Source organism: Bacillus sp. FSL W8-0519 (assembly GCF_038005585.1).
In the GTDB taxonomy this organism is placed as follows: domain Bacteria; phylum Bacillota; class Bacilli; order Bacillales; family Bacillaceae_G; genus Bacillus_A; species Bacillus_A paranthracis.
In genome coordinates this window covers 115,343-171,554 of the sequence record NZ_JBBOTL010000002.1, presented here as the reverse complement: position 1 = coordinate 171,554, position 56,212 = coordinate 115,343, and the positions used below count along the sequence as shown (strand labels likewise).

The 56,212-nt window shown below is 33.3% G+C and carries 66 protein-coding genes and 4 pseudogenes (2 of these 70 cut by a window edge); 49 read left to right on the top strand and 21 right to left on the bottom strand.

Annotation, left to right across the window (positions count from 1 at the left end):
• Positions 1-734: pseudogene (locus tag NST14_RS28870) on the bottom strand (IS4 family transposase) (its annotated part extends 140 nt beyond the left edge of the window); the annotation flags it as partial.
• 389 nt (positions 735-1,123) lie between these two features.
• Between NST14_RS28870 and NST14_RS28865 the strand changes: the two are divergent.
• From NST14_RS28865 to NST14_RS28820, 10 genes are all read left to right on the top strand, one after another.
• Complete coding sequence (locus tag NST14_RS28865; protein WP_000571606.1) at positions 1,124-2,008, top strand: isocitrate lyase/phosphoenolpyruvate mutase family protein; 885 nt, start codon at positions 1,124-1,126, stop codon at positions 2,006-2,008.
• Complete coding sequence (locus tag NST14_RS28860) at positions 2,001-3,266, top strand: ATP-grasp domain-containing protein (protein WP_001060995.1); 1,266 nt, start codon at positions 2,001-2,003, stop codon at positions 3,264-3,266. The genes NST14_RS28865 and NST14_RS28860 overlap by 8 nt, the downstream gene beginning before the upstream one ends.
• Positions 3,263-4,495, top strand: coding sequence for an MFS transporter (locus tag NST14_RS28855; RefSeq protein WP_001092096.1), 1,233 nt, complete (start codon positions 3,263-3,265; stop codon positions 4,493-4,495). The genes NST14_RS28860 and NST14_RS28855 overlap by 4 nt, the downstream gene beginning before the upstream one ends.
• Positions 4,489-5,286 carry a TauD/TfdA family dioxygenase gene (locus NST14_RS28850; RefSeq protein WP_000922288.1) on the top strand — a complete coding sequence of 266 codons (798 nt, stop codon included), beginning with the start codon at positions 4,489-4,491 and terminating at the stop codon, positions 5,284-5,286. The genes NST14_RS28855 and NST14_RS28850 overlap by 7 nt, the downstream gene beginning before the upstream one ends.
• Complete coding sequence (locus NST14_RS28845; protein WP_001233203.1) at positions 5,279-5,788, top strand: hypothetical protein; 510 nt, start codon at positions 5,279-5,281, stop codon at positions 5,786-5,788. The genes NST14_RS28850 and NST14_RS28845 overlap by 8 nt, the downstream gene beginning before the upstream one ends.
• Positions 5,789-6,358: a thiamine pyrophosphate-dependent enzyme gene (locus NST14_RS28840; RefSeq protein WP_000625643.1), complete on the top strand. Its 570-nt coding sequence runs from the start codon at positions 5,789-5,791 to the stop codon at positions 6,356-6,358.
• Positions 6,355-7,251 carry an aspartate carbamoyltransferase gene (pyrB, locus tag NST14_RS28835; RefSeq protein WP_000083389.1) on the top strand — a complete coding sequence of 299 codons (897 nt, stop codon included), beginning with the start codon at positions 6,355-6,357 and terminating at the stop codon, positions 7,249-7,251. The genes NST14_RS28840 and pyrB overlap by 4 nt, the downstream gene beginning before the upstream one ends.
• Positions 7,251-8,279, top strand: a complete 1,029-nt coding sequence (locus NST14_RS28830) for a DUF1611 domain-containing protein (protein ID WP_000364397.1) — start codon at positions 7,251-7,253, stop codon at positions 8,277-8,279. Before pyrB ends, NST14_RS28830 begins: the two co-directional genes overlap by 1 nt.
• Entirely contained in the window at positions 8,263-9,447 is a 1,185-nt protein-coding gene (locus tag NST14_RS28825; protein WP_000621198.1) for an ATP-grasp domain-containing protein, read from the top strand. The genes NST14_RS28830 and NST14_RS28825 overlap by 17 nt, the downstream gene beginning before the upstream one ends.
• Positions 9,448-9,917: 470 nt before the next feature.
• On the top strand, positions 9,918-10,400 hold the full coding sequence (locus NST14_RS28820) for a hypothetical protein (RefSeq protein ID WP_139242471.1): 483 nt from the start codon (positions 9,918-9,920) through the stop codon (positions 10,398-10,400).
• Between the two features lie 650 nt (positions 10,401-11,050).
• On the opposite strand, the gene NST14_RS28815 is transcribed toward NST14_RS28820, so the two are convergent.
• A complete protein-coding gene (locus NST14_RS28815; RefSeq protein ID WP_002170379.1) occupies positions 11,051-11,221 on the bottom strand; it encodes a hypothetical protein in 171 nt (56 codons plus the stop codon).
• Positions 11,222-11,351: 130 nt separating this feature from the next.
• On the bottom strand, positions 11,352-12,074 hold the full coding sequence (locus NST14_RS28810) for a hypothetical protein (protein ID WP_000753388.1): 723 nt from the start codon (positions 12,072-12,074) through the stop codon (positions 11,352-11,354).
• A 379-nt stretch (positions 12,075-12,453) separates the two neighbouring features.
• Here NST14_RS28810 and NST14_RS28805 point away from each other — a divergent pair, with 379 nt between their 5' ends.
• Complete coding sequence (locus NST14_RS28805) at positions 12,454-13,209, top strand: CPBP family intramembrane glutamic endopeptidase (protein WP_000536137.1); 756 nt, start codon at positions 12,454-12,456, stop codon at positions 13,207-13,209.
• A 96-nt stretch (positions 13,210-13,305) separates the two neighbouring features.
• Here the strand turns inward: NST14_RS28805 and NST14_RS28800 are convergent, their stop codons facing one another.
• A complete protein-coding gene (locus NST14_RS28800; protein ID WP_000333633.1) occupies positions 13,306-13,680 on the bottom strand; it encodes a hypothetical protein in 375 nt (124 codons plus the stop codon).
• 206 nt (positions 13,681-13,886) lie between these two features.
• Here NST14_RS28800 and NST14_RS28795 point away from each other — a divergent pair, with 206 nt between their 5' ends.
• The 3 genes and pseudogenes from NST14_RS28795 to NST14_RS31075 all read left to right on the top strand — a co-directional run.
• Positions 13,887-14,081, top strand: coding sequence for a hypothetical protein (locus tag NST14_RS28795; protein ID WP_000992383.1), 195 nt, complete (start codon positions 13,887-13,889; stop codon positions 14,079-14,081).
• Positions 14,082-14,230: 149 nt separating this feature from the next.
• Positions 14,231-14,287: pseudogene (locus NST14_RS31080) on the top strand (hypothetical protein); the annotation flags it as partial.
• Between the two features lie 207 nt (positions 14,288-14,494).
• Positions 14,495-14,797: pseudogene (locus NST14_RS31075) on the top strand (transposase); the annotation flags it as partial.
• Positions 14,798-14,861: 64 nt separating this feature from the next.
• Here NST14_RS31075 and NST14_RS28785 read toward each other — a convergent pair.
• Positions 14,862-15,503 carry a class I SAM-dependent DNA methyltransferase gene (locus tag NST14_RS28785; RefSeq protein WP_000785006.1) on the bottom strand — a complete coding sequence of 214 codons (642 nt, stop codon included), beginning with the start codon at positions 15,501-15,503 and terminating at the stop codon, positions 14,862-14,864.
• Between the two features lie 437 nt (positions 15,504-15,940).
• Here NST14_RS28785 and NST14_RS28780 point away from each other — a divergent pair.
• Positions 15,941-16,155, top strand: a pseudogene (locus NST14_RS28780) (DDE-type integrase/transposase/recombinase); the annotation flags it as partial.
• A 320-nt stretch (positions 16,156-16,475) separates the two neighbouring features.
• Here the strand turns inward: NST14_RS28780 and NST14_RS28775 are convergent.
• A complete protein-coding gene (locus NST14_RS28775; RefSeq protein WP_000271221.1) occupies positions 16,476-17,561 on the bottom strand; it encodes a quinone-dependent dihydroorotate dehydrogenase in 1,086 nt (361 codons plus the stop codon).
• Positions 17,562-17,659: 98 nt separating this feature from the next.
• The gene (locus tag NST14_RS28770) at positions 17,660-18,100 is read right to left on the bottom strand and encodes a DMT family transporter (RefSeq protein WP_000264902.1); all 441 of its coding nucleotides are present in this window, start codon (positions 18,098-18,100) and stop codon (positions 17,660-17,662) included.
• A gap of 267 nt (positions 18,101-18,367) precedes the next feature.
• On the opposite strand from NST14_RS28770, the gene NST14_RS28765 reads away from it, so the two are divergent.
• The 7 genes from NST14_RS28765 to pyrE all read left to right on the top strand — a co-directional run bounded on the left by NST14_RS28765 (position 18,368) and on the right by pyrE (position 25,179).
• The gene (locus NST14_RS28765; protein WP_001084316.1) at positions 18,368-18,946 is read left to right on the top strand and encodes an LOG family protein; all 579 of its coding nucleotides are present in this window, start codon (positions 18,368-18,370) and stop codon (positions 18,944-18,946) included.
• Between the two features lie 564 nt (positions 18,947-19,510).
• Entirely contained in the window at positions 19,511-20,272 is a 762-nt protein-coding gene (locus NST14_RS28760; protein WP_000947371.1) for a ParB N-terminal domain-containing protein, read from the top strand.
• Between the two features lie 58 nt (positions 20,273-20,330).
• The gene (locus NST14_RS28755; RefSeq protein ID WP_341119466.1) at positions 20,331-21,773 is read left to right on the top strand and encodes a 4-hydroxyphenylacetate 3-hydroxylase family protein; all 1,443 of its coding nucleotides are present in this window, start codon (positions 20,331-20,333) and stop codon (positions 21,771-21,773) included.
• Positions 21,742-22,116, top strand: a complete 375-nt coding sequence (locus tag NST14_RS28750) for an NUDIX hydrolase (RefSeq protein WP_000766910.1) — start codon at positions 21,742-21,744, stop codon at positions 22,114-22,116. The genes NST14_RS28755 and NST14_RS28750 overlap by 32 nt, the downstream gene beginning before the upstream one ends.
• Before the next feature lie 27 nt (positions 22,117-22,143).
• Positions 22,144-23,340, top strand: a complete 1,197-nt coding sequence (locus NST14_RS28745) for a M24 family metallopeptidase (protein ID WP_000639934.1) — start codon at positions 22,144-22,146, stop codon at positions 23,338-23,340.
• 7 nt (positions 23,341-23,347) lie between these two features.
• The gene (locus NST14_RS28740) at positions 23,348-24,370 is read left to right on the top strand and encodes a PLP-dependent cysteine synthase family protein (RefSeq protein ID WP_000638693.1); all 1,023 of its coding nucleotides are present in this window, start codon (positions 23,348-23,350) and stop codon (positions 24,368-24,370) included.
• A 140-nt stretch (positions 24,371-24,510) separates the two neighbouring features.
• Positions 24,511-25,179: an orotate phosphoribosyltransferase gene (gene pyrE / locus NST14_RS28735; RefSeq protein WP_001095420.1), complete on the top strand. Its 669-nt coding sequence runs from the start codon at positions 24,511-24,513 to the stop codon at positions 25,177-25,179.
• A gap of 487 nt (positions 25,180-25,666) precedes the next feature.
• Here the strand turns inward: pyrE and NST14_RS28730 are convergent, their stop codons facing one another.
• From NST14_RS28730 to tnpB, 4 genes are all read right to left on the bottom strand, one after another.
• Positions 25,667-26,080, bottom strand: coding sequence for a hypothetical protein (locus NST14_RS28730; RefSeq protein ID WP_000838545.1), 414 nt, complete (start codon positions 26,078-26,080; stop codon positions 25,667-25,669).
• A 52-nt stretch (positions 26,081-26,132) separates the two neighbouring features.
• Positions 26,133-26,618, bottom strand: a complete 486-nt coding sequence (locus NST14_RS28725; protein WP_001065869.1) for a hypothetical protein — start codon at positions 26,616-26,618, stop codon at positions 26,133-26,135.
• A gap of 25 nt (positions 26,619-26,643) precedes the next feature.
• Positions 26,644-26,886, bottom strand: a complete 243-nt coding sequence (locus NST14_RS28720) for a helix-turn-helix transcriptional regulator (RefSeq protein WP_001027911.1) — start codon at positions 26,884-26,886, stop codon at positions 26,644-26,646.
• Positions 26,887-27,240: 354 nt separating this feature from the next.
• Positions 27,241-28,362, bottom strand: coding sequence for an IS200/IS605 family element RNA-guided endonuclease TnpB (gene tnpB / locus NST14_RS28715; RefSeq protein ID WP_000586187.1), 1,122 nt, complete (start codon positions 28,360-28,362; stop codon positions 27,241-27,243).
• Positions 28,363-28,654: 292 nt separating this feature from the next.
• Here tnpB and NST14_RS28710 point away from each other — a divergent pair, with 292 nt between their 5' ends.
• The 3 genes from NST14_RS28710 to NST14_RS28700 all read left to right on the top strand — a co-directional run bounded on the left by NST14_RS28710 (position 28,655) and on the right by NST14_RS28700 (position 30,699).
• Positions 28,655-29,101: a hypothetical protein gene (locus NST14_RS28710; protein WP_001263523.1), complete on the top strand. Its 447-nt coding sequence runs from the start codon at positions 28,655-28,657 to the stop codon at positions 29,099-29,101.
• 150 nt (positions 29,102-29,251) lie between these two features.
• Positions 29,252-29,965 carry an endonuclease/exonuclease/phosphatase family protein gene (locus tag NST14_RS28705; RefSeq protein WP_000706156.1) on the top strand — a complete coding sequence of 238 codons (714 nt, stop codon included), beginning with the start codon at positions 29,252-29,254 and terminating at the stop codon, positions 29,963-29,965.
• Positions 29,966-30,171: 206 nt separating this feature from the next.
• Positions 30,172-30,699, top strand: coding sequence for a hypothetical protein (locus tag NST14_RS28700; RefSeq protein ID WP_000357020.1), 528 nt, complete (start codon positions 30,172-30,174; stop codon positions 30,697-30,699).
• A 240-nt stretch (positions 30,700-30,939) separates the two neighbouring features.
• On the opposite strand, the gene NST14_RS28695 is transcribed toward NST14_RS28700, so the two are convergent.
• A complete protein-coding gene (locus NST14_RS28695) occupies positions 30,940-31,839 on the bottom strand; it encodes a GIY-YIG nuclease family protein (RefSeq protein WP_000958557.1) in 900 nt (299 codons plus the stop codon).
• 379 nt (positions 31,840-32,218) lie between these two features.
• On the opposite strand from NST14_RS28695, the gene NST14_RS28690 reads away from it, so the two are divergent.
• The 3 genes from NST14_RS28690 to NST14_RS31070 all read left to right on the top strand — a co-directional run bounded on the left by NST14_RS28690 (position 32,219) and on the right by NST14_RS31070 (position 33,112).
• Complete coding sequence (locus NST14_RS28690; protein WP_000065208.1) at positions 32,219-32,359, top strand: hypothetical protein; 141 nt, start codon at positions 32,219-32,221, stop codon at positions 32,357-32,359.
• The gene (locus NST14_RS28685; RefSeq protein WP_227571989.1) at positions 32,353-32,784 is read left to right on the top strand and encodes a CRISPR-associated protein Csn1; all 432 of its coding nucleotides are present in this window, start codon (positions 32,353-32,355) and stop codon (positions 32,782-32,784) included. The genes NST14_RS28690 and NST14_RS28685 overlap by 7 nt, the downstream gene beginning before the upstream one ends.
• A 76-nt stretch (positions 32,785-32,860) precedes the next feature.
• Positions 32,861-33,112: a zinc ribbon domain-containing protein gene (locus NST14_RS31070; RefSeq protein ID WP_354693001.1), complete on the top strand. Its 252-nt coding sequence runs from the start codon at positions 32,861-32,863 to the stop codon at positions 33,110-33,112.
• Between the two features lie 170 nt (positions 33,113-33,282).
• Here NST14_RS31070 and NST14_RS28680 read toward each other — a convergent pair whose 3' ends face one another.
• Positions 33,283-34,512 carry an NAD(P)/FAD-dependent oxidoreductase gene (locus NST14_RS28680; protein WP_001044763.1) on the bottom strand — a complete coding sequence of 410 codons (1,230 nt, stop codon included), beginning with the start codon at positions 34,510-34,512 and terminating at the stop codon, positions 33,283-33,285.
• 374 nt (positions 34,513-34,886) lie between these two features.
• Between NST14_RS28680 and NST14_RS28675 the strand changes: the two genes are divergently transcribed.
• Positions 34,887-35,327 carry a hypothetical protein gene (locus NST14_RS28675; protein ID WP_001092361.1) on the top strand — a complete coding sequence of 147 codons (441 nt, stop codon included), beginning with the start codon at positions 34,887-34,889 and terminating at the stop codon, positions 35,325-35,327.
• A gap of 48 nt (positions 35,328-35,375) precedes the next feature.
• Here NST14_RS28675 and NST14_RS28670 read toward each other — a convergent pair whose 3' ends face one another.
• Complete coding sequence (locus NST14_RS28670) at positions 35,376-35,681, bottom strand: hypothetical protein (RefSeq protein ID WP_000398642.1); 306 nt, start codon at positions 35,679-35,681, stop codon at positions 35,376-35,378.
• Between the two features lie 753 nt (positions 35,682-36,434).
• On the opposite strand from NST14_RS28670, the gene NST14_RS28665 reads away from it, so the two are divergent.
• The 5 genes from NST14_RS28665 to NST14_RS28645 all read left to right on the top strand — a co-directional run bounded on the left by NST14_RS28665 (position 36,435) and on the right by NST14_RS28645 (position 39,193).
• Positions 36,435-37,142 carry a hypothetical protein gene (locus NST14_RS28665; protein WP_000578904.1) on the top strand — a complete coding sequence of 236 codons (708 nt, stop codon included), beginning with the start codon at positions 36,435-36,437 and terminating at the stop codon, positions 37,140-37,142.
• Between the two features lie 227 nt (positions 37,143-37,369).
• Entirely contained in the window at positions 37,370-37,705 is a 336-nt protein-coding gene (locus NST14_RS28660; RefSeq protein WP_002037702.1) for a hypothetical protein, read from the top strand.
• A 64-nt stretch (positions 37,706-37,769) separates the two neighbouring features.
• The gene (locus NST14_RS28655) at positions 37,770-38,066 is read left to right on the top strand and encodes a hypothetical protein (protein ID WP_001115744.1); all 297 of its coding nucleotides are present in this window, start codon (positions 37,770-37,772) and stop codon (positions 38,064-38,066) included.
• 18 nt (positions 38,067-38,084) lie between these two features.
• Positions 38,085-38,513 carry a hypothetical protein gene (locus tag NST14_RS28650; RefSeq protein WP_000521679.1) on the top strand — a complete coding sequence of 143 codons (429 nt, stop codon included), beginning with the start codon at positions 38,085-38,087 and terminating at the stop codon, positions 38,511-38,513.
• A 92-nt stretch (positions 38,514-38,605) separates the two neighbouring features.
• Complete coding sequence (locus NST14_RS28645) at positions 38,606-39,193, top strand: SMI1/KNR4 family protein (protein WP_000366660.1); 588 nt, start codon at positions 38,606-38,608, stop codon at positions 39,191-39,193.
• Between the two features lie 122 nt (positions 39,194-39,315).
• Here the strand turns inward: NST14_RS28645 and NST14_RS28640 are convergent, their stop codons facing one another.
• A complete protein-coding gene (locus NST14_RS28640) occupies positions 39,316-39,804 on the bottom strand; it encodes a DUF559 domain-containing protein (RefSeq protein ID WP_002037703.1) in 489 nt (162 codons plus the stop codon).
• A 221-nt stretch (positions 39,805-40,025) separates the two neighbouring features.
• Complete coding sequence (locus tag NST14_RS28635; protein ID WP_000334784.1) at positions 40,026-40,193, bottom strand: hypothetical protein; 168 nt, start codon at positions 40,191-40,193, stop codon at positions 40,026-40,028.
• A gap of 387 nt (positions 40,194-40,580) precedes the next feature.
• Here NST14_RS28635 and NST14_RS28630 point away from each other — a divergent pair, with 387 nt between their 5' ends.
• Both NST14_RS28630 and NST14_RS28625 read left to right on the top strand, forming a co-directional pair.
• Positions 40,581-41,012: a hypothetical protein gene (locus NST14_RS28630; protein WP_000443245.1), complete on the top strand. Its 432-nt coding sequence runs from the start codon at positions 40,581-40,583 to the stop codon at positions 41,010-41,012.
• Positions 41,013-41,146: 134 nt separating this feature from the next.
• Positions 41,147-41,347, top strand: coding sequence for a hypothetical protein (locus NST14_RS28625; protein WP_000672240.1), 201 nt, complete (start codon positions 41,147-41,149; stop codon positions 41,345-41,347).
• A gap of 783 nt (positions 41,348-42,130) precedes the next feature.
• Here the strand turns inward: NST14_RS28625 and NST14_RS28620 are convergent.
• Positions 42,131-42,868 (bottom strand): hypothetical protein, encoded by a 738-nt coding sequence (locus NST14_RS28620; RefSeq protein ID WP_000776882.1) that lies wholly within the window; start codon positions 42,866-42,868, stop codon positions 42,131-42,133.
• Between the two features lie 438 nt (positions 42,869-43,306).
• Between NST14_RS28620 and NST14_RS28615 the strand changes: the two genes are divergently transcribed.
• Positions 43,307-44,041 carry a hypothetical protein gene (locus NST14_RS28615; RefSeq protein WP_000744352.1) on the top strand — a complete coding sequence of 245 codons (735 nt, stop codon included), beginning with the start codon at positions 43,307-43,309 and terminating at the stop codon, positions 44,039-44,041.
• A 537-nt stretch (positions 44,042-44,578) separates the two neighbouring features.
• Here NST14_RS28615 and NST14_RS28610 read toward each other — a convergent pair.
• Positions 44,579-45,253, bottom strand: a complete 675-nt coding sequence (locus tag NST14_RS28610; protein WP_000555304.1) for a hypothetical protein — start codon at positions 45,251-45,253, stop codon at positions 44,579-44,581.
• Between the two features lie 480 nt (positions 45,254-45,733).
• Entirely contained in the window at positions 45,734-45,901 is a 168-nt protein-coding gene (locus tag NST14_RS28605; RefSeq protein WP_000008615.1) for a hypothetical protein, read from the bottom strand.
• Positions 45,902-46,066: 165 nt separating this feature from the next.
• On the opposite strand from NST14_RS28605, the gene NST14_RS28600 reads away from it, so the two are divergent.
• The 12 genes from NST14_RS28600 (at position 46,067) to NST14_RS28545 (ending at position 54,651) form a co-directional block, all read left to right on the top strand.
• Entirely contained in the window at positions 46,067-46,501 is a 435-nt protein-coding gene (locus NST14_RS28600; RefSeq protein WP_073519097.1) for a helix-turn-helix transcriptional regulator, read from the top strand.
• 130 nt (positions 46,502-46,631) lie between these two features.
• Positions 46,632-46,832 carry a hypothetical protein gene (locus tag NST14_RS28595; protein WP_000145720.1) on the top strand — a complete coding sequence of 67 codons (201 nt, stop codon included), beginning with the start codon at positions 46,632-46,634 and terminating at the stop codon, positions 46,830-46,832.
• A 31-nt stretch (positions 46,833-46,863) separates the two neighbouring features.
• Complete coding sequence (locus NST14_RS28590) at positions 46,864-47,490, top strand: hypothetical protein (RefSeq protein ID WP_000889449.1); 627 nt, start codon at positions 46,864-46,866, stop codon at positions 47,488-47,490.
• Between the two features lie 41 nt (positions 47,491-47,531).
• Entirely contained in the window at positions 47,532-48,587 is a 1,056-nt protein-coding gene (locus tag NST14_RS28585) for a hypothetical protein (RefSeq protein ID WP_000443125.1), read from the top strand.
• Between the two features lie 20 nt (positions 48,588-48,607).
• Positions 48,608-50,899 carry an FtsK/SpoIIIE domain-containing protein gene (locus NST14_RS28580; RefSeq protein ID WP_000465462.1) on the top strand — a complete coding sequence of 764 codons (2,292 nt, stop codon included), beginning with the start codon at positions 48,608-48,610 and terminating at the stop codon, positions 50,897-50,899.
• A gap of 32 nt (positions 50,900-50,931) precedes the next feature.
• Positions 50,932-51,213, top strand: coding sequence for a hypothetical protein (locus tag NST14_RS28575; protein WP_000834891.1), 282 nt, complete (start codon positions 50,932-50,934; stop codon positions 51,211-51,213).
• Between the two features lie 221 nt (positions 51,214-51,434).
• Positions 51,435-51,803 (top strand): DUF3796 domain-containing protein, encoded by a 369-nt coding sequence (locus NST14_RS28570; RefSeq protein WP_000791541.1) that lies wholly within the window; start codon positions 51,435-51,437, stop codon positions 51,801-51,803.
• A complete protein-coding gene (locus NST14_RS28565; RefSeq protein ID WP_001237537.1) occupies positions 51,793-51,993 on the top strand; it encodes a helix-turn-helix transcriptional regulator in 201 nt (66 codons plus the stop codon). Before NST14_RS28570 ends, NST14_RS28565 begins: the two co-directional genes overlap by 11 nt.
• 424 nt (positions 51,994-52,417) lie before the next feature.
• The gene (locus NST14_RS28560; protein WP_001018982.1) at positions 52,418-52,963 is read left to right on the top strand and encodes a hypothetical protein; all 546 of its coding nucleotides are present in this window, start codon (positions 52,418-52,420) and stop codon (positions 52,961-52,963) included.
• Between the two features lie 207 nt (positions 52,964-53,170).
• Positions 53,171-53,770 carry a hypothetical protein gene (locus NST14_RS28555; protein ID WP_049800275.1) on the top strand — a complete coding sequence of 200 codons (600 nt, stop codon included), beginning with the start codon at positions 53,171-53,173 and terminating at the stop codon, positions 53,768-53,770.
• Between the two features lie 158 nt (positions 53,771-53,928).
• Positions 53,929-54,156 carry a hypothetical protein gene (locus tag NST14_RS28550; protein WP_000206849.1) on the top strand — a complete coding sequence of 76 codons (228 nt, stop codon included), beginning with the start codon at positions 53,929-53,931 and terminating at the stop codon, positions 54,154-54,156.
• Positions 54,157-54,201: 45 nt separating this feature from the next.
• Entirely contained in the window at positions 54,202-54,651 is a 450-nt protein-coding gene (locus NST14_RS28545; protein ID WP_062821788.1) for a hypothetical protein, read from the top strand.
• Between the two features lie 115 nt (positions 54,652-54,766).
• Here the strand turns inward: NST14_RS28545 and NST14_RS28540 are convergent, their stop codons facing one another.
• Together NST14_RS28540 and dnaX are read right to left on the bottom strand one after the other, a co-directional pair.
• On the bottom strand, positions 54,767-55,204 hold the full coding sequence (locus NST14_RS28540; RefSeq protein ID WP_062821787.1) for a hypothetical protein: 438 nt from the start codon (positions 55,202-55,204) through the stop codon (positions 54,767-54,769).
• Positions 55,205-55,206: 2 nt separating this feature from the next.
• Positions 55,207-56,212, bottom strand: the 3' portion of a protein-coding gene (gene dnaX / locus NST14_RS28535; RefSeq protein ID WP_000074054.1) for a DNA polymerase III subunit gamma/tau. It continues 605 nt past the right edge of the window; only the last 1,006 of its 1,611 coding nucleotides appear in the window; the start codon falls outside the window, past its right edge — the gene reads right to left on this strand; the stop codon is at positions 55,207-55,209.

Sequence of the window (56,212 nt, the reverse complement as noted above, 5' to 3'; positions counted from 1 at the left end):
CCTTCTTAATTCTTCCATCTTGAAAATAATTAGAGTTAGGATTTTTTTGATAAATAAGTGTATTCGACTTGATATGAGAGATATAGTAGGACTCTTTATCTTGTATATATTGAAGGGTCTTTAAATGAAAATACCCTAAATATCGGATACATAAATCATTCTCCGTCACAGTTGGGGCACACAGAGAGCCGTAAGTGCAATCATGTTCTTTATCTGAAACTGTATGAATATGTAGGAACTGTCCACTTAACAAATCATATTCAAGTTGAATTTTTATCCTGGCTGTATGGCTGCATCCTCCTGCAACTGGATAAATCGGTGAATCTACATCCGGGAGTTGAAATACAGTTGAATCTAAAATACGAATACGCTTGAAAACAGGAGTGTTTGGAGAAGGAATCGACATAGATGCGGCCAATTTTTTTGCTTAATAGTTTGGCTAGTAGGTGTTATAAAAGTTGGACGGCCACTTTATTAAATCGTTGATTCAGTCCTTCCGGACTGATAAGTACTGCTGTTGATGCTTCTAAACAGCTAGATAATTGAGTTAAAGAGATTTTAGAGACATTTTGGCTCCCCCATACAAATAAAGCTATTAAATCTTTTGCTTGGTACTTACTGGTTCGTTGTACAAAACCAACATCTCTAGCAAGATTCCGTAAGATATTTGGAGATAAAAAACTTTGAATCTCTTGAACAAATAGTTTTAATTCACCAGGCGCAGAAACAGACATGAAAACGCCGTCCTTTCCTATGACCCTAAAGAAAGAATAGCGTTTTAGGGGGGCATATCTTTTTATTATCTTGATAGCGATGTGGTGGAACACTTATATTCAATTCTCTTATGTTGCGCCACTTGACGTAATTCTATATTATAAATATTTTTAATTTTTTTTTGCGTTTTTCAGCGGTCAGGATATTATTGACGTCGTTTTTCGACCTGCTTATTTAAATTTTTAAATAATTCTATAAAATTTGTTGATTTAGAATAGAGTAATTAGTATAATAAATTTCGGGTGTAAATCATGTAATATTTGTATATTTCGTAAATTTTATGCGAATTGGATTCATACAGAAAAACATGCTCACCTCTGTAACAGCTTAACAAGAAAGGAGAAAAACAATGATTGAACTAAATGTAAAAAAAAGTAGTGCAGAAAAACGTGCTTATCTTCGTGATGCTATAGCAAGAAAGGGGAAAACAATTTTGGCCGCAGGGGCACATAATGGCTTAAGTGCCCGTTTGGTAGAGGAATCCGGCTTTGAAGCCGTTTGGTCTTCCAGCTTCGAGATTTCAGCGTCGGCCGCATTACCGGATGCAAGTCTGCTTAGCATGTCAGAATATTTAACGGCAGCAAAGCAAATGAACGATGCTGTCTCAATTCCTGTTATAGCAGATTGTGATACAGGATTTGGGAATAATTTGAATGCAGTTTACGCCGTTCAACAGTTTGAAGCGGCCGGAATTGCAGCTGTTTGCTTTGAGGATAAACAGTTTCCAAAGATGAATAGTTTCGTTGGCGCTGGTCAACATCTTGAACAGATTGATACGTTTGCCCGAAAGATAAAAGTTGCAAAAGAAGCGCAAACAACCAAGGATTTTATGATCATAGCACGCACAGAAGCTCTTGTAGTAGGATGCGATGTATCTGAAGCACTGAAAAGAGCTCATGCTTACGCTGACGCAGGTGCAGATGCTATTCTTATTCATTCTAAGGCCAAAACACCTGACGAAGTGCTTGACTTTATATCATGCTGGCAAGACCGATTGCCTGTAGTTGTTGTCCCAACGACCTACTATTCCTTGACTGTCGAAGAAGCTAACGCTGCTGGTGTAAAGTTAATGATCTTTGCCAACCACGGAATGAGAGCTATGATTTCAGGGTCAAAGGAAGTCTTGTCCAAGATATGTGTAAGCGGTAGTTCAGAATCTGTACAAAGCGAGATTGCGACAGTACAAGATATATTTCAAATACAGCGTTTACCGGAATGGTTAGAACATGAATAATCTTGATGACTTTGAAGCAGTTTTTGTTAAAGGAGAAACTTCACCTGGTGTAAAAGTTCTCCTAATTGGTTGGTATAAGGAGGCTTTGGAATCTCTGGTTAAATTAGGATGTGATGTAGTTAATGTTATCAATGCAAAACATATTGAGCGTTCGCGCCAGCACAATCAAAACGCTACAATCCTAAGTTGTGCTGATGTACATAGTGCAGAAGAAGTTATTGAAAGTTTAACCAGGGCATCGATTCATTTAGAACAATTCTCGGTTATTTGTAGTATGAGAGAATTAGCATTAGTCACAGCAAGTATTCTAAAGGAGCTCACACAATGTCAAGGCATGTCGACCGATGTTGCAGTGGCACTTCGAGATAAGTATGTGCAAAAACGCTTAATTAAATCAGCTGGTATTCCCGTCACGGACTTTTATACTGTGGATTTGATCACTGATATCAAAAAAATTAACAAACCAGTAATCATTAAGCCGTTATCCGGTGGCGGTGCTCGTGACACTTTTCGAGTCGACAGCATAAACAAACTGGGTGAGTTGCGTAACCTCAAGCACATTGGTCCGTGGTTAGTCGAGGACTTAGTTAGTGGTTCTGAGTTGCACCTTGATGGCGTAATTCGTGATGGAGAAGTTAAGATGTTAAGCATTTCAAGATACTTAACAAACGTAATAGAAATCCAAAATGGAGGTCTAGTAGGTTCAATTGTGCACCCGCCTAAGCAGAATCATCTGCTGTATGAACGGGGTAGAGCATTGGTGACTGATGCACTTACAGCACTTGGCCATACTAACGGAATATTTCATCTAGAGGCTTTCGATACCCCATCTGGCCTTGTTTTTAGCGAATGTGGCGGAAGAATAGGTGGTGGAATGATTTTTGAAGAGGTCAACCATCTTTTCGGCGTAAATCTGGCATTTGAGTGGGCTAAATCCTGCCTGGGTTATAATACGAGGGTGAATCTGAAAGAAACCGTGGGGACTGTCGGATTTGTCCATCTTCCTTCGCCTGAAGGGAGGATAATTTACGTACCAAGTGAAGAAGAGGTTATGAATATGGAAGGTTGTGTGAAAGCCTCTGTAAACATTAAAGTTGGTCAGATAATGAAGAACAGTGCAGAGGCATCTAATATTAAAGCTGGGAAAGCTCTAGTACAAGGTAAAGACGAAGAAGAAGTTGAAATACGTCTTAGAAAATTGGCTAGCTGGTTTCAGGATCAAGTGCAGACAGCATCGCCTAACTCGGAGAGATCATGAATACCATAATCGAAAAATTTTGGATTTCTCCTCAGGGTTATGCTCAAAAATTAATGTTTTGGTTGACTTTCATAAATAACTTTGGCACTGGTCTCTACGTCTCAAGTGCAGTCTTATATTTTGTAAATTATCAAGGATTTAGTGCTATACAAACAGGGGTTGGACTCTCCATCGGTGGCGCTGTAGGGTTATTGTCCGGGATCCCAGTGGGAATGCTTTCAGATCGTAAGGGTGCAAGAGAAACATATCTGGTTACTTTGGTGATTGAAGCCCTTTCAATGGCTGCGTTACTAATAATAAGTAACTATTATATGTTTGTAATCTTAATTTCTATTACATCTCTCGCTTCTGTTGCAAGTAGTTCAGCAAGAGGGGCACTTGTCCGAGAATTAGGTGGAGACAACTCGACCCACTTCCGAGCAGGGCTTCGATCAGTAAACAATCTTGGCATAACCTTTGGAGGGGCGCTAGCAGGAATTGTGATAACCATACATAACCAACAAGGGTATTTGTTACTCATAGTAATTAATGTATTAACATTTATTGTCTGTGCTGGTATGGTTTATAAACTTCCAAAGACTGGGGTTATTCATAAGAAAAAAGCCCAAAAGGCGCTAGGAGTTCTTCGGGACAGGCGTTATCTTGCCTTTTCTTTTTTAGTTGTTGTCTTTATGCAGCAGTACTCAGTCTTGCCCCTCGCCCTGCCACTATGGCTTATTAACCACACAATGGTTCCCCGGTGGACCCTTGGTTTGGTTATACCTTTAAATACGATAATGGTAGTCGGCCTTCAAGTATTAGTGTCACGATGGGTGAGTAGTTCTTACAGAAGAATTAACGCCGCTTTTCTTAGCAGCGCCACATTCTTACTAATTTCTTTCGTATTAATAGGGCTTATGCCGAATGTCGAGCAAAATATTGCACTGGTCTTTATTATAACAGGTTTGATATTTTATAGTTTTGGGGAGCTTTGGTTTTCTGCAGTTAGTTACGAATTAAGCTTCCTCTTGGCTCCTCATTCTGGAACTGGTGAATATCAAGGGATGTTTAGCATGGCAAAAGGCCTAGGCAGAGTATTGTCACCCATTGTAGTTACTGGAGCTTGCCTAAATGGTGGCACAGCTGGATGGGTAGGACTAGGAGTCTTAATGTTATTAGCCGGAGTTATTTCTTTTGTAGCGAATCTCGGTACTTCAAAATATATAAAGGAGGATATAAATAAATGTTAAAATACGAAGATATTCCAAAAATTGGTCCAGAAGACTATTCAAGAGCTATTCAAACGGTTCAAGATATAGGTGTTTGTATTATTGTAGATCTTCCTACTGGTCCGGAAGAGTTAATCGAGTTTGGAAAAAAATTTGGACCTATATCAATTAAGCCCTCCTATGGGAACAGTGTGGTAAACCGTGAGGGTCCTTTTGCTGTCCTTGGCGATGTACGTCCTCTGGAAGATCTCATAGGGAAAGCACCGCGCCCTACTCAGACGACATCAGAGGTTCCTCTTCATACTGCTCGGTCCGCAAGTGATAATCCGTGTACCTTGTTTATGATGTTACTTGTCAGCGAACCTAGTTTTGGACCGATTGGTAATAGAGGGGAGTCACGCATAGCCCGGCTTGCGGATGTATATGAATTATATGATCAGGTGTTTCCGAATAAACTGAATTCTGACATTGCTGAACTGTCTAGCGTACCTATTTCTAGATCTTCTAATAGTGATGCCCGACCAATCCTTCATAGAGATAACAAAGGCAAGATTTGTCTTCGGTATTGGGAGGGGATACGTGATGACGTTTACCGTAGCGAGGTCGGTAAACCATTTCTAGAGGCTTTTAAGCGATTTGATTGGGCCCTGAATCATGTGGCAATCGAGTTTATGCTTGAGAAAAATGAGCTGATTTTTCTTGATAATACCTCCGTTGCTCATGCTCGACGGTCGTTTCCACTTTGGACGAGGAAGGGAGAAGAGATACATGTTTCTGAGCGAACCATCCACTCGGTGCACATCGATGCGTAAGGTAGATACAACTGATAAAATCGGTCAAACACAGAGTGGAACATTGGCTGATTTAATCATATCATCCGGCTATGATTATGCTGTGGGTGTACCTGATTCAATCTTAAAAAACTTCTTAGGCCCTTTGGAATTGGTAATTCCAGTTTTAAATGTACCAAGAGAAGATGTTGCAGTTGCTTTTGCTACGGGTATTAGTTTAGCAGAATCTAAACCTATTGTATTCATGAAAAATGCAGGTTTATTTACATGTGCCGATGCACTCACCTCTTTGGCTTTAGACATTGGCGAGTATTTGACATTAATAGTTGGTTGGGCTGGGACTGGATCAGACAAGCTATCCCATCACCTTGTAACTGGTAGTCGCACAATTGATTATCTAAATGCATTAGGCGTATCATGGGCTGTGTGGGATAAGGCAGATATTCATAGTTTGAAAACATTTTTAACTCAGAAAGCTCAAGGACATCGAGTCCTGTTGGTACCCCCGGGGAGTGATATTTAAATGATTAGTAGAAGTGATACTGTTAGAGCGTTGTTGGAATATATAGAAAGAGTAGAAGGCTTGCTCGTAGTAGGAAATGGGTTCTTGAGCCGTGAGGCAATGAGGTTAGGACAGATGGGGAGTATATTACCTCTTCAGGGTGGTATGGGATTGGCTAGCAGTGTTGGGGCAGGTCTTGTTACAGGTGGCCAAAAGAATGTAGTAATACTTGAGGGAGATGGGAACCACTTAATGGGTTACTCTTCACCACATGTAATTGGGGGACTTGGACTACCGATTCTACATGTTGTTTCGTGGAATGGTGTCTATAATAGCACTGGAGGTCAGAAAATTTTGAATCTTCAGCCTGATGTGAACTATGTAGCGAAGTCGTTTGGGTATGAGGAAAGTTTTGAGTTCAAATCTATTTCTAGCTTTAAAGAATGGCTTGATTCAACGAAAGTCGTTGTTCCTACGCTTGTTTACATATGTGAAATTGAAGACCAAACAACTCCCGAACGAATTGAGATTAATAGTGCTGTATATGCAACCGCATACAGAGAACGATTAACAGGAGGAGAAAATTTATGAGTCAATCGATTCGTCATCTATTGTCGATGGATGATCTTTCAGAATCAGATATTCAATGGATATTTGAGAAAGCGGAACATTACAAAAAAAATAACCGATCGAACCTAAGCCTTAAAGGACAGATTGTGGGTTTATTGTTTTATGAGCCAAGTACTAGAACCTACCAATCGTTTTCGTCGGCAGCTCAACGTCTCGGAGGCGGCGTAATTGGTTTCGGAGATCCAACTAGCTCCAGCGCAGCGAAAGGGGAGACTTTAAGTGACACAATACAGGTAATGCAGACGTTTGCGGATCTGTTGGTAGTTAGGCATCCAACCAACGGAGCTCTTAAGCCATTACGAGAAATTGCTCAGGTTCCCATTATCAACGGTGGTGATGGTTCAAATGAGCATCCTACACAGACTCTTTATGATTTGTTTACAATTAATGAAATTTTCGGGAAAATAGACAATTTGACGATAGGGTTTGTTGGAGATCTTAAATATGGTCGCACTGTACACTCTCTAACAAGGGCTCTGCTTCGATATAATTGCAAACTTTACTGGATAGCTCCAGACAGATTTCAGCCTGATGTTTTAGATAGTCATTTATCAGGTCATGTTGAAAAAGTTTCCGAAATTGACGAGGTCATATCGGAACTTGACGTACTTTATGTTAGCCGACCTCAACGTGAGAGATGGTCATCTGATGAGCAAGGTTCTGATTTGCCAATCATAGACAATGAAGTTCTGCGTCAAGCTAAGAGCTCATTAGCCGTAATGCATGCACTCCCACGTGTCAATGAAATTGCTCTGGAGGTTGATAGTAATCCTAGGGCTAAGTATTTTCAACAAGTATCTAATGCAGTTCCAGTCCGAATGGCAATCCTAGATTTGATTGGTGGGAATAAGTGATGGATTTAAAACACGGATCAGTAATAACTACTAGTATAGCTAGACATGTGGGAGATCTTGAAGGGGTAGAGGTAGTGCCAAATCCGGAACCGGTTCGAGACGAACTGGTTCTAGCAGAGGTAATACGTCTTGGGTCCTATAAGCATATTGATGTGGCCCCCGGTGCAGACTTGACGCTTTCGGTTGGGGCTAAAATTATAGGAGCATGGGGAGAACGTGGTTCGTCCACTTCAATAAGTGGTCGAGTACCTTCAACATTTATTGAAGAAGCAGATTTATTGGCGGTGGGGGGATTAGTTGGAGTTGCGGATGATTTCCCTCGAGAAGCAGGTCCGCCTACAAGGCTAAAGATAATTGGAGGGCTGAAGAAGGATGGACAACTTTTATCCCTTCAGCGAAAAATTAAATCATTGGTAGATGTGGAGGTTGCTGTTCCAACAGTTCTAGTTGTTGGGACGTCAGCAGAGGTAGGAAAGACCCGTGTAACCAGCTCTCTCATCCGAACTTTAACAGAATCAGGTCATGCAGTTGGTGGAGTTAAACTGTCGGGTACCGGCCGTATGAGGGATACACAAAACTACATTCAAGCGGGAGCAGTAGCGACGTCGGACTACGTCGATACTGGCATGGACACGACATATGGTCGACGAGGTCAAGAGGTTTGGGAGTCAGCCATTTCTATGTCGGATTATCTAGTTAAAAGTGGGGCAAAGATTCTTATTGGAGAGTGTGGAGGGGATGTGATTTCTTCAAATTCTATGCCTATAATTGAAGGGTTTGCTAAGGCCAACTGCCTTTGTGCGGTTGTCGCAGTATGCAGCGACCCTTTGGCTGCATTGGGGCTAAAGACCGTCTTGGACAAAGCTATACCAGATATCCCTACTTTGCTAGCACCTATGCGAAGAAATGCAACTATTAGCGCTTCGATTTCGCGGGAACTCACCGGGTGGTCCTCTTTCACCACTTTAGACGAGCTTTTAACAGACGTTTTGGAAAGGATTTATTCCTACGATGATTCGTCGAAATAAATCTAAAGGTCATGCGTTGGTATTAGATACGGGGAAGGAAGAAGTGAATGCGGTCTTGTCGGAATTGCATGACTACAGATTCACACGATTGATGGATCCCCCCTCCATTGAAAATAGTGAATGTATTCCAGATAGTAATGGACACATAATAGGTCTAGAAGATGCAGCAATGGCTTTATGGGGGAAGGACAGCTACCAATACGTAGTAGCTACATCGGAGAGAAATGTCTCACTAGCAGGAAGATTAAGATCACGATATGGATTAACTGGTATGAAAGAACTTGAAGCAGTGGCTTGCACTGATAAGTTAATTATGAAGCGTAAACTTGAACAGGCAGGTGTTCCAGTTATTCCGTATTGGTCTGGATTAGATTTTATAGAAAATGAAGAAAACTGTAAGTCATGTGGGGAGGTAGTAGTAAAACCGCTTAATGGATCGCGTTGCCGTGGGGTTATCAAAATGAGTTCAGAAGAAGCATTAGATTACATTCGAAATATAGGTTATGAAGTAATCGTTGAGGAACAGATAAAAGTAAAACAAGAATTTCATTGCGATGGAGTAGTCGAAGGGGGAGTGCTTCGACACTGTGTTAGCTCGGCTTATTATCGACCTCAACTTGCTGCAGTTGGTGGATTAAATGCTAGTATACAAATCGACCCACTTAGCAGGGAAGACTATAAGCTAAGAAACTTGTCTGAGTTGGCAGTACAGGCGCTGGGGATAACCAAGGGTGTTGTTCATGTGGAGATATTGAGTGACGGTCGGAATTTGTGGGTTGGTGAAATTGCTGGGAGACCGGGAGGCGGCGGTATAACACGCTATTTACATCTCATTACGGGATTAAATTTGTGGGAAATATTTACTTACCAACAACTTGGTCATGAGCTCGACATTAGATGTACAAAAGAAAAGTCGGATGGGTCATGGTTGCGTATCGGTGTTCCACCAACCGCTAAAGGTATCAAGATAGACGAAAACTTAAAGAGTTTAGGCTCGGACATCGAGGTCTATGATCGTAGGAAAAAAAAGAGTTACACGTCTCGTAGTTACTGGCCTTTTGGTAGCATAATGTATGCAAAGACCAAGTCGATGGTGGATGCGAAGAGGTTTATTCAAGAAATAGAGAAACAGATTAAATCAGAAAAAAGGGAGTTATTAGAATATTGATATCTAGTTTATTTTCGGACTGGCTATGGAGTAACCGTAACCGTTACTCTAGCAGTCAAGAGGCTTTGGATCTTTTGGGATTACGAGAAAGAGAACTATCTCTGCTAGCAAACTCGAATGTTCGTGCCGTAATCACTCTTCCCCACGCTAGCCCTAATTTGTTTATGTCAAGACTTCATACAGTATGTCGTGCATCAGAGTTGGTAAGATCCGGTAACGCAGATTTACATATACGGGTGGTTCTAACACACACTAATATGTCTGATCTGCGTTGGCGACCATATGCCTGGTGGTATCTCGATTTAGCAGGAAATGTTCGACGGAAGACTATCTTCACACGGAATAAGCGTCGAAAGCATGTGTCGGTAATGAGTCTTCCACCATTAGACGTCTCTCTAAATGACGCAAGGGAGCCTGTCGCTGGGGCGGCACTAATAGCTAGGAACGCCCCGAATCTAGCGTTTTCCTACATGATAGCAATGGCTTACATTGAGCGTGCCGCTAATTTACATCATGGCGTTCCAACTTTGTATTTACCACTTGATTTATTAGTGGAGTTTGTTTTATCTAATGAATATAAGTTAGGGTGTATTGGTCAAGCATTACAAGAGAATGTTGAATATCGTACTTTAAATGCGTTGGGTGAAGTAGTTATAGGGAATGCTCAACAGGCAGTGATATTAGACCACATCTCCAATATGAGGCTTCTAGGAACCCTGTCACCGGCGACAGTTCTTGGGGGAATGAAGACAGAACGGTACTGGCCACATGTGATCGAATCTTCCACTAAACTTGGTACTTGCCAGGGCTGGTTCGGTATTCCGCCTATGGAGATTGTCGAGCCATTTAATGAACTGTCTGTTCCATATCAACCATCTGGTAAAGTTGTTTCACAATTAAAAGATCTGAAGATTGAATACTCACTGGCTCTTGCTCTTGCCGACACAAATTAGTTTTCTAAGGCTCGGAACTATTTGATAAGGATAAGGAATTTGAATTATAGTAAAACACAAAAATGGATGCTTTTCTTCAATAAGACAAACATCTGATCTGCCACAATCGTGCGCTTTTCTTGAGTAACGAAAAAGGCCAATTTCTCAATTTTAATGCAGGGAAATTGGCCTTTTTATTTTGGAGTCCTTTAAGGGGCTCGACCGAGATACGTGTAAAAACAGGTCATAAGCTGTATTATATTTCTATTATTTATTTTTAGATGAAAATAACAACCTCAGGATAAGCAAAAAGCCAATTTCCTTATGAACTACACCTCTAATTATTAGCCATAGTCTAATAGTTGTGGTGCAGTTTATTAATAGAGGGCTTTTTATTTATGACACCAACTATTTTATAGTGTACCTTTTGATGCAGGTGAATTTAAATTCTAACGTTGCACGTTAATATACATGAGTTTGAAAAACTACAGTATGTCTAAAAACTTTTTTGATGAGGGAGTGGATATACAGAGATGAAATATTTATTCTGATGAGTGTACTTTTGGGATGGGAAGGTTATTTTCAATATTATTTATAAATGGGACTAACTAAACAAAAAGGACTATTTTGATTAATCTTCCAAAATAGTTCCTTTTTTATATTAGTGAATGTTAATCTTTATTCTGTTTTTCAATTTCTTTCAATAATTGAACTAGCAACTCTTGATTTTTCTGATTGGAGTCTCTAATGCTCTTTAAATCTTTTGCTATTATAGGTAAATAATAAATACAAAATACTAAAATCGTTATATAAAACAAGCCGTATAAAACCATTCCTATCAAAGAACCGCCTCCTTTTATAATGGATGTTAAGTGGAATGAACCTTCTTGGGATATAGTATAAAAGGTCAAAGCTTTTAAAAGCCTTGACCTTTTATACTATATTTTATAATGAAAATTCAAATTTTTCAACTTACTCGACAATCCAACCATTTGTTGAGTAGTCTCCATTAGCTCTAATTTTAGTATCAAATCGAGCCGCACCATTATCCCAGTTTTGAATTACTGTAGATTCAAAACGACCTTCTACATTTCTAATATAATCGTATTGGTTATATTGATATTCTGAGTATAGTACACTACTACCTTTATAGTACCAACCAGCCCAATATACTTTTGCAGTTTCAGATGGATTAGCTGATCTTATTTTAGCATAATCATATGTCCAAGAATTTGACACCCAATATCTAAATAGCCAATTCCCCCATACATTTGTACCTGTAACATAATCTGTAAAAGCGTTAGAGCTATTAGCTAAAGCTTTTACTAAATCTTTTGGAGCTCTTTCAGTTCCAACTCGAATAGAACCTATTTGGTAAGCTAATTTTTCATCCTCGCTTAATGTCGGCCAAATCTCTTTTAACGCTTTGTTTTTCTCATCAATTGAATCAGCTATTCCTACTTTTTGCTCGATTTTCTTTTGTACGTTTTCAGCTTTGTCTTTAGCAAACTTGATTACATCCTCTTTTTCTTTCCCTTGTAGACTCTTAATCTTTTCTGGTTGTACAACGATTTTTTGTGAAAGTTCTTTCCCGTGTGTAACTGAATCTACGGCTGCAAAAGATGCATTTGCTGGTAAAATCATAGTTAAAGCTAGCGTCGTTCCCAGTAATACTTTCCCCATTGTTTTTTTCATCATCTTTCCCCTTTCCCTAATAGAAAACTATTATTTTTTTGAACCCAATATAAATATAATCTAGTTTCCATAAAAATGGAAGAATTTTATAAAAATTGGTATATGATAGTTATTTAATGATTTTTAAGCATAGTAATTTAAGTGTAAAAGTCACATAAAATGGAATATGGACATAAAAAAGTAAAAGAGTTTATGATCCCTACTTTCATTTGGGATTTTGGGCTTTTAAACCCAGAAAATAGTAGAAAGTTGAATTAGCTGAAATCAAAAAGAACTAGAAATTCCTTATTACAAGTAGACATTTTGGATGATACAAACTCACAACATGAGATGAAAATTCTCTATTATAATAATGTTAAGAAAGATAAAGGAGGTATTTATGGGAAGTTATTCAAAAGGTATTTTCTACTCAATTATGGCGTCGCTATGCATCATGTTAACTGTTATACTGATTGGATTGGTGAGATTAACAGATAATTATTTAAAATGGGGGGTTTTAGGGGTAAATGGAATTCAACTGTCCTCGGCATGTATATTTTTTATAGCAGTATTAATTGTGTTTAAACTGGCGAGAGATTGTTTTTTGCGACATTTCGTTAAGGTTCGAAAGAAACCCCTTGTTATTGCAATAGGTAAATCTATTGTTCTTGGAATTGGATTGCAATTTTTAATCAGTTTTGTAGCTAATGGTATAAATGTATTCAATCCTAATTTGATAAAGCCTGGTTCAGATCAATATGTATCCGTTGGTAATCTTAGTGCTGAGGGAGAATTGGTAATTGTAGGATTAGTAGGGCCGTTTGTTGAAGAAGTATTTTTTAGACTTTGTATGTACGTGTTTTTCTTTTCTCTTTTATACAAATGCAAGGATAAAATTTTAGGATTCAATAGGATTTATGATGGGTCTGAAGAAAAAGAGAAGAAATTTAAAATGCTATGGTTAATAATGTCGAATATTTTTTTCGTAATGTATCACGGGGCGGATGAAACGAATTTTTGGGTCTATTTCTTTCCAGGATTTATATATGGTAAATTATTTATGAAATATGGTTTTCTCGCGGCTTGGATAGGACATTCAGCATTTAATGTTACATCTAATAGTGTGAGCAAAATTATGGTGTATTTGTTTGGTTAGTAAAAGTAGTATTTCAATCTATTAAAAAACCGTTTTGAAAAATAATCAAAACGGTTTTTGGTTTATAAAAGTTATTTCAGAACTGTTATTTAGTTATCACAGATTCTTTTTCCATCTTAATTTACATGCTTGAAAAAACACTTCAAATAATTCTTCATTATATAGAGGTAATTCGGATAAATCTACTTTATAGCCATTAAACAGCGATTGACCAGCCTTGACGATTGGGAGTGTAGATCCTGTTAGCGCCGCTGGATTAACCCCTTGTTTCTTATCCTCATGGTAAATCAATGCGCTTAATGGAGAATATTCTGTTTCGAAAATGTTCCAATCAAAGCATTTGTAAATTTCAGGGTATGCAGTGATGTATAGAACTGTCTCATAATCAGGACTTTGTCCAATTTTATTGATTCCTCTTGCATCTAATAATCTTTGGAAATTATGTTTGTGTTCTTCACTAGAAAAACACATCATGTCAGCTCCTTTTTTTGAAAGAAATCAATTGTTCTATTAGTTTTTATTCGACAGATTTTATTGACCACCTTTTGAAAAAATGTGCCGGTTTTCTCTTTAAAACTGTATATTTAACATAAAATATTTTTGTTGTTGTGCCATCTTGACATATAAATGTACTGACTTATACTATAGGCAATCTATATAAGGATATGGGGAGAAAAATGAATGCATTAGAGGGAATTTTTAAAATCGTGGGAGATGATGTGGAAGTAGAAGGGATTTCATCGGGTTATAGAGTTTATACACAAAAGAAGATAACTGCACAAGTACTTGAAGAATTAATAGACAGTGGATTTCATGTATGGAAAGATTTATTACATAAAAATGTTTATACTGTATCTAAAGTAGTAAAGTGATTAAACTTTTTTATAAAAACTGAACAACCAATCACAAAGAAAAACTCTATTTTGATCAAACTTTTTTCAAAATGGAGTTTTTTCATTTATTTTTAAATAAAGGTTAACGGGAATTTTTTAATCAATCTTTATTCTAAAGTTACACGTTAATGGATACAGCAGCTACATTCATAATCCCTTCTTTTACAAAGGTTTATCAATGGAAGAAGCAATTTGAAGTAGGTGGCTTAGATGCCCTTGAACCAAAGAGAAAGGGGCATCCATCCATGAAAAATAAACACACAAAACATGATACAAAAAGGATTCTGGCGGAAGGTTCAATTGAAGCGTTACAAGCTGAATTAGAACGCTTACGCATGGAAAATGCGTATTTAAAAAATTTGAATGCCTTAGTTCAAAATAAGGGAAATTACCAACTATTGATGTATTCAGATCAAGGGTGACATTATCAAATGAAACAGTACCGTCAGGCATTACAAGAAAGAGGTATCGTACAAAGTATATCTCGTAAAGGCAACTGTTATGACAACGTAGTAATGGAGAACTTCTTTGGAATCATGAAGTCTGAAATTCTCTACATAAACGAGTTTGAAAGTGTAGAGCATTTCAAAATAGAATTAGAAAAATATATAGATTATTAAAATACAAAACGGATAAAGACAAAATTAAAAATGAGCCCGGTGCAATACCGGGCCCACTTTTATCAAGCTGCCTAATGAAATAACCATGCCTAACTTTTAGAGGGCACTTCAAAAATTCGTTATAAGAAGTTGAACTTTCTTATTTAATTTTGTAAGATACCCACCAAAAACACTGTCCCATATATATCTGTAAATCATTTGAAACAGGGATAAATATATTTTTTAGTTCTTCCTCGGTGTAATAGTTTTTTATGATTTCGTATTTTGTTCCATTATCCAAAGTCCTTAATTTATATGTATTTGGATCATTCTCTTTATATATTAAAGTACCACCTATGGACTTTATATAAATATTATCAGCCATAAAAACTGTTGTTCCAGACCCAAGCTTATTGTGTAATTGATTTAAAAATTCTTGAATTCTAAACTTTGGTATATGTGAAAACCAAAAGTTTGCAATACCTCCCTCAAAGTTTCCAGAGATTTTGTCAAGCTGATAGGCATCCCTTTGAAGAAAATTCACTTTAGAAGGGGAAATGTTTTTTTGATTTGCAATGTTTAATACTTCGTTGGAATAATCTAAGGCTGTTATATGTTTTGCTGTTTTAGCTATAAACTGTGTCCAATAGCCTGTCCCACAAGCTATTTCTAAAATAGATTGGTCTGTAAATAGCTTTTGGAGTTTCTGTTGAATGAGAATCTGTTCTTTTTGACGAATAGGATCGTTTCTAAAATAAACCTTTTCATATTCATGAGCTCGTTCGTTATAATACATCTTCATAAATATCCCCCTTTGTACAAATTAACCAATTATAACATTTGCTAGTTAATTCTGTATATCGTTTTTTACATTGAAAGAGTTGAATGCTAGATACATTATGATACATAGTTTCGGTAAGTTCTCAGATGCACTAGAAAAATTATATTTATGCGGGAGAATTTTAAAGAGATGTTTCTAGAACAATTAATAGAATTAGGTTATCTCCAAGATGATCTGTATGGTTGATTTTGACTTTGGAAACAGGTTACTCAAAACAGGGGAGAAAACTATTCAGTCACTGGGAAATGCTCTGTTATATATATCCCAATCGAGGCATTTATAAATTTCAGGATACTATGAAGAGTGGTACATCTATGATAGAATAAATTCAACTGTATAGCGTGGGCGGAGAAGTTGCTAATCCTTTTTCTCTAAATTTAGAGGGGAAGGAGGTGTAATCTATGGATTATTTGAATAATCTCATAGAACAGGATTATAGACATATCCAGCGACATTTTTTTCAAATCCGTAGGATTTCAAAGTCTTCGCCATGCTACACGTACCTTGAAAGGAATCAGAACAATCCATGCTATATAAACGAAAACGAAGTTTGCAGCCGACCTTCGTTTTTTCAACATACAATGAATTACAGCAATTACTTACAATTGCATAAGATTCAACTGTACTCACTCTAACTTTCTATCAGTTAAGAAACTGTGCAATAGAACTATCCATAGTAATTTTACAAATATATATGACATCATCCAATTCTTTTAAAAAATTTATTCTTAAATTTTTATTTTTGCTTGAATCTACACTTAACGTTATAATTCTTATTTTCTTTCAAACGTTTATAATTTAAATGTTTAAGAGTACCGGTATACTTATCTTTAATATTGCTTCATAAAATGGTACTCACAGCTATGTCACTCCAATAAAAATGTTGTCACAAATGAATTCTGCCCCGCTTCAATTTTAGAAGCGGGGCAGAATTCATTTGTGATATAGACCAATAGCGTCAGTAATGCTGGAAAGTCCATCTTTTTCTAGTAGATTTAAAATTTCTTGGTTAATTTGTTTTGCAACAGAGGGCCCTCGATAAATCATACTAGTATAGAGCTGTACGAGTGAAGCACCAGATTTAATTTTTTCATATGCATCTTCTCCAGTAAAAACACCACCGGAACCAATAATAGGTAATTTGCCTTGAGTTTGTTGATAGATTTTAGAAATAATTTCTGTAGAACGTGAGTTTAATGGTTTACCACTTAAACCACCACTTTGTTCTTGATATTTAGACGTTAGATTAGTACGAGAAATAGTTGTATTTGCAGCAATAACTGCATCAACTTTTACTTCTAAAATTATTGAGATAACTCCTTCAAGTTGTTCTGGAGTTAAGTCGGGAGCAATCTTTAAAACAATAGGACGATATTGACTATGTTTTTTACATAATTCATCACGTTTAGTTAAAATAGAAGTTAATAATGGCTTTAAAGTATCGACATATTGTAAATCTCTTAATCCTTCAGTGTTTGGCGAGCTAATATTAATGACAAAATAGTCACCATGAGTATAGAGTGCTTCCAGTCCTTTTTGATAGTCCAAATTGGCGTCTTGGTTTGGAGTATCTTTGTTTTTTCCTAAATTAATTCCGAGAGGTATAGCTGGACGTGGTAAAGTCATAAAGTTTTGCTTTGCTTTATTTAATCCCTCACTATTAAACCCCATACGGTTAATAAGTGCTGTGTCCTCGGGTAAACGAAATAGGCGAGGTTTAGGATTTCCAGGCTGAGGATTAGGTGTAATAGAACCTACTTCAACTGAGCCAAAACCAAGGGATGCAAGAGCTGGATATACATCGGCAAACTTATCAAAACCAGCTGCTAAACCAATGGGATTAGGAAATGTAATATCTAGTAATTTACATTCTAATCTAGAATCATTCAAGCTCATATTTGTATTGTATAAATCTTTAGCAAATGAAAATGATTGCATAACCTTTAGAGCTTGAATAGTTCGTGTATGAGCTTTTTCAGGGTCCATCTTAAATAATAAATTGCGGATATTTGCATACATGGTTAGAATCTTCCCTTCAAATTATTAAAGTTAAAAGAATGCTAAAAACTCCTTATCTAAAATGAACAATGTAAAGTATTCTAGGCAATAATTTATAACTAGAATTTTTGGATGAGTATAACACCTATAATTACTAAAATAGCACCAAGAATACGTGGTAAGGATAACAGATGTATAGGAACATTAATTAAACCAAAATGATCTATTAATACAGATGCAACGATTTGACCAGCGAGTACCAAAGCTACGGTTGTTCCCGCTCCAATTCTTGGAATAAGAATAATGGTAGCTAGTACATAAAAAGCCCCTAAAACGCCTCCAGTCCACACCCACCATGGTGCAGATGCAATACCTTTATTAAAACTAAAACCAGCTTTAAATAATGAAACGGTGAACAAAGTGATTGCACCAACTATAAAAGAAATAGTTGCAGCAACAAGAGGTGAACCTACAACAGTACGAAGTTGTGCATTAATACTGAATTGAATCGGTAAAGCAAGTCCAGCCAAAAAGGCAAATATTAAAAATAAAATCCACATAATAAAATATCTCCCATTGATATAGAATTGTTAGAAATAAAAATATATATAATAATATTTTTGAAATTAATAGTATTTTATGAATATAGCGAGCTCGCCTCATCCATTATATTCCACAGATAAATGTTATTCAAATGTTTTTTAAGTTGTTTTTTCAGACATGAGAGTTATTTCTTAATATTTTTATAAAAAAATAACAAAGAAATTTGATATGATTATTAATGGTGTTGACAAAGAAATATATTTTAGAAATGAGGAGTCGAAATCATGAATTCAATATGTGTATTTTGTGGATCGAATTTTGGAGAAAGTGAAGAGTATAAAAACACAGCGGAAAAATTAGGGGAATTTTTAGGTGAAAAAAATACCACATTAATTTATGGTGGAGGTAAAGTCGGATTAATGGGGAGTGTAGCAAACTCTGCCTTACAAGCTGGTGGAAATGTAGTAGGGATTATCCCTGAGTTTTTACGAGATAAAGAAATTGCACATCAAGGGCTTACTGATTTAATAGTTGTGGATTCTATGCATTCACGTAAACAAAAGATGAGTGAACTGGCTGATGGGTTTATTGTATTGCCTGGTGGATACGGAACCTATGAAGAAATGTTTGAAGTTTTATCTTGGGGACAAATTGGTATTCATAAAAAACCAGTTGGGTTAATTAATGTAGACGGCTTCTTTGACCCCTTACTTAAAATGTTACAACATACAGTTGATAAAGGATTTGCAAGACCAGAAAATCTTAATCTAATTCTATCTTCAACAAATATAGAGGAGCTTTTTGCACAAATGAAAGATTACAATCATGTTATTGTAAATAAATGGGTCGATAAAAAAGCTTAATAGTATAGTTTATAATAAATAGAGAGGGGAACTTATAATAAGTTCCCTTTTTTTCTGCTTAAAACAAAAAAATCGGATATGGATATGATATCTCCTGTATGTAATATCTATAAGATGATGAAATGCAAAAACTTGATAAAATTTTCTGATAAAATTTTATCAAGTTTTTTTCTAGTGATAATAGTTTACGAATATATAACTATTTATGTTCTCCAGTAAATATTATTAAAATTTAAACCATACTTTTAATAAAGAAACGATTTGTATTCATGGTAGTGTTAGGGATTTTAAAGAAATAAAGGAAATGAAATGTATGAAATCTGAAGAGTGATGTCAGACGATTACTTTTTTGTAAAAAAATAATAAATTTTACCATATATTATTGAAAAAGCATTTTTGGTTTGATATATTATTAATCATTGGAAGTTTGGGAATTCTCAGACTATTAAAATCTGATTAATATCATAAATTAATAAATTGGACGAATTGCATCATTTATAAAGTACCGGTTATACATTTGTGGTTTTATCAGTGGGATGTTTAAGAGATTAGGGAGGGAAATCTGTGTTATCTGCATTAAAGGTAGTGCCAATTGAACAAATATTTTTACATGAAGAATATGAAGTAAAGAGATTAAAATCAATTTGTAAAAAAATTAAAGAAGAGCAAAAATTAAAGAATCCACCTATTGCTTTTCAAATAAGTAAGGACAAGTATTTAATACTTGATGGTGCACATAGAACATCGTCTCTACAAGCCTTAAATTGCAAACGAATGGTTGTTCAAGTAGTGGAATCAGAATTAATATCTATTGATTCGTGGGCGCACTATATTCCAAATGACAGAAATTTCATTGCAGATTTTAAAAAAAATACTAATTTATATTGGAGCGACGTTCCTATTCAGGAACATAATTATTTAGCAATCGTTACAATTGATGGGAATAATCATTATGTTTATTCCAAGCTTATGAATCAATTAGATTTGTTTTCAATGGTAGAGACATGGAAACAAATTGTAAATGTATATACAGATAAATATCAATTTCAACGTATTTCTAATAATGAGTTAAAAGAAGATGGAATTGTTATTCGTTATCCATCTTTAAGTTTAAAACAAATTGCTCAAGTTGTTGATGAAGGTATTTTACTTCCTGCTGGTGTTACGAAGTTTACAATAAATTGTGGACGTTTTTTAAATTTAAATGTACCTTTAAGCTTCATAATCCGTGAGGATTATGTAGAGGAAGATTGGCAAGAGATGCTAAAACTATGGAGAGAGTCCATTAGATTATATACGGATCCAATCTATTTATGTGAAATTTAAATAAGTATTTATTAGTCTCAAAAAACTTAATATTCTTAATATTGGAGGTAAACAGAAAATGGTGTACAGAGAAAGAATTAATGATAATCGAAAAGTATATTTAAATGGTGAATTAGTTAAAGATGTAACAAAACATTCAGCGTTTTCAGGTGCAATTCATTGTGTGGAAGAGTATTATAGTTTGCAAAATGAAAAACCAGAAGAGCATAGTTTTGTAGATACGGATGGTCAACGATCCTCAATTAGTTTGCTAATTCCGAGAAGCATAAAAGATTTAGAGCGAAAAAGAAAGGCTTACAAAGAAATAGCAGATATCTCTTATGGGATGCTTGGTAGAACACCAGACTTTATTAATGCAGCAGTAGCTACACTATCAGCTCATGCTAGTTTTTTTGGTAGAGATGAATATGCAAATTATACTCAAAATGCAGAAGAATATTATAAACATGTAAAGGCAAATAATTTATTTATAGCACATGGATCAATTAATCCACAGATTGACCGTTCAAAAGCTTTAGGTGCACAAGAACATGATTTTGCAGGAGTACATGTGGTGAGTTATGATGCATCAGGAATTGTGGTTAAAGGTGCAAAAATGATTGTTACATTAGCTCCAATTGCAGATGAACTCCTAATTTTTAATATGCCGGGCCTTAAGGCAGGAGATGAAGATTATGCTGTAGCATTTACTCTACCTGTGAATTCTCCAGGTTTAAAAGTAATATGTAGAAAACCTTTGGTCAAAGAAGGTTATGATACGTTTGATCATCCATTAACAAATCAATTTGATGAAATAGATGCTTATTTATTATTAGATGAAGTATTTATTCCTTGGGATAGAGTTCTAATATTTAGAGATGTAGAAAAATCTAATCAGTTTTATGATAAGACTTTTGCAAGGCACCATACGGGGCATCAAGGAATTGTAAGAGGACTGGCAAAAGCTGAGCTTTTAACTGGCATTGCTATTAAGCTAGCTGAGATGCTAAAACTGAATCAATTTATAAACATTCAAGAAAAATTAGGAGAGTTAACATCCTATGTAGAGTTGTTAAAGGCAAGTATCGTGTTAAGTGAACAAGATGCATATATGAGTAATGAGGGAGTAATAACACCAAGTATTAATGCAATTCAAGCAATTAGATATAATTTTCCAAAAATTTATGAAAAAATGGTAAAATGCATTCAATCACTAGCCGCTGGTTCTATGCTTGCGACACCTCATCATGAAGACTTTTTCAATGAAAATGGAGATTACTTAATGACCGCTCTTTCAACAGGTGAATTTGATGCAAAAGAAAGAACAATGCTACTTAACTTAGCATGGGATGCTTCAGGAGATGCTTTCGGACAACGTCAATTGGTATATGAGTACTATCATGCTGGTGACCCAATGCGTATAGCTGCTGGTCATTATTTATCATACGAAAAAGGCAAAATGTACAATATGGTGGAAAGGATATTGAAAAGTGAAACTGATAAAGTGTGCATGTCTCGTTAAAAAAGAAAACAATAAATTATTATTAGTAAGAGTTCGAGATAATAAACATTGGTATCTACCAGGTGGGAAAATTGAACAAGACGAGAAGGCCAGTGAAACGTTAAAAAGAGAGTTACTTGAGGAGTTAAATATTAAATTAATTCCAGAGAGTATTCAATATTTATATACAGTCACAGGACCAGCTTATAACGAAAAAGCAGTAGTTGATCTTGTATGTTTTTCCGCGGATTGGGAAGGGAAAATTCAACCTAAGGCAGAGATTAGTGAAGTAAGTTGGATTGAATATAAAGATAAAAATTTATTAGCTCCTGCCGTATTAGAACTAATAAAGAACTGGGATTGACTATGGAAATTGAGGTGAACAATTACATTGATTTATAATATAGAACGTTTAGTTAATAAGATGAAACAAAATGGGTTAGATGCAATTATTGCTTCTACAAAAGAAAATATTCGTTATTTTACAGGATTTCAGCCAGTTGTAAAGACATTAAATCCATATTTTGGACAATGTTATTCAGTTATTACAATAGATAATCCTGAAATTGTTCATATTGTCCATTCTATTGGGGAAATTGATCAAGTATTAGATGCACGAGTGCAGGTAGGAAAAATATATACTTATGGGGTTTTTTATAGAGAACATAAAAATAATGTTCTTCTTTCTGAAGAAGAAGAGCGTCTGAAACTATTATCCAATTTCGATGCGAGCCATTCTAATGGGATAGAGGCGCTTATTGCTCTTTTAAAAGATATAGACGTTGAACATTGTAACATAGGTATAGATGAAGATGGAATGCAGCCATATCATATCGATACTATTAGTAATAGTTTTAAAAAAAGTAAGGTAGTTTCGGTATCTAATATTTTAAGGCATGTTAGGTCAGTAAAAACAGATCATGAAGTTCAAGCATTGGCTTATTCAGCAAGATGTATAGAGAATGCAATTGAAGATGTAGCTGCTAATTTATTTGAAGGTATAAGTGAATATGAAATAGCCAATATTTTTAATTGTTCTATTGCTAAAAAAGGAGCATTACCTGTTTTACCAATGATTAAAGTCGGAAGACATGCTGTTGGTGGTCAGCGTAGGCAAAGTAAGGATATTAAATTAATGCCAGGAGATTTAATTTGGTTTGACTGTGATATTGTGTGTGACGGATATTGGGCAGATATTGCACGAGTTTTATCTTATAAGTATATGAAACCAGAGTATGATAAATTTAATGCACTTTATAAAGGACAATGTATAGCTATGCAAGAAATTCAACCTGGCATGAAGGGATCAGATGTTTTTGACTTAACGATGGACGCAGTGTATAAATCTGGTTTCAAAGAATACAGAAGGCATCACGTAGGGCATGGTATAGGATTGGAACCATATGAATTGCCTATACTTGCTCCAAATAATGAGGATGTAATTGAGGATGGAATGGTTTTATCTGTAGAAACACCATATTATGAGTTTGGATTAGGAGCATTACACGTAGAGGATCCGGTTTTAATTTCTTCTAGTGGAAATAAAATTCTAACTAGTACTAAGGGGCATATCAAAATCGTGGAGTGATAAATGTATGATTTATGATAACATTACAGAATGTATAGGAAATACACCCGTGGTAGATTTTAAAAGTGATTTGGTACCTTATGGGAAAAAGTTATATTTAAAATTAGATTACTTCAATCCCAATTTTAGTGTGAAAGATAGAACGGCTCTTGGATTAGTGAAAGCTGCTATGAAAAGTGGGAAAATTCGAAAAGGTGATATTTTAATAGAGTCAACTTCAGGTAATTTGGGTAAATCTCTAGCAATGTTAGGAGCTGTTTATGGATTTCAGGTAATCATTGTGGTGGATCCAAAGATTAGTTCGAACCTATTAAAATGGTATAACGCATATGGTGCCCAGGTTGAAATGGTAAAAAATCCAGATGAAAATGGTGGTTTCCAAAAAGCAAGAATTCAACGTGTGAAAGAGCTTATAGTCCAATATCCTAATGCATATTGGACAAATCAATATGATAATCCTGATAATCCAAATTTTCATGCTGAAACTACTGGTAAAGAAATTGTCGATTTACCTATTGACTCTGTTGTGGGAGCAGTAAGTACAGGTGGACATTTGTGCGGAGTCGGGAAATTTATTAAGCAATTTAATCCTGAAATTAATGTTATTGCTTGTGATGTACAAGGTTCTGCTGTATTCCAAAATCACTTTAATCCCTATTTAATTAACGGAGTTGGGTTGAGCTGGAGAGGCCAAAATACAAATTTAGAAGTTATAGATCAAGTTTGTATAGCAAGTGATCAAGAAGCGATTTCAACTTGTCGTATCTTAGCTAAAAAGTATGGAATCATGATAGGCGGTTCTGGAGGATTATCAGTCGTCTCAGCATTGGCCTGGCTTAATAATAGTAATGCAAAGGCAGTTGTGGCTATTATCCCAGATACAGGAATAAATTATTTGGATCAGATTTATGATGATGTTTGGTTAGAGAAAAAAGGAATAATATTATTAGAAGAAGAACAACTTCAACAGAGAATAGATGCTAAGAAGTTTATGAAACCAGACAATATAGAAAGTAAAACTTTAGTCTAGGAAATATAGATGTTAAGTTCGAAGTCTATATTAATTTTGCCGCTTGATTATATAAATTATAAAAAGAAACAGAAAAGAGATTCCAATTATCATAAATATATATGTGTATCTTCTATTAATAAAAGGTGGTAAATAGTGAAATGAATACTAATAAGAATCAATTTATACAGTTCATTTGCGAGGAGAAAATCCTTGAATTTGGAAGTTTCAAATTAAAATCAGGCCGTAACAGCCCCTATTTCTTTAATTTCGGTTCATTTGATGATTCAGTTAAATTAGCTAAATTAGGAGAATCCTATGCCTCTAGTATTATAGAAAATAACATCGAATTTGATGTTATTTTCGGCCCTGCATATAAAGGAATCCCAATCTCCTTATCTGTGTCTATGGCTTTATTCTATAAACATGGACTACGAGTTAATTATGCGTTTAATCGTAAAGAGGAAAAAGACCATGGTGAAGGTGGAAATATTGTGGGGACTTCTTTAAAAGGAAGAAAAGTGCTTGCAGTAGACGACGTTATTACATCGGGCAGAACAATTAAAGAAACAAAAGAAATTATCGAGAGAGAAGGTGGAGAATTATCCGCATTTCTTGTTGCTCTTGATAGAGAAGAAAAAGCATTAGATTCTCAACTTTCAGCCTTAGAAGAAGCATCAAAAACGTATGGTGTAGAAATATATGCAGTTGCTAAAATCTCTGATGTAATGAGTTATATGGAAAAAGAGCATGGTAAAACCTATGTTCATCTTTCTAAAATTCAAGAGTATTTAAATTTATATGGAACAAAAAAATTAACAATTTATTAATATATAATATCTATTAAAATAAAAGATGAGTAAACAGGGAGTAATAAGATCCCCTTATAGTAGGTGGCCTGCTACATCGGCATCAAGTTGAAATTCTATAATGCTCCAAAACGAAGAAATTGTGTCATTTATAGCAAGGAAGTTCATTTTTATCATTTGGAAGATAATTCAAAACATTAAGTTGATAGGAAGTTGGCGCTACTTCTTAAAGGTAATAAATTTTATTTAAGGAATAATTACCTTTAATATCCTAAGCTAGTCTATCTACAGTGTAAATGGTTATTATTGATGACTTTAGTATATTTATACTGCGTAATTCATTAATTCAAAGCTATAAAGAGATAAAATTTCTTTATAGCTTTTTTGATTACTAAAAACATTTAAAAGTTTTCGCGACAAACACATAGTAACTTCATACATAGCACAATTGTGCACATACTTTTTAAGTATTTAACTTCAGTCATTATATATATCCTCCTAAAAAATGCTAATTAGTTTCATAATAATTTCTAAAACGTAAATATCCAATGCCCTCTATATAAGAGTAACCTTGTGTTTGTAAGTCTCCTATTACTTTATTAGGCTCCTCATATTGAATTAAATCGGTTAACAATAGAAATTCAATAAAAGAAACATCTACGTCATGATAAAACCCATTTAAGATCTTTATCTCTAGTTCGCTAAATTGGATACCATACATTAAATTGTTTACCAATTTTTCAGTAATCAAATCCCCGAATTCTTTAACAGGCTTTGGGAGATCCAATTTTTTTCTATCATCATTTTTAATTCTTAAATCTAAAATTAAATAATCAACTTCTTTGGAGGAAAGTGCTTTAGTATCTTGAATAGGAAATTGCGGTCTGGTATTCCTTTTAAAAAGGTCTTTAAGGGATTTCAAAAAATCACTTCCTTAACATGGTTGTAAATGAAAATATATTATTTTGGCTAAATTAGATGAGATGGAATTCAAGTTGATGGTGTTTATTGTTAATGATGTTCTTTTTTTGTTTCTTAGGGATACTTACATCAAAAGTAATATCTGGAGCAGAGTCTAGGGTGAGTTTTAAGAAGTCTTGGTCTATGTGGCCTGAATCTAAATTGATTGGTTCTAATTCTCCATAGCAAAATTCATGGATCGTACCATCATGACCATATAAAAACCAGCGGGAATCTTGTAAAAATTTTAGTCTAATATCATGAATGCCTAAAGCTGAGATTATTTGTTCCTGTACATCATTGATACTCTCTAAAATTGAAACATTTGTAGTGGAGTGTAAATTGTCCCGCAAATGTACTTCGATGCAATTGGAATATTTCACTTTAATTAACACACGTGTTTTTGCAGGTTGGTTATTTTTTTTGAGTTTTAATACTAGTATTTTCGCACCTATTTTCTTAGCGTCTTTATCAATCAATTTTTGATTTGAATTGTTCATTTTTTATCCTCCTTGTCTAATCATATTATTTATCTTTTGGATCCTTTTTCATAAACTTTGATCGGTTAATTCTTAACTCTTCTTTTAATATAACAACCTCAGAACGAAGGAAAATAGTACATTTTTCTTCAGACTTAATAGGGATTAAACGCCCTTCTTTAACCAGAGCTTTAACTCGTGCGTTAGAAACTCCAAGAAGTGCAGCTACATCTTTAGTTATCATGAGCTCTTGTGCGAGCCATTTCTTTAGTTCCGGTGTTATATTCATTCGCATTCTTTCTCCTTAATAGACACAAAAAAGTGAAGTAATGTAATACCTTTGTTTTATATTAACATAAAGGGTTGCCATATGGTAATAGTTTATTTTTAATTTTTAGATTAAATAGACTTTTCTGAAATGTAGTTTGATGTTGTACAACATAACATGATAAAATTATGTTAATAAATGGTTGCTATACGGTAATAGCTGTATAAACTTTGATTATAATAACTAGTATTAAAAGGGATATTATTAATGAATTACGAAATGATTGTATATCTATAGAATTTGAACTTCCTCCACTGTCAATTCGTTTAAGAGTGGAGGATTCCTAAGTAGTGAGTTCTATCGAACGCTAATTTATTAGGCTAACCCCGCAGTCCTTGCGGTTAGAAGTCTTATCGCTTCATTCTTTATATTGATACTTGCGTTAATATCCCTATCATGGTGTGTATGACAAGAGGGACAGTTCCATTCACGTAGGTTTAGATTTTTAACGTCTTTGTTTTGGTATCCACAACTAGAACATAATTGGCTGGAAGCAAATGTTTTCGATACGACAATGACTTGTTTGCCGTACCATTTTGCTTTATATTCCAACATGGTTCGAAACTGTGACCAGGAAACCTCACTAATTGCTTTTGCTAATTTATGATTCTTTAACATATTCGATACTTGCAAATTCTCTATACCGATAACATCGTGGTTTTTGATGATTTCAGTTGAGATTTTATCCAAGTAATCTTTTCTAGCATTTGAAATGTATTCATGAAGTCTAGCTACCTTTACTTGCTGTTTATTCCAACGAGTAGATCCTTTCGTTCTTCTAGAAAGAACACGCTGTGCTTTCGCTAACTTAACTTCTAATAAGCGAAAAAACTTTGGATTTTTATAGGTTTTTCCATCTGACAAAATGGCGAAATCTTTTAGTCCCACATCTATTCCGATGTAAGAATGTGTTTTCGGAAGTTCTTGTATTTCTGTTTCAACTAACAATGACACAAAGTAGCTGCCAGAAGGGTTCCGTCTAACTGTAGCGTTTACAATGCGTCCCTTTACTTCGCGACTTTTGGCAAATCGAATAAGACCTAGTTTCGGTAACTTTATTTTGTTTCCTACAACAGCAATGTTTTCATTAGTTTGTTTTGTGGTATAAGATTGTACGTTGTTCTTCTTAGATTTAAAGCGCGGAGCACTGTTTTGTTTTTTGAAAAAACGTGTATAAGCATCCGCAAGGTTGCGAACGGACGACTGAATCGCAATACTATCGACTTCTTTTAGCCAAACAAACTTTTTTTTCATAGCAGGAAGTTTGGCAGAGCATGTACCATATGTCAAACCTTTCCCTGTCTCTTTGTATGCGTTATCCCATAGAGATAGGAAATGATTAAATACAAAACGGGAACAACCAATCGTTTTATTGATTAGGCTCGCTTGTTCTTTATTTGGATAGATACGAAATTTATATGCTTTATTGATAATCATTTGTTTCACCTCCATTTCGATATATGTGTATTATAAACTGAACATACATTCGATGTGTAGTGAAGTGATCATGACAAATTGTCAAGTAACAATTTACTATCTGTTGAACAATAAAGAGGGCATCCTGCCATTGCTTGTACCAAGTTAATCCATCTTCTGCCGTCTCACTTTGCGTTCTTTGAGTAAGGGGTTTTTTTGGCTAAAATAATAACAACATGTTTGGTAGTAATGCAAAATATGCTTATATATCTTGTGTTTATTTCGTGAAATACTTTAGAAAGGGGATATAATTATGAGAGTATTTTTATCAAGAGATGCAGCGCTGAAAATGGATTTAAGACAACTCGAATTAAATACTACGTATGCACTTGTAAATTATGGTGAACCAAAAACTGCTCTTATGAAGAAGGTTCAAATGAATATTACTAAAATTGAAGATATGAAACTTAAAGTGGAAGTTGTTGAAGAGAGAGAAGGACCAAAGGTGTATGGTTTTTCAATTAAAGACTTTTTTGATGAATTAGTCAAAGGAGTGGAAAATCATCCGAAATTTAATCTAACATACTATGACATTGATGGTACTAAAGCGATTGTTTCTTATGATTTCACTCTTAATTCAAAGACATCTGATATGGAGATTAATAAATTTATCGATTTTATAGAAGGGCAAATTACTGGAGTGCATTTAGAAGTTTTTAAAGCTTTTAATTTTCCAGCAAACAAACCAAAGAATAGTTAAAAAGGTTGTAAATAAATGAGTGGCAAAGGGCATTGTTACAATGACCTTTTTTTGCTTGAATAAGTATGTATCAATTATTTCGGATTTAAAAAATTTTAGGGTGTCGATAGGTTGTAAAATATTATGTAGTCACATATAGGAGCTGGGTAAATGAAAATAGTTGCATGGAATGCAGGCATGGCATTTAGGAAGAAAATCGATAAAATATTACCGCTTAAAGCAGACATATTGATAATTTCAGAGTGTGAACAACCAGAAAAATGGGGGCAGATTGATAAAGAAAAAGGTATTTATAAATTTTTATGGGAAGGGGATAATCCAAACAAGGGTATTGGAATAATTACTTTTGATAAAAGGTATAAAATCGAAATCCATCCTGAATATGATAAGTCTTTCCGCTATATTGTTCCAATAAAAGTCTCTGCTGATAACCAGGAATTTATAATGTTTGCTGTTTGGTCACAGAAGGGTGAAAAACGTTATAGTAGTTACATAGGTCAAATATATTTAGCGTTAGAGAAATATGCTTCTTTGCTAAAGGAGCCATGTATCATTGTAGGGGACTGGAACAGTAATAAGGTATTTGATTATATTAAAAGAGTTAAGACACATTCTGAGGTTATTGGATTTCTTGAAGCATTTGGGATTAAGAGTGCATATCATCAATTTTTTGAGGAAGAACAAGGTGAAGAGTTGAAAGCGACCCATTATTTTAGAAAAGAAAAAGTGAGACCATTTCATATTGATTGTCTATTTGCTTCTGATATATTCCTTAACAAATTAGAATCTATTGAAATAGGTTCCTATGAAGAGTGGATTGAGTTTAGTGATCATATGCCACTAAGTGCTGAATTTAATGATTAAAAATAATTTTATAGTAACTTAAATTAAATTGGGGAAAATTGAGTTTTTTTGATTGATCTTTATTTTAAAATTAACAACAAGAAAAATTAATATTAAGCATTGAAAGAATGAAATTAAAATACAGATAAAAACGGGTATCCAATCTCACAACCAGAAAGTGAAATCAAGGCAGCCTGAAACATTAAAGAAGATAAGGATGAATAGATGTGGACAAAGAAGTAAGGAGATATAAAATTATTTTAGGTATTATATTTGGACTGATATTAGTATGGGCTGTAACTACAAATAGTAATGTTGATAAAATAGAAGAGGGGTATACACATCAATTAGACTTTGAAAACAAGTTAAAAGAATACTCAAACAGTATGATTTTGATTGAAGATTCACAGATAGAACATCGTGATAAAGAAAACGATAATATATATAAAGCAAACTGGAAGGGTTTCGAACTATACGCTAAAGTGGGTAAAAGCGATTGGGTATCGAACTCCGTATCAGTTGCAACAAACAAGAAAGTATTTGAGGATAAAACTTCATATAAGCAATACCGTAAACTAATGGAATGTGTGATTCGTATCGCAGACCCTAAACTAACAATAGAGGAGATTGATAAGTTAATAGCAAAAGGGGTAGACGAGAACGAGTCACCAAACACATATGATTTCGGATATGATAGATATGTAGGGAAAGATAAGACAATTAACATTAGTTTTATTATAACGGATAGAAAATGATTTAAAGCTGTTACTGATCTTCTTCGAATAATCTTTTAAGCAACCAATTTATTTTAATAAATTGGTTGCTCAGTGCGACATTGATGTCGTGCAATTTTAATCCGAATGTGGATTTGAAATATGGTTCAATCGTTTTTATCAATGTACAACCGTTTTTAAAAACGATTAACTGTTTATAGGGGAAATTTGTTAAAGTATTTTGAGGGCAAGTTTTGATTAAACTTTATTTCAAATTAAAGACTAATTCGCATTATATCCGAATTCACGTGTACCTAACTTTTCCTTGTAAATATTTTCAATATCTAGTATTTCATCATTCGTAATTGTTTTGGGTAAAGTACGTAATATCGAAAAAAGAAAATCCTGTTTATGTTCAGGATTATTTTCTAATAGCTCAATTAACTGCTTATTACCTCCATGTCCAGTTTTAGCATAAGATTCCCATCTGCCCCATATTCCGCCTTTACCTATTCCACCAGGTGCATTTGCTTTACCTACATATAACTTCCCTGTTTTTTTATTTAAAATTACATAGATTCCTGCTACTGAGGAAAGCATTTTACACCAAGTGGAGTTTACATCAGGGTTATCGTAAAGGCTTTTTAAATCGTTGTATGTAAGTGAGAAATCAAGAAATCCTGGAAACTTACGAATTGCTCCTTTTTGAATAATTTCTATGATATCAAATTGTTTTCTCTTTCTGACTGCCTTTACCTTTTTTAGTGGAGCAAACCACATATGAAATGTTCTCTCTGACCAATTAATAATTATTCGATCCTCTAGTTCCTCAAAGCCTGTAACTTTTTCCATCTCATAATAGTATGCATTACCCTTTTTGTACTCAGGTTTCATCCATTCATAATATTTATCAGCAATGAATTTTTGGGGATTGGCTTTACCTAACACCTTGTAAACACCGATAAATACAGCTTTTTTACCTTCTTCAAAGTCTAGGAAACTAACTACATATTCACAGTCTCCAAACACATCATCTTTTTGGTGTTTCTGGTATAACTCTATTTGTCCTTTTTCATATAAATCAACAACATCAATTCTACCTTCATCTTTATGTCGAACGATTTTAATGTTCTTAGTTAAATCTAAGCCGTAACTTGCTAACATATTCTCTACTGTAAGCATAATTCCCCACCTACTAATATGATAGTACTATTAGGGGAAAGAAACATCATAATTTTTTACTGATAGAAGTTCTATTACAGGTGCAGTAGACGGATATAATAGCCCAACTTACTGCTTCATTTGTAACAGTTGTTTTTGCCTGCAGTGGTTCGTAATATGCTAGATTACACTTGACTTAAAATTCGATTTATACTAAATCAAATTGAATTATTTTAGATTTATAGTTAAAATGTAAGTATACTTTTTAATTTTATTTTTATATCTACAAATATCAGCGGTCTTTCGGACTGAGATTTAAGTTTAAAGTGCTTAATATCTTTATCCGAGGACCGCTTTTTTGTGGTATTAAAAAGTAAAAATATTAAAGGGAGATGTAATTATGAGTAATATCGGTAACAAGTTAAGAAGTGGCTTTTTCGCGACGCCAGAGCAACAAGGAAAATATCTAGTTGAACTATTCAATAAACCAAAAGGGTCAATAAATATTTTGATCCAACTTGTGGCGAAGGGCGAATATTAAAGCAAATAGTCAAGCGTTTAGATAATGATGAAAATCAAATAAAAACATACGGAGTTGAGGTAGATCAGGCTCGAAGCAAAGTTGCTATGGAATTACTGGATTACTGCAGTAATGCAGCTATTGAGACAATGGTAGTACAGCGAAATGTCTTTCAGCTTATTTATTTAAATCCACCTTATGATTTTGAAATGCTTGGTGCAGATGATGTAGAAGGTGCTAAAAGAAAGGAATTTATTGGCTATTTTAAAGGGCTCGATAGTAGTACAGGAGCATTTACTTTGGAATCACATGATGAAAGTTTACTAGCAAGAGGTATTGGTACTAAAAACTTACTATTGATTGAAAAATATCAAGTAGATGTATTGGGACGATATAATAAGGTCGGGAATGAGGAAAGACAGGATATTAAGATACAACAGAACTAAAAACGAAAGCAAGTTGTTACAAATGACTAAATATGAACGTAGAGAGCATTTAAAGTAACTTCATAAAGAAAAGTAAATATCTTTAAAAACATGCCCTTGTTGCCAAATAAGAAAGAAAGTGCGGACACGTAACTACGTTTGTGTGTGCGGCTACGAAGAACACTGGGACATTCACGGTGCCCGCAGCATTTGGCAAAAGAACTGTACAGAAAGATGTGTCATATCCCGGAAGAAACGAAGAGAAAGTATTTGTGGATTGCGTAAGCAAAAAGTAGTAGACGGTGTGTTCTCACCCTTCTGCATGTGCAGAAGGTGCTTAGTCAAATGAAGAAAAGGAGTCCTTGCATAGGTGCAGAGAGGAGATGGGAAATCTGCTCCTCATCGGACCTTGTCTATGTTGATGCTAAGAAATCCCCACTTCAAGAGGAAGCGAGTAAGTGGGGGAGGTTCATAGCGAATTATTTTTGTACTTAAATCACTTAATCTCTAAAATCATTGTTAGATCGATTGCATAATTCGTGCGAGTTCTTTTTCTAAAGCAGCGGGCTCGTTTGCATAATTGTAAATCCCTAAAAACTTCTCTATAGCCTCTGGATGGGAACTGATTAGCTTGTTGACAGCATCCTGTTGTTCAGATATGCGTTCATTCTTTGAAATTTGGCATCCCATGTGAAACCGAACCATAAACTCATCTTCTATTGCCTTTTGATATTCTTCAGACATTTGATTTGATTGATCGAATTGTCCCTTATATTTTGATAGAATATTGGATAATATACGTGCTCCACATATAGCATCATGGATACCCTGCGCCATGCCAGGATCTTTAAAACAAACTGCATCTCCAACCAACGCCCATCCTTTTCCCATTCCTTTATACCAGTAATTATCATATCCGAGAATGCCTTTGACCGGTTCTACTAGTTCTGCATTTTTTAAACGCGCCCCAATTGTTGTATTTGGAAAGTTATCTGTAAAGAAATTGCGTAGACAGCTTTCCGGATTTAATTTCAACCGTTCTATCAATTCCTTATTTTCTAATGGGAAAATGCCGACAATTACATATAAATCATCATTCGTCGGAAATAGAATGGCTGTGTTATCTTTTATCTTGTATACTTCAAATTTAGGGACATTATCGTGGCGAAATCCAGAGAAATACCCGAAATAGATGCCGACTGTTGCCGGAATACTTATTTTGAGTTCACTTTTTACCAGCTTGCGAATAATAGAGGATCGGCCGTCTGCCCCGACTACCAGGCTAGCTAAAAATTCTTGTTTCTCGTTGTCGCCGTTTAAACCTTTCACGCCTATCACTGTTTCGTCATCACGGATGACATCCGTCACACGAAATCCTTCTAAAACAGTTACATTCATTTGGGATTTGGCTTGTTCAAGTAGAATATGATCGAGATAAGTTCTTCTAATACAATAACAACTTTCCTCTCCGTAAACCTCAGGGATGAGACCTTCTATCACGGTATCCTCAAATTGAAATTTAATATCCCGTACCGGCGGTACTTTTGTTTCCAATAACTTGTCCAGGACACCGGTTTCTCGAAGAAGTGCGACAGTATTATTGAAAAAGGTATGGGTTGATAATGTGTCACTTGGAAAATTCGCTCGGTCCACTAATAACACATGGAAACCTGCCTTAGCAAGATAAATTGCCAGGGTAGAGCCGGCACATCTAGCACCGGTAATGATGACATCATACGTCTTATTCATTGTATCACTCCATTTTTAAGTACAATTATTAACTTGCTTATCCGTTAGTAGAGTTCTAAAGTTAATGCCCCTACGAGTTAAAGTAATGGGGAAAATTGATAAGAATGCACTACATACATAAAGTATGGAAGCTAAAACGAAATAAGTACAGAAAAAATTGGACATATGACTTACAATTTATATACATTTATATAATCATAATGAAGCAAAAGACGCATTATTTAAAATAATATTTCGCAAGACTATAAGGAGTATCGTCAGCATTTCGGAAAAAACTATGTTCTCCAAAAAATACAAAAAACCGTCCATCAGGACGGCTTTACTTTTTACATAATTGTCGTTCTCTTATAATTTAAAGTTAAAAGGAGTAAAAAATGAATACAATTAATAAAATCTTAAGCGATTTTGCTGATATAAATGCAGACGAATATGTAAGTAATTATTATGAGGTTAGTATTATGTCAGAAAATAAAAAGGACAATATTTTTGAACTAGCCAAAAACGCGACATACGCTACTAGTAATGACATATTAGAACTTATTCGCTTGAAAGAATGGAAAAAAGAATTTCTAATTTGCCAATATCCCAATGGAGAGTCTTCTTGGTTTGGGAAAATACCGTACGGATATGATTTAAATGGAGTGACTCCCAAGGAATTTATAATACAGCAGTTATTAAATGTATTCAAACAAGAACCAGATGAGGTTTATTGGATTAAATTAGATCCAGGAGGTTATTATGCATGCTGTTATGAAGAATATTTGTTTAGGACAGACAAAGGTATTTATTTTTTTAGTATGCAAGTACACGATTGAATAATCGGGATTTAAAATATAGTTTTATTCATAAAAAAGATCGATAACCTAATAATAAAGAAGAAGTCTCCATGTCAAAGGAATAAGAATTAAATGAAGAATACAGATAGTCCAAGTGAATTTTGTATTTTTCTTAATTCCTATTATGTTTTTGAAAATAAAGTTAAAAAACCAAGCCCCTAAAATTGTAACAGTTAACTCAAAAGTCGTAATTATCCATTCTAATATAGTATGTTCTACATCAGGAGAAGCGCCAGCCATACCAAGAACAACTATAACTGGAAGTGAGGGTATGTAAACAAGTAAATAAGAAAAAAAGTAAAAAATATACTTTATCAATGTTTTTCCTTCCATAGAATCTACTCCTAAAATAGAAATAATAGTTAAAGGCGAATTATCAAACATACTCAAAAGTTACTCATGTTATATTTTAAGTATATAAAGTTAGTGCTTTTATCCATAAATGGAGACCTCTAAATAATGTTATTTTAGAGGTCTTCAATGGTGACATATCATATAATATCAAGAAGTGATAAGGAACTATAGCAAACAATTAGTCTGCATACATATCAGAAGGTAATAAGAGACTATAGCACAATTCAATCAATATTTTAAAATATATAATACTTAAAATAGGTGGTAATATACTATGAAATCATATCAATAGTAATAAGGAGCTATAGCTTAACCCTTTTAAAATATATCCATATTATAACAAAAAATGTAAATACACATAAGGGTCTGAATCTTCTGTTAAAAATAAATTGAATATGATGGTAGTAATTTATATAATGTATGTAAGACTTTCTTTTTTCTTTTTAAAATCCAAAAATACTACAACCCTTTCGGGGAAATGACTTTGTAAAGCAGCCTTGCTTGCAAAAATTCATATACCCGAAAGGGTTTTTGTGTTTAAAAACAATTAGGCTTATGCCATTTATATAGATATTTCTAAAAAGAAAGGATGAAAGTAGTTGTATATATTTGAAACGGAAGATTGAAGAAGGACAATTAGCGATAAATTTATTTGATTTTTGAAAAAATGTGAAAAGTAAAGAGGAATTTAATAAAAAAATTAAAATTAAAACATTAAGGGGGGAAATTGTAATGATAGGTGAAACTTTTAAAAATTTATTGTTAAGTTTGGCTGGTTTAATAGTGGGGTTGAGCGCCATATATTTAATAGTTAAATACAGCTTTAAATTAACAGTAGAAAAAGCTTTACCTAATTTAATAGCCTATGCTAGCTTATATTTACCAGGAGTTATAACATTTGGTTTAGTTGGATACTTTTCTAATTCATGGATTTTTGGAATTGTAATGGGTGTTATTGTTGAGGCAATTCGTTTCTATGGGTTAGGCAGAATACTAAATCATATTTCCTCTTCTTTAAGAGTGATGAAAGTGAAAATTGCTATAGCAAAAGCAAATAAAAAAGTAAATACGAAAAACAAACCTTTAGAGGTAATTGAAGCTGCTGAAGTTAATATTGAAAAAGAGAACATAGTACAAGAGCAACCAGTAATTGAATTGAAAAAAGAACAGAAGAAAATTATACAAACAGAAGAACCAGAAATAATTGACGATGCAGATGATGTAGAAGATTTAGATGAAATGGAAGGCTTAGAGCGTGTAGCGGTGCTGGAGCACGTAGAAATGGTCGCAGAAACTAAAGAAGAAAATGATTCTGCAGTTAAGCGTGAACGTAAACAAGCAGAAACTACACCGGATACACAGGAAATTTATGAACAACTACAACTAGTATTAGTTGGTGGGGATTTAGAAAAAAATAAAGAAGATATTAGTTTTGATTAATATAAGAGCTATCATCATGTTTAATGATGATAGCTCTTTGCATTTACAATTAAAAAGCTTTGTTATATGAGCTAACAACATCATTTCAAGAAACTATAGAAATATATGGTGATAATTGGTGTAATCACTTTTTATCCTGTATGATAAAAATGGAGATATTCCAATATTTTCATAGTCAATAATTGACCTAATAGAAGAAGAAAAAATTATTAATAGGAACGAAAAGGATGACAAAAATGGGAAGAAAAAGGAACTGGCATGGCGTAGATCGTGTTTTTGTTAAAGATTTTAAATATGAAATAGGATCACCTGAATCTCATGGACTATCCATAAATGAAACTAACTTTGCAGATTGGGAGTTAGAGTTATTAAGTGTAAGTGAAGAAGAATTATATTATTTTGAAGAAGCAAAACAAATAAAGGAGCCTATAGAATTTGCTATTTATATTCGATATATGAACCGTTTAACAGGAAAAGCGATAGTGAAAAGTATAGAAGAAAATACAATTGTAGTTAAGGGAATTACTGTTTTATATGGTTATAGATATGTATCACCACGTTAATAAATACTTTGTTCTTTAAACAGAATATGTAAAAAAACTTATGAAATAAAAGAGGTGATAAAATATGCCATTTTTCATAGGTAGTGCCAAAGCAGGTTTCACGAAAGTAAGCGGTACAGGAGAAGACATCGGAGTAGACGCGTGGTATAAGTATATGGGGTACAGAGAAAACAATAGAGACGTCATGCAACGTCACGAAGCATTTGTTGAAATGGCTCATGTAGAAGTGATAGAGAAATACGGTAAGGTGTATTGGAACACGATTGACAACAGATTAACATCTACAGAGAAGGAAGCAGCTAGGGATACTTTACTGAGGGCAGATAGATGTCTGAGAGACTACGGTTACGGTTTAAAATAAACTACAAGGGGAAGAAAAATGGGGAAATATGTGAAAGACCAAAAGGTAGTTGCCTATACATTACTAGGATTAGCACCATGTACAGTAGTAAGAGTGGGTTGGTTCTTTATTATGGTAGAGGAAGAGGAAACGAAACATTTATATTCTGTTACAAAGAAGAAGCTAACTCCTATAGAGGAAGAAGCGCATTACTTAGTAGAAGAGAGTATTGATGAAGACGGTGTATTCGATATAGGTAGATTGTTTGCTAAAATAGAAGCAGAAGACATGGAAGTTGCAAAGAAATCATTTGAAGAAAATGAAGACTTCAAGAAATACGAAGATTTTCATAATCCATCAGAAGGGAAACTGTATGGTGGCGAGTACTATACAACAATCAAAACAGGTAAAGAGCTACTAGAACAATACTTTAATCGTGAAGAGCTAGAGCGTAATGGTACTAATTAAATTAGATGTAAAAAACGTTAAAGGTAAAATCTCATTTATGATAGATATATAGACTGAAAAATTTTATATTTCATTATTGGGAGGACAATATTATGGATTTGGTAAACAAATTTTTAAACGGTTTGAAAGAAGCCTTATCAAGAGCTGATCTCGAAGCGCTAAATAAAGCATACGGTGCTACAAAAGAGGATATTGATATATTAAGGACGAAATATCCAAATTGTCCAGAATCATTAATTTCTTTACTTGAAAATATCGATGGTACATATTGGCGGAAATATGGAGAAAACGAAGTCTCGGTATGTATTTTAGGTTCAGATGTTGAAGAGTATCCGTATTATTTGCTTTCTACACAGGAGATGATTGAAAGTTCAAAAGAAGGAGAAGACGTCTCCTATCTTTTAGAATACCAAGATGACGAGGATGCTGTTGACCCTAAGATAAATCCAGAAGGACTTCTCCCTGGCACGTATATTCACTTTTCAGACTGTATGAACAACGGTGGAACATCAAGGCTGTATATTGATTTTAATCCTTCTGAGGAAGGGGTATGTGGTCAAATAATTCGTTTTTTACACGACCCCGATGAATATGAAGTGATTGCAAACAGTTTTGATGAGTATTTACAAAATCTAATTGATTGTAATTTTAATTTTCTAGACGAAGAAGAATCTCAATAATTTGTTAAGAATCATACTTAAATTAACAAGAGCTCTAGTTGAAATAGATTTAAATAAATTATATCTTTCATAAATAAAATAAAATAAAATAAAAACACTGTCATATATTTTGCGCAGTGTTTTTATTCAATATTAAATTGTAAATTAAAAGAGGGGTGTGTAGATGGTAAATGTTGTAGTTCGTATAATTTTGATTCAAGTCTAAGAATACATTTATTCTTATCTTCTTTCCATTGGCTATATTTAATACGAAGTACAGAAACATAACCAGCCTTTTTCAAATAAGCATCACGCTTTTTATCATGTTGAGCATTATGAAAAATATCTCCATCACATTCAATAACAATTCGTTTGTTGTTTTCCAATAAAACAAAGTCTAATCTATATCGTCCTTCCTTTACTTGTGATAAAGGGTAGTAGCCCAATTTCACAAGGCAGTCAAAAACTTCTCTTTCAAAACGATTCCCACATTTTTCACGATTATGTTTGATTCCTATATCTCTTTGATCCGTGCGTTGTTTTGGACTAAATTTCAATTGTGCATTTTTAATAGCAAAAGCTATTCCATAAATAAACAGACAGATTATAAAAAATGTGAATAACAATTGCATCGTCCTTTCAGAGATAATGTATTATAACCGATATTATTCATACGTTGCTACAAAACAAGTATTTAAGTTTTTGCACAAGTATTTTCCTCTTTAGTATTACCCACGCCTAAACCAGATATAACTGTGAATTTAAAATATAGATTTCCTTTACATTGTTTATTAAATTAAGTGTGTATTTGTAATAAAGTTCGATAATTTATATTAAAGTTCGATAAGTTTTTTTATTTACTCCCTACTTTAATAGCTCTTCGCATTTCTTCTCTTAAATTAATTAACTTTAGCATGTTTTCTTTTATTTCTTTGATTACACTCTCGTTAATATTAATTTCTAGTTCTTCGAAATGAGAAAAATCAAATGGGTTGAATTTACCTTGCTTAACATGACACATAAATTCTGTACCATCCTTTAGTGTGATTTCAGCTGAACCATCTCCAACCCATCTAGTATCATAAAAATCAATTGTACCTTGACTAAAAGAACTATATTTCTCTATTTTCTCTAAAAAAGGCTCTAAAATTTCACTTCTCTTTTTATAAGCCCAATCTGGATCTGACCTTTCGCAAACCTTGTTTTCACATATATATTTTGATTGTCCATAATCCCCTTCTCAAACAGTAGAACCACATAATTTTTTATAAAGCTACAGATACCGAAATGGATTATAATGATGCAGAGGCTTTAATAGATTTTCATTATAAGTTACTTTTATACGTAACATACAATGGAAATGGTGTGTTATGCTAAGCTATATAAGTGTCAGTGGAGGGGAGAACGTATGGAGAGTGAATTTCTAGTTAAAATAAATGGTGAGGGGCAAACCTTAGAATCAATAGCATCTTTATATTTAGGATTGATAAAAGATGATTTTAATATGACAATTGATGAAATGGCTGATTATCTTAGTTGTAGTTATGATTATGTCCAAAAGAATATAGCGCCATACGTCCATCATATATATATCAACTTCGTAGCAAATAAGGCGTTAAATCAACATGGAGATAAAAGTAAATATATAGATTTGTTCACGAAACGTAAGTTATTTTCACGCATAGGATTTCAGCAATTTGTATTGGAAGAATCGGTTCTACTTTGTGATCGGGAACGATATTATTTAAATGAATTAAGCGCCGCAGCTAGAGAGAGATTGGAAGTAATAGTTAAAAACAAGAGAAAGAAACTACTGTTGCAAAAGGATTTGAGGTTATAGCGCTACAATAAGCGAAAAAATTATATTCAGTAGGAGAATTAAAAAGTAGAGTTACTAAAAAATTAGCAATTAGTGAATTGCCTGTAAATTTATATAGTCTCAAAGAATTAGTGGAGGATATAGAAGATTTAAATATGAAGTTCCGATATAAAGTAATGGTATATCGTTACCTGAAGAGTCAAGGTATTCCAAAAATACAAATGCAATCTTTAATACGATATAGAAAAGAAGATTTGGAAAAAAAAGCGGTGTTTTCGCTACCGTTAGTGGTAGATAAAAAAGAAATACTATTAAGTGTTGAAAAAAATCTAAAGAAAAGGATTTTGAAATCTTAAAAAACGAGAAGGATTTGAAATTAAAAAGTGATGCGATTATAAATCTAGTAGACAACAGGAGGGAATTGGAGTATTTCTTGAAGTGGGAAAAAGCACCCGCCACTATCAGGTGATGGAGGTTAGTTTCGAATTTTGAACCGGAGCTACAAGAGGATTTAAAGGAGATTGAGGTTAAACTTAGGACTCATCTTATACGTAAATACGGAATATCTTTAACAGTATTTGTATTTGAGAGGTTAATGTTCTTGATTCAATGGTTCTTAAATGTAATAGGTTTATCAGAAGAAGAGTTCTTTAAAGAACAAATGTTAATAAATATTATTGGTTTGTAATTGTATCCTAAAATCCCCTCAAAATTTCTTGATTCTAACTTATACTTTTCTCAACATATATATGTATTGACTATGTTATGATTATAGTATAATACTTTAATTTCTAAGGAAGGGTAAGTGATAAATTTGAATAAAAACAACTTATGGATAGCGTTAGTTTTAAGTTTTTTAATTGTTGCACCATTTTATTGGTTTCTTCCAAATACTTCGCTATTCCTGGTTATTATAGACACATTAATTAAATTTACTTTATATTTTTTAGGAATATTTTTAACTCTTAACTTAATAAAATATTTAAAAAATCAAACAAACCATCAAAAACAAGTTATTAAGCTCCTTAATGAAATTAAAAATACAATTAATCATAAAGAAAAATGATTTTTTAAAAATATATAGAATAACGATAAAGGAACAGGAATATATCCCTGTTCCTTTATCGTTATTCATATGTTTAAAAATTCGAATCTTCCCAAGCGCGATCATTTCCAACACGAATATATAAATATTGAGTACTTGATCTACCGTTACTGTCTGTAAAGTTAAATTTCACGCCTCCATAGGCTGAATAACCACTTTTTTCCCAAGTTCTAAATACACCTTCTGTTTCTATAGAGTAACTACCATGAACATTACTTAGAGTACGTCCCCAAACTCGATCTAATTTATCATATGCACCATTGTGATTACAATAATCTGCATAATATTGAACTATAAAGTTTCCATATGATTGACGCCATACCTTTGCACCTTTTACACAAGAATAACCTGAACCGTTCGTCCAAGTCCCACCAGTAATACTATCTTGAGGTCCTTTTATTCCTTTTATCGGTTGAACTTTACTAGGTTGCACTTCATTACCTTTTTCATCAAAAAACTTCGCTTCACTATAATCAATTCCCGTCTCTTCTTTTGAACCATCTGGAAAAGTTGTTAAGGTAGCTGATTCACCTATTCTTTCTTTTTTCCCAAGTGATTTCTTTTCAGGATTAACGTTATCTAAAGTTTCCCCATTATTTACTTTTTCTATTAAAGATTTTTGAACCTTAGTATCGCCATAACTTTCTTTAATAGATTTGATTTGTTCTTCTTTTTTAACCTCTATTGTACTTGCAAAAGATGAAGGTGCAAATGAACCAATAGCTAATGACAACGTAAATATCCCTGCTGCAATCTTACTCCTTAGTTTCATATTTCTTCCTCCCTATCCCTTAATTTTTAAAACAAATCCTACCAGTATTATACAACTTTTACATCACTTAGCAGAAGTGTTAAAAAGTTGAGAAATAATATACAGAATATTTTGTTTTTAATGAAAGTCATTTCCTCCTAACAATAAGAAACATATACCTTCTCCAAAATGTATACATGGAAAGAAATTTTCGCTTATCAAAAACTATATTTAAGTAACTGTTAAAGGTAACTTAAATATCAAACCACTTAAAAAAAGGGTGTTTTATCGGTACCAAGTAAGGTAGGTAATCCAAAATATCATTTTATATTTTTAATATTCTGTCTTTTGTTGAAAAAACTGGATTCTGAAATCGTTTGTAATAAGTTATGTTATCTTTATAGTGTGAAATGTCTTAATTTTCCAGACGTTCAAAAACATTACAAGGGGAGATTGTTTATGAAAAAACAATTAGGACTAGCTTTAGTATTAGGATTAACAATAGCTGCATCGCCAACTATTAGTAGTGCAGAAGTGCCAGCAAATCCTGTTGTAGCACCACAAAAAGAAATGCTTAGCGAAGAATTAATTAAAGAAATAAAAGACAATTTCACTATAGGTGGGATTTCAGAAGAAACTCAAATAAGGTTGATTGAAAAGATTAAAAGAGGAGAAGTATTAGACGCTGAGGATCCTGAAAAAGTAGGAACTGGAATTACACAATCTAAAGAATATTTAGATGAAAATGGTGTATTTTGTACAGAAAAGAAAACAACATATTTAGATGGATCTGTTACGTTAGAAACTATTACAGGTGGTACTGTTGAAAAGGTTAAAGCCACAGATAAACAAGAAGTCATTTCAGGTGGTACTTCTACTACTGGTTCAGGTTATGTTAATTATTATGGTCGGTCAGTTTCTCGTTTAAGCGGATCGGTACGCTCTACTTTTAAAGCTGATTATTCACTTGTAAAAGGTGGTTATGATAGTCTTAGTAAAGTATATGCACCGAGTGTTACTGGTTTAATTAGTAAAAATGTTGGATTACCTACAATAGTGAGAGGTAAAGAAACTAGCAGTAGTAATGCATATGGTTATCTAGAATTTGAAGGAAAGACTACTTCAGGTGCTGCTTATAAATCGTATGTTCACAAAATATTTGTAGGGGGAGATACAGCTTGGGATTCTTGGTAAGAATTATGGGATTGAATAATGAAAATATCGAACCAGTAGATAAGCAAGAAATATTAGCGAGTGTTGAGTAGTTTTTGGAAGACGCAAAATAAAAGTAAGACTTATAATATATTGAAGAAAAGGACTCTTTTAATAAATCATGAGTCCTTTTTATCATTTAGAAGTGAAATTTGATCTGTAGTGTATGCGTTCATTGTGGATGTATGATAATCAATCCACTCTTCAACTGTCATGTTAGAATCTCTAGCGAACTTTTTAGCATATTTATGTACGGTTTTATTAGTTTCTTTAAAACCATATAGGTTAAATAAGAATTAAAGGTTTGATCAATCTTTTTTCAAAAGATAAGAATTAGTTGTATTGATATATCAGCACTTTTACTATATTTTTAATCAAACTTTTTTATAAAGCTACATTAAGCTACGCCCTTCACTCTGTTCCGGTTGTGGCATAATAAAACCAGTTGGGCAACGCGTTTCCCAACTGGTTTTATTATGTTCGTTATATATGTATTTCATTTAATATTAATAGTTTTTATTATTGGTTTAAAAATGTGAAATAATCATCTACATTAACCATGTTTAACTTGAGGATTAGAGTAGATTTTCCAGTTTTATTGAAACCAATGGATAACAATTCGCTTTCAATAGTCCCTTTTTTATATTCTGAATTTTCAGATAGTTTTTCTGTTTCGTTTTGAAATAAATCACCCTTTGTAAGGACAAAATCAACGTTGAAGTAAAACATTAGTTCATGCATTAGATGTCTGATTAACTGAGATCTAATCTCTTTATTTATAGTGGTCTCTTCCTGGATGTGTAATTTATGTAAGATGGCAATTCTTCCACTTATACACGCTTTTTTATAACTATTACCGTCTAAATACAATACTGGATCAGACCAGCTTAAATGAGGTTCATATAAATTTTTTGAGAACATATTTATGTCTGTTTTCTCACTCACTACCCAAGTGTCATCTAAAATATTTTGAAACTCATTAGAGTGGGATCCTGCTGCTGCGTATAAATCTTCAATTTGTTCATCAAACATATATACTATGATATTCCCCACTAAAGTAGGATTTCTCCCTTTCTTATCTGAATGAGTAAACTTCATAATATCAGTACTAATTTTCCAACTGATTAATGGGCCATTACTATCATTTTTTTCTAATAAAATGTTCTGAAGTTTATATTCCAAATCACTATGCATATTTACCCCCTAATTATTATTTCTATTTCATATTAACAGAATAGATTAAGTAATATATGATGAATTTTTCGACTTTTTCCGCAGGTGCAGATTCGAAAAAAGTTTAATCATTTTGAATAAAATGTAGCCTTATTTCGAATTTATAACTAATTAGCTTTTCAAAAGTTTTAATATCCTTATATAAATAATATAAAGATAATAGAATTCAATGTAAACTTACTATGCTTATAAAAATGTAAATATTTTATAAGGTTTCGTTTTTCATCTGTTTTAAAAGAATTAATGTAATAGGAGACATGTTACTTGAGGAAATTAGTCTATCTTATTTTAACTTTTATTAACTTACTTCTACTTACATCGCGAGGTGTAACGGAGGAGAAAAAAAGAGAGAAGCATTAATAGAGATTAAAGTATGGAAAGTTTAAAAGACACATACTCTGACAAGAGGTGTGTCTTACTTTTTGTATATGAAAGATGATTTTAAATTAAGATATAATTATCATGTAGGTGTTGGCAGATTTCAATAACCTTTTCTCTTGATAAGCCTAGTTCTTTAAATATACTTTCGTCACATATCTCAAGCTTTTCTAACCACTCAGGTGTTACTCCAGTTTGTGGTACCCACATTCCGAGAAATTTAAATGACATCAATTTCACCCTTTTTATTTACTTCTTTTTCCTGCATCAAATACTTCATCTAATATCTCATCTACTTTTTCAGTATTATTTAATAGTGAAATCACGCATATCACTGTCCTTTCGCTTATAACATGTAGTATTACGATTTCCGCAAAAGGAGGTTTTTATTCAATTATGGATGAGAAGGAGATTATATTTACGGTTTCAGAGGAAATATATGATCAGTTGGTAGAGATGGTAGGATATCAGAATTTCAGGAAAAAATTAAATGTTGAAGAAAAAGTAGATCTTGAAATATTGGTCAGAGGAATTATTTTAACTTTTTTAAAAAAGATTGAACAAGCCACAGAAATTGAAGAAATTAATATAAACTATTTGAAATTATTAGCTTCTGATACAGGGAACCCATTACGTAATAAATTGAGACAATATCTTAAGAAAATTGGTATGAAGCAAACAGAATTAGCTGCTATAACCAATATAAAAAAAGGGAATCTAAGCTTAATTGTAAATAATCATGTTCAGCCTTCGCTAGAAGCATTCTTTAAAATTTGGGCAGCACTACAATATCCACCTATTGAGGAATTATTCTATCGAGATAAGGATTAGAGTAGTTTTTATTTTGTCCTTAAGTTTTAAATTTAAAACTTTTTGATTTAATTTTAAAAATAAATGTCATAAAACCAGGCACAGGCGTAATAAATTTTACCAAATCGAGAAGAAAAGGTGGCATGACAATATGACTGGTATAGGGTTTCTTATAATGACTGTATCGAAGTTTGGAGTTGCGGGCGCTTTTACAGTTGGTGTTACGAAAGCGATAGACTATTTTCATACCTTTGATAAAAAGAATAAGAAACAAACAAAGTCTAAAGCGCCAGCTTCACCAACTCATGATTATGAAGCAATCAGAAAGGAACTTAACGAAGAAAATGTTTAGTAGTTAATTATTTTTTAAATGGGGTGTACTTATGTTAGAACATCACAGAATTGATGAAGGGCAAGGACATCCATTTTCCGTCGAACAAGTGGGAAACACATATAAAATAAAGTTTCATCAAAATCAGTCTGAGTATCAAAATGTTGAAAAAGAGTTTAATGAGCAACTTAAGAAAGTCCCTTTTCATGTAAAAAATCTAAAAAGGGAAGTGATAAACAGCAAAAAGAAGAAAAGGTACCAGTGGTTAGAATTAGCAAAAAAAAGTATACCAACGTTGAGTGGGATTCTCATGTACGCATCACCAGCAGCTGCTCAAACAGTATCGAAGACGGCGGAAGCAGTATTAATGCCAGCAGAAATGATACAAGTACTATTGGCTATTTTAATGAGCTGTATCATCATTGCAGTTGGAATTGCTCTAGTAGGTTCCGTATTGGCAGGAGTTTGCCGCATGTTTCGAAAACACAAGTTTGCTCAGGAATGGAGCAACGATATCATTCGCGGGTTAATTCAAGTATTATTAATGCCACTCGCTATATTTTGCATCATTTTGTTATTCCACTCACTGTTTGGAAATCTAAAGTGGTATATAGATCCTGCAAGGTACTTACCTACATTTCAAGAGGCTTTGGAAACCTTATTCCCTATGCAACCGTAGCAACATCTTTCCTAATGTTTCATGTGAAAGAAGCTTATGCTATGGAAAGTGCTGCTGAACCATGGGCGCCATTTGAAGATAAGTTTCAATTCAAACTACCTACTAAAACAGAAGATCCTGCTCCATTTTCATTTATCCCTGGAAGTAATTATTTTGAAAGTGTAAGTACTCTTTTAACAGATATTAAGTCAAAAGTAACAGGAATATCAGATGCAATTGATAGTATTGATTTGTTTATTAAAAATCTACCTCAACACATTTATAATGGCAGTGTAATTTTGCTAAATGAAATTTTTGAGTTAGTTTCAAACGTATTGTTAAAGTTACCGGCATTTCTGTTTGAAACGACAATTATTAAAGATCAGACACTTGTATTTTTTACTATTTCATTAATTTTAATCATGATTTTATGTACTATTAATTCGATAAAAATGATGCTTCGCAAACCACACACCCCTATACGAAAAATCCTTCACAGAATTCCTCTTGCATTATTACTAACTGGTGCTGCTCCTACACTTTTTGCAAAAGGTTTCTCCTTATTAAATCTATGTTCAGATGCAATTACTGGTATTGGTGTCAGTGAAATAAAAGCTGGTGAATTAGTGTTAAATGGATCTTTAAGTGTAATTAATTTAATTGCACTAATAGGTTTTGATTTACTACTTATTTCTACACTAATCCCTGTTTTATTAAAAGCAGGAAGGCGATGGTTTGATTTGATGTTGCTTGTAATAAGTACTCCATTAGCACTATGTACATGGATATTCGATCAACATCGGCATTGGTTTAACCTATGGTGGAAAAATGTTAAGCAGTTGTCTTTGATACAGCTTATACATGCTACATTTATTACTTTTATGGCAATTGTTCTATTTGCAACAAGGGGACTTATAGAACCAAATATGATTTTATTGAAAATCTTATTTATAATTGGTGGTTTCTATAGGGTCGCAAACCCTCCAGGATTTTTAAAAGGTTTTCAAGATAATGGTGATGATGTGTTTTCAATAGGAAAATCGTTAAAGAGCCATTTTACAAGAATTCCTTTGAAAGGAACAGTAATGAAGCTATGGAAAAAAGGAAAGAGAAAATAAATCGAATAGGGGGATCGGTAATGTTTTTTAAACAATTTCAACGTAGATTTACTTCTCAGGCTGATGTTTTATTATCGACAATCTATTCAATAAATACTTTTGATGAAAACACGGTTAAATATGTTTTAAATTGTGATGTGAATACAACAATAGGGTTTGAGAAAATCATTTATAAAGAAGGTTGTAACAACTATTTATCTACGCCAGTAGGAAATAACTTTGAGATAGTTCAGGAGCAGATAGATAGTAATTATGTTTTAGAACTAATCAGTGGTATGAACCTGTATGAAGTGTCTTTACAAAAAGGGAGTATATTTCCATTGAAGAATGACAAAGGGATATTTCAAAATATACAGAATGTACTGCAGGAAAGAGAAAAAATATGGATGCAATTTTTAACTCAGAAAGAGGATAAAGCAAAAGAAGACCTCATAGAGCAATACATTGACTATTTATCTGGAATAGCGAATCCATCAGATGCTTTGTTTAAACGGAAGTTCCAAAAATATGTTTATCAATTATTTAAAAGTATGAACTATCCATTAAATAAAAATTCTCAGGTGAAGGATATTGAAGCCAAAATAAAAGAGCCGCTATATCATTATCAATTAATCATTGGAATCTACGCTGAAGACACTTCGAGAAAAGATTATTTACAGCATGTAATTGCTAATTCATTAGAGAAAATTACTTATTTTAACCGCCTACAAATGTCTCCAATCGAAGAAAATGAAAATGTTATAGACGGTATAAAAAGCAGAAAGATCCATGTGAACCAAAATAAACAGTATATAAGTGAGAGTGAAATTTTGTCTTTGATTGTACAGCAAGAGAGACAAGAAAGTAAAAAAGATGTTATTGGTACGAATGAATGTACGATTATTGGTTCTGCAGTTAAGTCAGAAACAAATACAGTGTACAGTTCCGACTTTATGGAAAAAGTGATTGAACTTTTACCCTATACAAAAGAGGAGCGTAATACGCGTTTAGAAGCAGATGAGAATACATTAAAGATACTAAATGTAATGAGAGAACAAAATATTATAAAGGAATCGTGTGAAATTATCAAAATAGAGGAAGGGTCTACAATTATGCATGTAACTCTTTCAATTCCTTCTAATGTTAAATTTAGAGACATTAAAAAACATGTAGAGGATATACGGGTAGCTGTTGGTTTGGAGGACCTACAATTATCATCTGCTTCAGAACTGAACTCAATTATGTTTAGTTTTCCAAAAGAAAAACGAAGTGTTGTTTACTTGAGAGATATCATAAGCAGTTCCGAGTTTTTAACGTTCACAAAAGAGGCAAGATTACCTTTTATCATTGGTTTAGATGAACATGGAAAGCCACTCTTTGAGGACTTAACAGATACCTTACACATGTTAATAGCTGGAGCAACTGGAAGTGGAAAAACGTATTTTTTAATAGGAGTAATTTTGTCCTTATGTTTATTGAAAACGCCTTATGATTTGCATTTTTATATTATAGATCCAAAGCGTATTGATTTTAAGAAATTTAAGGATTTCCCACATGTTCAAAAAATAGTAACTGAAGTTGAGGAGTCAACAGCTGTCTTAGCTGCAGTAACTGAAGAAATGGACCGAAGATATGCATTGATGGAAGAATACGATATAGATGATTTAGTTGACTATAATGTATTACCTGATGTGGAAAAACTTCCGTATATTGTTTGTATTGTCGATGAATTTAGTGATTTAGTCATGCAAAACCCTGATGTGAAAGACTATATTGTGCGAATAGGCCAAAAGGCTAGAGCCGCAGGTATTTATGTGATTTGTGGTACTCAAAGACCGGAAGTAAAAGTTGTAGACGGGTTAATCAAGGCGAATTTACCAACTAAAATTGCCTTTAGTTGTGGTAGTTATCATGATTACAAAACTGTTTTTGGAAATGCACCAGGCGTGAAATTACTAGGAAAGGGAGATGCTTTATTAAAAAGCCCTGTCATGAGCGAAGAATATGTAAGGTTTCAAAGTCCTGTTGTTGACTTATCTAAAGGTAAAACTAAAGATATATTGCAAAGTATATGTGATTTGTTCCCATATGAGCGTCCAAAGAATGGATTAACCATTAAACCATTACCAACACCATATGAGCGGATAAAGACTTATATTATAGAAACAGGGGATACTGCAGTGACACGTGTAAAACAGGAAATGAAACTAGATGTTAATGTAGTTCGTAATATCATGGATCAGTTAGTTGATGAAGGCTTACTTGTAAAAACGGGAAAAGGTAGGTTTAAACTTTTAGAATTAAATGAAGAAAAAAATACGAAAATCCATTGATTATTTAAAGACAATTAAAGGGGGATTTTATTATGAAAAGTTTTGTCTCATTTACTTATAATGCTCCTGGGTGTTTTCGAAAAGAAAAAAAGCATTTTGATGATAATGTGTTAGCAGAGCGATTCGTATATTCTTTAATTGCTCAATCAGTTTCAGCGCTTTCTAATTATGAAGTAGAGAAATATATGCAAAGTGAAGAAGAAGGATTTGAGAAGACTATGGAGTATTTCTTTGATACAGAAGAAGGTTATTATTTGGACCTATTAATTGAAACACCCATTCCAAAAAGAGAATTGGATAGACTACTAATTTAACTCAGCTATGCTGAGTTTTTATTTATTGTAAAATGCTATTCTGTAAGGTATATCTGATCAAATTATATTTCAAAGTGTAGGTTTGCAATAAAGTTTAACCGTTTTGAAAAAAGATTAACTGCTTATAAAAAAGTCGTACCGTTTTCAATCCTTTTTATTTCCAAGTTAATGTGATATATTTATAACAATTAGTGCGAAATACATCACAAAGGAGAATTCACATGAAAAACAAACTGGCTTACTTGGGGTTTATTGGATTTCTAGGATTTCTAGGACTTTTAGGTCCTCATTCATTTTTAGGTGAAACATCATTTACATATTACTTTTTCGCTTTCTTCCCCTTCTTTTTATATGCAAAAGTTATACCAGATGAACTTTTTATCCTGCATGTTCGCATTGCTGCCACAAAGGCATTTTTCGTGGCATTAGTAATGGGTGTTTTACTAATCTTAAGTATCGTTATTTTTGCAAATGTACATGTAATCAGATTATGCGTTGTACTTGCAGTTGTAATACCATTAGGAACTTTTGTAATTAATTTAGAAATATTTGAACGTAGAGAAAAGAAAGGGATGCAAGATGCGACTTAAAACTCGAATGAAAGAATATAGGGTAAAGCTAAGTATGTCTCAAGAAGATCTAGCCAATGAGGTTGGTGTCCGAAGGGAAACAATTGGCAATCTCGAAAATGGAAAATATAATCCTTCATTCAAACTCACTTATGATATTGCGAAGGTTTTGAAAGCACCTATTGAAGTTCTGTTTTGGTTTGAAGAATAGGTTAGGTAAAAATATATTGTTGTAATAGATATGTCTATGAGTTTTGATTAATCTTTTTTATAAAAACTAGATTCGGATTTCTAACAAAAGACTCCATTTTGATTATTCTTTTTTCAAAATGGAGTCTTCTTATTTACCATATAATATGGGTTTGTGGAGTTTTTTTGATTAAACTTTATTTCAAATCAACACAAAGTAACGCTAATGATTGTAGAAAACTCACTTGTATAGACAAGAAATGGTGATTTGTGTAAAATTTAGTATATGAATCAAAGCATATAAAGAATTTAACAATTTTGGAAGAGAATAATTTTTTACTATAACATCTATTAATTTGATTAAAAAAATAAATAAAATAAAAGATTTTATAAAAATAGTTATATATCTTTAAGTATAATTTGAAAAAATATAGGAGTGTTACTTAATGGCAATTGTTCGACAAGGTGAAGTTTTAGAGGTAGGAAAGAAAATAAGTGGTAATTTTAAAGATGGTTTTAAATTTAATAATGGCATCGCCAATAAACATATTATTGATCCAGATGTATGGAGTATGAATATAAGAGATGTAGAGATTTTAACAGAGGAAAAATCTAGAAGTAAAAAAAGTGTGGCAGGAAGAGCTATTGTAGGGGGAGTTCTGCTGGGAGGAGTAGGGGCTGTTGTAGGTGGAGTGACGGCGAAAAATAAGACTAAAATGTATGCTGCAATTTCTTATCATAATGGAATGCAGGATATTTTAGAAGTATCTCCATTTGAATTAAATGATTTAAAGAGAATAGCTGAACAAAATAGAGAAAAAGGCAATACAATCTATCGTGATATTGAGAAAGATTATTCAAACTATCCACCAAATCAAAATGTAAATAAACAAGAATCTCAAAGTGATACCGGTTCACTTCTCATTGAAATCTTTAGTATTGTGTTTTGGATAGTTGTATTAATTATGATTATTAAATGGCTTTTTACTTAATCAATCTAAGTTTTAAAGTTATATAGATAACCCCGTCCTAAATTATGGGCGGGGTTATGTTTATTTAATGATTGTATAATCGTTAATTTAGCATTGCATAAAACACTAACAATTTTTAATTTGATAATATTATCTCTTCTCAAATTTAGCCAATTTCTTAGTTTTAATAAGAAAATTTATATACTTAAAGTAAAGGGCTTAATTTCAATTAAGGGGGAGGATAATTTGGAGGTGTATAACTCAGCTGCTCCTGCACAAACAAATAATGAAGAGTTACCATTCGATATTTCTTGGATGACCGATTGGATTGTAGACTGGTTTGGTTCTTTGTTTAATGGTGGCAGTGATGTAATAAAAGATGGGGGAGATAAAATAGATGGTGCAGTCCATGCGAGTGTGCCTGCATTCTTTGATGTTATTTTCCTTATACTTTCTGTAGTAATTTTAATATCATTATTAGTTTTTGGGGCTTCTTTATGGTTTAAACATATAAAGTGGAAAAAAAGATCTATATATTTTGGAGTAGGTTCATTTATCCTCATACTTTTAATAAGGATTCTACCAGTGTTAATGTTGACAACACGTTCATTTGATTTTCAAACCTTTATGAGTAATATGGTGGGCTTAATTACTTCTATAATTTTAGGAACAGCTGTATTAATGTTTTTGATATCTTTAGCATTAGGTATGCTTTATAAGAAATTTGAACATCCCAAATATGGAAAATGGAGTTCAAGTTTGAGATATAGTTCCATTTTTATATTTGTAATGACCTTGCTGGTACCGGCCTTACTGCGTCATTTATAATTTCGTTTTATAAAAGGAGAAGGAGGAATAGTGCAAATTATTTCTATAATATTTCTGTGTAATGATGCTAGTGCTTATTCTCCTGTCGATTTCAAGATTAAATCTTATTGATTAAAAAATATATGGTACGAAGTTTTGGCGAAGGGGGAGAGGTACTAGTGACAACTTTTGTTGTAATGGTAAGCATATTCTTAATTCTGTTCGTAATTGGTCCAAAAGCGACTAAGAAAAAAGAAGAAAGAGATAGAATTAAAAAGGAACATGAAGAGAAAATGGAGGTTTTAGAGGAAGAAAAAATTGATTTAGATATTAATGGAACTAAAGTACGGTTACACAAGAAGCCTAAGCTAAAGAAAAGTATATATAGAATAAAGAGTAATCGGTAGCAAAAATTAAATCGAGTTATATTTATATACTAAGGGGGATTACTAATGTTTAATAGAGCCAAAGAAGTACCAAAATATCAACAAATACATTCTGGAGTATATAAGTTTGAATTACCGCACATTACTGGTCTATTTAAATCCATGGAACCGAATGAAGATAAGGTACGTGAGGTACAGCGATTTCCTGTAGAAGTGTATGTTCTTAATGATAAAGATATAGCAAACGATATAGCAGCAAGATTTGTAATGTATGGGAATGATAATCGAGCAGTAGGAGATCGTTATGCTCAGTTGGCAACAATATTAAGGAGAGCTTACTTTACAGCATTATTTATTCCAGATGTACCAGAAAAAATAAAATGGATTGAACATCGTAGTGCTGAAAATACAGTTCTTAACAGAGAAGAAATAGTAGAAATCGAATTGAAATGGGATGAAAATTCGGCTTCTTATAGCCTTGTAGGACACAGCTTCCTCAATAGTATTTTTGACTGAAATATCAAACGGGGAATCTTTTTATGAAGCAAAATCAAAACAATGTGTTTGGTTAGTTTTATATATTATTTTTTTACCCCGCCTAAGTTTACTTAAGCGGGGTATTTTTAGTGTATTAATTACTTTGAGTGTTATTATTTATCCGTACATATGCAATGTTATCAACTAATTGATAGTCATTTTCTATTAATTGTGTAATAAACTCATTTGAATTGTTTTGCTTATCAATTTCCTTTAATAATACAAAATCAGCTAATTTTTTACTTTCCTCATCAAATGGTAAGAGCTTATTTTCAAGTATAACGTTTAGGATACCTAATTCGATATTAGAGAATGTATGCTTCTTTGTTAATTTATTTGCTAGATGAATTGCAGTTAATTGAAGAAAGTTTCTAATGTCATATGCAGTAGTATTATAATACGTATATCTATTTGCAATTTCGTTAAATACATGCAATAGATAATCAAATTCCATAGAAGATAAGGCGGAAATATCTTCAACTGGGAGTTTAGGTTTCTTTTTTCTTCCGAATGGTACTTTGATACGATTCATTTTTACACTTCCTTATTAGTATTTATCTCTTCCCACTCACTTTTTTCTAAGTAAATCATTTTAATTTGACGTCTAAGTAATTGAGAAATGGTTTTAGTAACTATGGAATCATTTAATGGATTATATAAAGTCTCAACTTGTTGGGGATTTTCCATTACGAATATAATATGGTGCTTTGATCCAGTGGCATGAACTATTTCTCCTAAACTATTTGCAATAAGGGGATTATCTTTCTTTATATGAGCGATACAGTTGGGTAGGAATGTTTCTAATAATTTGCTTGTTTCCCAAGTGATTTCTGGTAAAACAATATCTTTTGCAGTTTCCTTAGCTTTAGGGTCGCGATAAATTTGAATGTTTCTGCGTCTTTGATTAGCAGTTGGTTCTTCTTTTTGTTTTTCTAATTCGTCTAAACGCTGATTGAATGCTGCGATGGTATCAAGTAAACTTTGTAACAATGTTTGATTAAGCTCACTGGAATCTTCATTTTCATTATTTTTGATATTCGGTTGGATCGTTGATATTTCCTGCTCCAGCTGAAGTATCTTAACTAATGCAATTTCAATTAGTGTCGCTGCATATACAGAGCTTTTTATTTTATACTGTACCGTTGTAAGCTCTTCAAGAATACTTGGAATCTTGGATAATGGTATTCGCTCAGCAAGATTTATAAAGGCATTATTATAAATGGCCACTTTAAACATGTCAGTTTTTTGAGATAGATTGAATATCATGAGGTCTCTGTAGTAACCAATTAAATCGCTTAAAAAGAAATCCGCTTGTTTTCTCTCTAGGATAGTTTGCAAGGAATCCAAAGTGCTGGTTAAATCTTTCTCAGTTATATAATGTATTAGTTTTTCAATATCCTGAATTGCTACCTTACCAACGACTGTTGCAACATGCTCTATTGTTACATTATTTGTTGCGTATGCGATTACTTGGTCCATTATGCTAAGAGCATTTCTTAAACCGCCTTCAGCTAATTGGGATATTAAATGTAATGCTTCG

Bases quoted from the DNA above. Each gene is read 5' to 3' on its own strand.
- NST14_RS28560 (WP_001018982.1), top strand. From the start codon at position 52,418: ATGGCAATTGTTCGACAAGGTGAAGTTTTAGAGGTAGGAAAGAAAATA.
- NST14_RS28855 (WP_001092096.1), top strand. From the start codon at position 3,263: ATGAATACCATAATCGAAAAATTTTGGATTTCTCCTCAGGGTTATGCT.
- NST14_RS28585 (WP_000443125.1), top strand. From the start codon at position 47,532: ATGGAAAGTGCTGCTGAACCATGGGCGCCATTTGAAGATAAGTTTCAA.
- NST14_RS28595 (WP_000145720.1), top strand. From the start codon at position 46,632: ATGACTGGTATAGGGTTTCTTATAATGACTGTATCGAAGTTTGGAGTT.
- NST14_RS28675 (WP_001092361.1), top strand. From the start codon at position 34,887: ATGAATACAATTAATAAAATCTTAAGCGATTTTGCTGATATAAATGCA.
- NST14_RS28830 (WP_000364397.1), top strand. From the start codon at position 7,251: ATGGATTTAAAACACGGATCAGTAATAACTACTAGTATAGCTAGACAT.
- NST14_RS28800 (WP_000333633.1), bottom strand. From the start codon at position 13,680: ATGTGTTTTTCTAGTGAAGAACACAAACATAATTTCCAAAGATTATTA.
- NST14_RS28640 (WP_002037703.1), bottom strand. From the start codon at position 39,804: ATGCAATTGTTATTCACATTTTTTATAATCTGTCTGTTTATTTATGGA.
- NST14_RS28605 (WP_000008615.1), bottom strand. From the start codon at position 45,901: ATGTCATTTAAATTTCTCGGAATGTGGGTACCACAAACTGGAGTAACA.
- NST14_RS28785 (WP_000785006.1), bottom strand. From the start codon at position 15,503: ATGAAGATGTATTATAACGAACGAGCTCATGAATATGAAAAGGTTTAT.
- NST14_RS28545 (WP_062821788.1), top strand. From the start codon at position 54,202: ATGTTTAATAGAGCCAAAGAAGTACCAAAATATCAACAAATACATTCT.
- NST14_RS28795 (WP_000992383.1), top strand. From the start codon at position 13,887: ATGAATGCATTAGAGGGAATTTTTAAAATCGTGGGAGATGATGTGGAA.
- NST14_RS28695 (WP_000958557.1), bottom strand. From the start codon at position 31,839: ATGCTTACAGTAGAGAATATGTTAGCAAGTTACGGCTTAGATTTAACT.
- NST14_RS28840 (WP_000625643.1), top strand. From the start codon at position 5,789: ATGATTAGTAGAAGTGATACTGTTAGAGCGTTGTTGGAATATATAGAA.
- NST14_RS28570 (WP_000791541.1), top strand. From the start codon at position 51,435: ATGAAAAACAAACTGGCTTACTTGGGGTTTATTGGATTTCTAGGATTT.
- pyrB (WP_000083389.1), top strand. From the start codon at position 6,355: ATGAGTCAATCGATTCGTCATCTATTGTCGATGGATGATCTTTCAGAA.
- NST14_RS28710 (WP_001263523.1), top strand. From the start codon at position 28,655: ATGAGAGTATTTTTATCAAGAGATGCAGCGCTGAAAATGGATTTAAGA.
- NST14_RS28720 (WP_001027911.1), bottom strand. From the start codon at position 26,886: ATGAATATAACACCGGAACTAAAGAAATGGCTCGCACAAGAGCTCATG.
- NST14_RS28580 (WP_000465462.1), top strand. From the start codon at position 48,608: ATGTTTTTTAAACAATTTCAACGTAGATTTACTTCTCAGGCTGATGTT.
- NST14_RS28860 (WP_001060995.1), top strand. From the start codon at position 2,001: ATGAATAATCTTGATGACTTTGAAGCAGTTTTTGTTAAAGGAGAAACT.
- NST14_RS28850 (WP_000922288.1), top strand. From the start codon at position 4,489: ATGTTAAAATACGAAGATATTCCAAAAATTGGTCCAGAAGACTATTCA.
- NST14_RS28590 (WP_000889449.1), top strand. From the start codon at position 46,864: ATGTTAGAACATCACAGAATTGATGAAGGGCAAGGACATCCATTTTCC.
- NST14_RS28725 (WP_001065869.1), bottom strand. From the start codon at position 26,618: ATGAACAATTCAAATCAAAAATTGATTGATAAAGACGCTAAGAAAATA.
- NST14_RS28615 (WP_000744352.1), top strand. From the start codon at position 43,307: ATGAAAAAACAATTAGGACTAGCTTTAGTATTAGGATTAACAATAGCT.
- NST14_RS28540 (WP_062821787.1), bottom strand. From the start codon at position 55,204: ATGAATCGTATCAAAGTACCATTCGGAAGAAAAAAGAAACCTAAACTC.
- NST14_RS28660 (WP_002037702.1), top strand. From the start codon at position 37,370: ATGACAAAAATGGGAAGAAAAAGGAACTGGCATGGCGTAGATCGTGTT.
- NST14_RS28805 (WP_000536137.1), top strand. From the start codon at position 12,454: ATGGGAAGTTATTCAAAAGGTATTTTCTACTCAATTATGGCGTCGCTA.
- NST14_RS28865 (WP_000571606.1), top strand. From the start codon at position 1,124: ATGATTGAACTAAATGTAAAAAAAAGTAGTGCAGAAAAACGTGCTTAT.
- NST14_RS28565 (WP_001237537.1), top strand. From the start codon at position 51,793: ATGCGACTTAAAACTCGAATGAAAGAATATAGGGTAAAGCTAAGTATG.
- NST14_RS28755 (WP_341119466.1), top strand. From the start codon at position 20,331: ATGGTGTACAGAGAAAGAATTAATGATAATCGAAAAGTATATTTAAAT.
- NST14_RS28820 (WP_139242471.1), top strand. From the start codon at position 9,918: ATGATAGCAATGGCTTACATTGAGCGTGCCGCTAATTTACATCATGGC.
- NST14_RS28635 (WP_000334784.1), bottom strand. From the start codon at position 40,193: ATGTGTCATGTTAAGCAAGGTAAATTCAACCCATTTGATTTTTCTCAT.
- NST14_RS28645 (WP_000366660.1), top strand. From the start codon at position 38,606: ATGGATTTGGTAAACAAATTTTTAAACGGTTTGAAAGAAGCCTTATCA.
- NST14_RS28610 (WP_000555304.1), bottom strand. From the start codon at position 45,253: ATGCATAGTGATTTGGAATATAAACTTCAGAACATTTTATTAGAAAAA.
- NST14_RS28600 (WP_073519097.1), top strand. From the start codon at position 46,067: ATGGATGAGAAGGAGATTATATTTACGGTTTCAGAGGAAATATATGAT.
- NST14_RS28705 (WP_000706156.1), top strand. From the start codon at position 29,252: ATGAAAATAGTTGCATGGAATGCAGGCATGGCATTTAGGAAGAAAATC.
- NST14_RS28775 (WP_000271221.1), bottom strand. From the start codon at position 17,561: ATGTATGCAAATATCCGCAATTTATTATTTAAGATGGACCCTGAAAAA.
- NST14_RS28680 (WP_001044763.1), bottom strand. From the start codon at position 34,512: ATGAATAAGACGTATGATGTCATCATTACCGGTGCTAGATGTGCCGGC.
- NST14_RS28825 (WP_000621198.1), top strand. From the start codon at position 8,263: ATGATTCGTCGAAATAAATCTAAAGGTCATGCGTTGGTATTAGATACG.
- NST14_RS28625 (WP_000672240.1), top strand. From the start codon at position 41,147: ATGAAGTTCCGATATAAAGTAATGGTATATCGTTACCTGAAGAGTCAA.
- NST14_RS28655 (WP_001115744.1), top strand. From the start codon at position 37,770: ATGCCATTTTTCATAGGTAGTGCCAAAGCAGGTTTCACGAAAGTAAGC.
- NST14_RS28740 (WP_000638693.1), top strand. From the start codon at position 23,348: ATGATTTATGATAACATTACAGAATGTATAGGAAATACACCCGTGGTA.
- NST14_RS28620 (WP_000776882.1), bottom strand. From the start codon at position 42,868: ATGAAACTAAGGAGTAAGATTGCAGCAGGGATATTTACGTTGTCATTA.
- NST14_RS28845 (WP_001233203.1), top strand. From the start codon at position 5,279: ATGCGTAAGGTAGATACAACTGATAAAATCGGTCAAACACAGAGTGGA.
- NST14_RS28665 (WP_000578904.1), top strand. From the start codon at position 36,435: ATGATAGGTGAAACTTTTAAAAATTTATTGTTAAGTTTGGCTGGTTTA.
- NST14_RS28575 (WP_000834891.1), top strand. From the start codon at position 50,932: ATGAAAAGTTTTGTCTCATTTACTTATAATGCTCCTGGGTGTTTTCGA.
- NST14_RS28690 (WP_000065208.1), top strand. From the start codon at position 32,219: ATGAGTAATATCGGTAACAAGTTAAGAAGTGGCTTTTTCGCGACGCCA.
- NST14_RS28770 (WP_000264902.1), bottom strand. From the start codon at position 18,100: ATGTGGATTTTATTTTTAATATTTGCCTTTTTGGCTGGACTTGCTTTA.
- NST14_RS28650 (WP_000521679.1), top strand. From the start codon at position 38,085: ATGGGGAAATATGTGAAAGACCAAAAGGTAGTTGCCTATACATTACTA.
- tnpB (WP_000586187.1), bottom strand. From the start codon at position 28,362: ATGATTATCAATAAAGCATATAAATTTCGTATCTATCCAAATAAAGAA.
- pyrE (WP_001095420.1), top strand. From the start codon at position 24,511: ATGAATACTAATAAGAATCAATTTATACAGTTCATTTGCGAGGAGAAA.
- NST14_RS28810 (WP_000753388.1), bottom strand. From the start codon at position 12,074: ATGAAAAAAACAATGGGGAAAGTATTACTGGGAACGACGCTAGCTTTA.
- NST14_RS28765 (WP_001084316.1), top strand. From the start codon at position 18,368: ATGAATTCAATATGTGTATTTTGTGGATCGAATTTTGGAGAAAGTGAA.
- NST14_RS28670 (WP_000398642.1), bottom strand. From the start codon at position 35,681: ATGGAAGGAAAAACATTGATAAAGTATATTTTTTACTTTTTTTCTTAT.
- NST14_RS28630 (WP_000443245.1), top strand. From the start codon at position 40,581: ATGGAGAGTGAATTTCTAGTTAAAATAAATGGTGAGGGGCAAACCTTA.